At 59.3% G+C, this 57,671-nt stretch carries 49 protein-coding genes and 1 other RNA gene (2 of these 50 running past the window's edge); 36 read left to right on the plus strand and 14 right to left on the minus strand.

Annotated features, from left to right (window positions below; genetic code table 11):
* The 5 genes from otsB to HHJ16_RS14555 all read right to left on the minus strand — a co-directional run.
* Positions 1 to 680, minus strand: partial view of a trehalose-phosphatase gene (otsB, locus tag HHJ16_RS14535; RefSeq protein WP_296901719.1) — the 5' portion only. 97 nt of this gene lie to the left of the window's left edge; the window shows 680 of its 777 coding nt (coding positions 1-680); it begins with the start codon at positions 678 to 680; its stop codon lies beyond the left edge, outside the window.
* 110 nt (positions 681 to 790) lie between these two features.
* Positions 791 to 2,065 carry a multifunctional CCA addition/repair protein gene (locus HHJ16_RS14540; RefSeq protein WP_296901721.1) on the minus strand — a complete coding sequence of 425 codons (1,275 nt, stop codon included), beginning with the start codon at positions 2,063 to 2,065 and terminating at the stop codon, positions 791 to 793.
* Positions 2,066 to 2,109: 44 nt separating this feature from the next.
* Positions 2,110 to 2,793, minus strand: coding sequence for a glutathione S-transferase family protein (locus HHJ16_RS14545; protein ID WP_296901723.1), 684 nt, complete (start codon positions 2,791 to 2,793; stop codon positions 2,110 to 2,112).
* A gap of 24 nt (positions 2,794 to 2,817) precedes the next feature.
* Complete coding sequence (locus HHJ16_RS14550; protein ID WP_296901724.1) at positions 2,818 to 3,774, minus strand: complex I NDUFA9 subunit family protein; 957 nt, start codon at positions 3,772 to 3,774, stop codon at positions 2,818 to 2,820.
* A gap of 626 nt (positions 3,775 to 4,400) precedes the next feature.
* Positions 4,401 to 5,138 carry a bifunctional 2-polyprenyl-6-hydroxyphenol methylase/3-demethylubiquinol 3-O-methyltransferase UbiG gene (locus HHJ16_RS14555; RefSeq protein WP_296901726.1) on the minus strand — a complete coding sequence of 246 codons (738 nt, stop codon included), beginning with the start codon at positions 5,136 to 5,138 and terminating at the stop codon, positions 4,401 to 4,403.
* Between the two features lie 646 nt (positions 5,139 to 5,784).
* Between HHJ16_RS14555 and HHJ16_RS14560 the strand changes: the two genes are divergently transcribed.
* Entirely contained in the window at positions 5,785 to 7,434 is a 1,650-nt protein-coding gene (locus HHJ16_RS14560) for an isovaleryl-CoA dehydrogenase (protein ID WP_296901727.1), read from the plus strand.
* Between the two features lie 72 nt (positions 7,435 to 7,506).
* Here HHJ16_RS14560 and HHJ16_RS14565 read toward each other — a convergent pair whose 3' ends face one another.
* A complete protein-coding gene (locus tag HHJ16_RS14565) occupies positions 7,507 to 9,180 on the minus strand; it encodes a thiamine pyrophosphate-binding protein (protein WP_296901729.1) in 1,674 nt (557 codons plus the stop codon).
* Between the two features lie 55 nt (positions 9,181 to 9,235).
* A complete protein-coding gene (locus HHJ16_RS14570) occupies positions 9,236 to 10,765 on the minus strand; it encodes an aldehyde dehydrogenase family protein (protein ID WP_296901730.1) in 1,530 nt (509 codons plus the stop codon).
* 252 nt (positions 10,766 to 11,017) lie between these two features.
* Here HHJ16_RS14570 and HHJ16_RS14575 point away from each other — a divergent pair, with 252 nt between their 5' ends.
* The 4 genes from HHJ16_RS14575 to HHJ16_RS14590 all read left to right on the plus strand — a co-directional run bounded on the left by HHJ16_RS14575 (position 11,018) and on the right by HHJ16_RS14590 (position 15,422).
* Positions 11,018 to 11,911: a LysR family transcriptional regulator gene (locus HHJ16_RS14575; RefSeq protein WP_296901731.1), complete on the plus strand. Its 894-nt coding sequence runs from the start codon at positions 11,018 to 11,020 to the stop codon at positions 11,909 to 11,911.
* Positions 11,912 to 12,223: 312 nt separating this feature from the next.
* On the plus strand, positions 12,224 to 13,294 hold the full coding sequence (locus HHJ16_RS14580; RefSeq protein WP_296901863.1) for a branched-chain amino acid ABC transporter substrate-binding protein: 1,071 nt from the start codon (positions 12,224 to 12,226) through the stop codon (positions 13,292 to 13,294).
* Complete coding sequence (locus HHJ16_RS14585) at positions 13,294 to 14,211, plus strand: delta(1)-pyrroline-2-carboxylate reductase family protein (RefSeq protein WP_296901733.1); 918 nt, start codon at positions 13,294 to 13,296, stop codon at positions 14,209 to 14,211. The genes HHJ16_RS14580 and HHJ16_RS14585 overlap by 1 nt, the downstream gene beginning before the upstream one ends.
* Before the next feature lie 44 nt (positions 14,212 to 14,255).
* A complete protein-coding gene (locus HHJ16_RS14590; protein WP_296901735.1) occupies positions 14,256 to 15,422 on the plus strand; it encodes an FAD-dependent oxidoreductase in 1,167 nt (388 codons plus the stop codon).
* Between the two features lie 128 nt (positions 15,423 to 15,550).
* Here HHJ16_RS14590 and HHJ16_RS14595 read toward each other — a convergent pair whose 3' ends face one another.
* Entirely contained in the window at positions 15,551 to 16,009 is a 459-nt protein-coding gene (locus tag HHJ16_RS14595; RefSeq protein ID WP_296901736.1) for an acyl-CoA thioesterase, read from the minus strand.
* Between the two features lie 46 nt (positions 16,010 to 16,055).
* Between HHJ16_RS14595 and HHJ16_RS14600 the strand changes: the two genes are divergently transcribed.
* From HHJ16_RS14600 to htpX, 10 genes are all read left to right on the plus strand, one after another.
* On the plus strand, positions 16,056 to 17,924 hold the full coding sequence (locus HHJ16_RS14600) for an ABC transporter ATP-binding protein/permease (RefSeq protein WP_296901738.1): 1,869 nt from the start codon (positions 16,056 to 16,058) through the stop codon (positions 17,922 to 17,924).
* Between the two features lie 152 nt (positions 17,925 to 18,076).
* Positions 18,077 to 19,060 (plus strand): LysR family transcriptional regulator, encoded by a 984-nt coding sequence (locus tag HHJ16_RS14605; RefSeq protein WP_296901739.1) that lies wholly within the window; start codon positions 18,077 to 18,079, stop codon positions 19,058 to 19,060.
* Positions 19,061 to 19,248: 188 nt separating this feature from the next.
* Positions 19,249 to 20,148 (plus strand): transporter substrate-binding domain-containing protein, encoded by a 900-nt coding sequence (locus HHJ16_RS14610; RefSeq protein ID WP_296901740.1) that lies wholly within the window; start codon positions 19,249 to 19,251, stop codon positions 20,146 to 20,148.
* Between the two features lie 106 nt (positions 20,149 to 20,254).
* On the plus strand, positions 20,255 to 20,977 hold the full coding sequence (locus HHJ16_RS14615) for an amino acid ABC transporter permease (RefSeq protein ID WP_296901742.1): 723 nt from the start codon (positions 20,255 to 20,257) through the stop codon (positions 20,975 to 20,977).
* 1 nt (position 20,978) lies between these two features.
* Entirely contained in the window at positions 20,979 to 21,647 is a 669-nt protein-coding gene (locus HHJ16_RS14620; RefSeq protein WP_296901744.1) for an amino acid ABC transporter permease, read from the plus strand.
* Positions 21,648 to 21,706: 59 nt separating this feature from the next.
* Positions 21,707 to 22,444, plus strand: a complete 738-nt coding sequence (locus tag HHJ16_RS14625) for an amino acid ABC transporter ATP-binding protein (protein ID WP_296901745.1) — start codon at positions 21,707 to 21,709, stop codon at positions 22,442 to 22,444.
* A 97-nt stretch (positions 22,445 to 22,541) separates the two neighbouring features.
* Positions 22,542 to 23,600 carry a dihydroorotase gene (gene pyrC / locus HHJ16_RS14630; RefSeq protein ID WP_296901747.1) on the plus strand — a complete coding sequence of 353 codons (1,059 nt, stop codon included), beginning with the start codon at positions 22,542 to 22,544 and terminating at the stop codon, positions 23,598 to 23,600.
* Complete coding sequence (locus HHJ16_RS14635; protein WP_296901749.1) at positions 23,600 to 24,382, plus strand: NYN domain-containing protein; 783 nt, start codon at positions 23,600 to 23,602, stop codon at positions 24,380 to 24,382. The genes pyrC and HHJ16_RS14635 overlap by 1 nt, the downstream gene beginning before the upstream one ends.
* Positions 24,382 to 25,143, plus strand: coding sequence for a DUF3025 domain-containing protein (locus HHJ16_RS14640; protein ID WP_296901751.1), 762 nt, complete (start codon positions 24,382 to 24,384; stop codon positions 25,141 to 25,143). The genes HHJ16_RS14635 and HHJ16_RS14640 overlap by 1 nt, the downstream gene beginning before the upstream one ends.
* Before the next feature lie 130 nt (positions 25,144 to 25,273).
* Positions 25,274 to 26,149, plus strand: coding sequence for a protease HtpX (htpX, locus tag HHJ16_RS14645; RefSeq protein WP_296901753.1), 876 nt, complete (start codon positions 25,274 to 25,276; stop codon positions 26,147 to 26,149).
* A 60-nt stretch (positions 26,150 to 26,209) separates the two neighbouring features.
* On the opposite strand, the gene HHJ16_RS14650 is transcribed toward htpX, so the two are convergent.
* The 3 genes from HHJ16_RS14650 to cysK form a co-directional block, all read right to left on the minus strand.
* Positions 26,210 to 26,938, minus strand: coding sequence for a ProQ/FINO family protein (locus HHJ16_RS14650; protein ID WP_296901755.1), 729 nt, complete (start codon positions 26,936 to 26,938; stop codon positions 26,210 to 26,212).
* A gap of 124 nt (positions 26,939 to 27,062) precedes the next feature.
* Positions 27,063 to 28,724, minus strand: a complete 1,662-nt coding sequence (locus HHJ16_RS14655) for an NAD(P)/FAD-dependent oxidoreductase (RefSeq protein ID WP_296901756.1) — start codon at positions 28,722 to 28,724, stop codon at positions 27,063 to 27,065.
* 112 nt (positions 28,725 to 28,836) lie between these two features.
* The gene (cysK, locus tag HHJ16_RS14660; RefSeq protein WP_296901758.1) at positions 28,837 to 29,754 is read right to left on the minus strand and encodes a cysteine synthase A; all 918 of its coding nucleotides are present in this window, start codon (positions 29,752 to 29,754) and stop codon (positions 28,837 to 28,839) included.
* A 60-nt stretch (positions 29,755 to 29,814) separates the two neighbouring features.
* Here cysK and rnpB point away from each other — a divergent pair.
* Positions 29,815 to 30,142: RNase P RNA component class A (gene rnpB / locus HHJ16_RS14665), an RNA gene on the plus strand.
* A 48-nt stretch (positions 30,143 to 30,190) separates the two neighbouring features.
* Here the strand turns inward: rnpB and HHJ16_RS14670 are convergent.
* The gene (locus HHJ16_RS14670) at positions 30,191 to 31,039 is read right to left on the minus strand and encodes a basic amino acid ABC transporter substrate-binding protein (protein WP_296901760.1); all 849 of its coding nucleotides are present in this window, start codon (positions 31,037 to 31,039) and stop codon (positions 30,191 to 30,193) included.
* Positions 31,040 to 31,169: 130 nt separating this feature from the next.
* Positions 31,170 to 32,804: an MBL fold metallo-hydrolase gene (locus HHJ16_RS14675; RefSeq protein ID WP_296901761.1), complete on the minus strand. Its 1,635-nt coding sequence runs from the start codon at positions 32,802 to 32,804 to the stop codon at positions 31,170 to 31,172.
* A 188-nt stretch (positions 32,805 to 32,992) separates the two neighbouring features.
* On the opposite strand from HHJ16_RS14675, the gene dapF reads away from it, so the two are divergent.
* The 3 genes from dapF to HHJ16_RS14690 all read left to right on the plus strand — a co-directional run bounded on the left by dapF (position 32,993) and on the right by HHJ16_RS14690 (position 35,758).
* The gene (dapF, locus tag HHJ16_RS14680; RefSeq protein ID WP_296901763.1) at positions 32,993 to 33,871 is read left to right on the plus strand and encodes a diaminopimelate epimerase; all 879 of its coding nucleotides are present in this window, start codon (positions 32,993 to 32,995) and stop codon (positions 33,869 to 33,871) included.
* Between the two features lie 97 nt (positions 33,872 to 33,968).
* Complete coding sequence (locus HHJ16_RS14685) at positions 33,969 to 34,679, plus strand: DUF484 family protein (protein ID WP_296901765.1); 711 nt, start codon at positions 33,969 to 33,971, stop codon at positions 34,677 to 34,679.
* 29 nt (positions 34,680 to 34,708) lie between these two features.
* Positions 34,709 to 35,758: a tyrosine recombinase XerC gene (locus HHJ16_RS14690; protein WP_296901767.1), complete on the plus strand. Its 1,050-nt coding sequence runs from the start codon at positions 34,709 to 34,711 to the stop codon at positions 35,756 to 35,758.
* 19 nt (positions 35,759 to 35,777) lie between these two features.
* Here the strand turns inward: HHJ16_RS14690 and HHJ16_RS14695 are convergent, their stop codons facing one another.
* Entirely contained in the window at positions 35,778 to 37,562 is a 1,785-nt protein-coding gene (locus HHJ16_RS14695) for a 7TM diverse intracellular signaling domain-containing protein (RefSeq protein ID WP_296901768.1), read from the minus strand.
* A 197-nt stretch (positions 37,563 to 37,759) separates the two neighbouring features.
* Here HHJ16_RS14695 and HHJ16_RS14700 point away from each other — a divergent pair, with 197 nt between their 5' ends.
* The 17 genes from HHJ16_RS14700 to HHJ16_RS14780 form a co-directional block, all read left to right on the plus strand.
* Positions 37,760 to 38,950 (plus strand): class I SAM-dependent methyltransferase, encoded by a 1,191-nt coding sequence (locus HHJ16_RS14700; protein ID WP_296901770.1) that lies wholly within the window; start codon positions 37,760 to 37,762, stop codon positions 38,948 to 38,950.
* Between the two features lie 143 nt (positions 38,951 to 39,093).
* Positions 39,094 to 40,140: a GTP-binding protein gene (locus HHJ16_RS14705; protein WP_296901772.1), complete on the plus strand. Its 1,047-nt coding sequence runs from the start codon at positions 39,094 to 39,096 to the stop codon at positions 40,138 to 40,140.
* Between the two features lie 339 nt (positions 40,141 to 40,479).
* Entirely contained in the window at positions 40,480 to 41,463 is a 984-nt protein-coding gene (dksA, locus tag HHJ16_RS14710; protein WP_296901774.1) for an RNA polymerase-binding protein DksA, read from the plus strand.
* Positions 41,464 to 41,503: 40 nt separating this feature from the next.
* Positions 41,504 to 43,276: an STAS domain-containing protein gene (locus HHJ16_RS14715; protein WP_296901775.1), complete on the plus strand. Its 1,773-nt coding sequence runs from the start codon at positions 41,504 to 41,506 to the stop codon at positions 43,274 to 43,276.
* 418 nt (positions 43,277 to 43,694) lie between these two features.
* Positions 43,695 to 44,123 (plus strand): division/cell wall cluster transcriptional repressor MraZ, encoded by a 429-nt coding sequence (gene mraZ, locus HHJ16_RS14720; RefSeq protein WP_296901865.1) that lies wholly within the window; start codon positions 43,695 to 43,697, stop codon positions 44,121 to 44,123.
* A 9-nt stretch (positions 44,124 to 44,132) separates the two neighbouring features.
* The gene (rsmH, locus tag HHJ16_RS14725; RefSeq protein WP_296901776.1) at positions 44,133 to 45,050 is read left to right on the plus strand and encodes a 16S rRNA (cytosine(1402)-N(4))-methyltransferase RsmH; all 918 of its coding nucleotides are present in this window, start codon (positions 44,133 to 44,135) and stop codon (positions 45,048 to 45,050) included.
* A 64-nt stretch (positions 45,051 to 45,114) separates the two neighbouring features.
* Positions 45,115 to 45,414, plus strand: coding sequence for a cell division protein FtsL (gene ftsL, locus HHJ16_RS14730; RefSeq protein WP_296901777.1), 300 nt, complete (start codon positions 45,115 to 45,117; stop codon positions 45,412 to 45,414).
* Complete coding sequence (locus tag HHJ16_RS14735; RefSeq protein ID WP_296901778.1) at positions 45,407 to 47,149, plus strand: penicillin-binding protein 2; 1,743 nt, start codon at positions 45,407 to 45,409, stop codon at positions 47,147 to 47,149. Before ftsL ends, HHJ16_RS14735 begins: the two co-directional genes overlap by 8 nt.
* Positions 47,146 to 48,645, plus strand: coding sequence for a UDP-N-acetylmuramoyl-L-alanyl-D-glutamate--2,6-diaminopimelate ligase (locus HHJ16_RS14740; RefSeq protein ID WP_296901779.1), 1,500 nt, complete (start codon positions 47,146 to 47,148; stop codon positions 48,643 to 48,645). Before HHJ16_RS14735 ends, HHJ16_RS14740 begins: the two co-directional genes overlap by 4 nt.
* Positions 48,642 to 50,048 carry a UDP-N-acetylmuramoyl-tripeptide--D-alanyl-D-alanine ligase gene (gene murF / locus HHJ16_RS14745; RefSeq protein WP_296901781.1) on the plus strand — a complete coding sequence of 469 codons (1,407 nt, stop codon included), beginning with the start codon at positions 48,642 to 48,644 and terminating at the stop codon, positions 50,046 to 50,048. Before HHJ16_RS14740 ends, murF begins: the two co-directional genes overlap by 4 nt.
* Positions 50,038 to 51,216 carry a phospho-N-acetylmuramoyl-pentapeptide-transferase gene (gene mraY, locus HHJ16_RS14750; protein ID WP_296901783.1) on the plus strand — a complete coding sequence of 393 codons (1,179 nt, stop codon included), beginning with the start codon at positions 50,038 to 50,040 and terminating at the stop codon, positions 51,214 to 51,216. Before murF ends, mraY begins: the two co-directional genes overlap by 11 nt.
* Positions 51,213 to 52,727: a UDP-N-acetylmuramoyl-L-alanine--D-glutamate ligase gene (murD, locus tag HHJ16_RS14755; RefSeq protein WP_296901785.1), complete on the plus strand. Its 1,515-nt coding sequence runs from the start codon at positions 51,213 to 51,215 to the stop codon at positions 52,725 to 52,727. Before mraY ends, murD begins: the two co-directional genes overlap by 4 nt.
* Before the next feature lie 17 nt (positions 52,728 to 52,744).
* Positions 52,745 to 53,980, plus strand: a complete 1,236-nt coding sequence (gene ftsW / locus HHJ16_RS14760; RefSeq protein WP_296901866.1) for a putative lipid II flippase FtsW — start codon at positions 52,745 to 52,747, stop codon at positions 53,978 to 53,980.
* A gap of 76 nt (positions 53,981 to 54,056) precedes the next feature.
* Positions 54,057 to 55,139 carry an undecaprenyldiphospho-muramoylpentapeptide beta-N-acetylglucosaminyltransferase gene (gene murG / locus HHJ16_RS14765; protein WP_296901786.1) on the plus strand — a complete coding sequence of 361 codons (1,083 nt, stop codon included), beginning with the start codon at positions 54,057 to 54,059 and terminating at the stop codon, positions 55,137 to 55,139.
* The gene (gene murC, locus HHJ16_RS14770) at positions 55,136 to 56,566 is read left to right on the plus strand and encodes a UDP-N-acetylmuramate--L-alanine ligase (RefSeq protein ID WP_296901788.1); all 1,431 of its coding nucleotides are present in this window, start codon (positions 55,136 to 55,138) and stop codon (positions 56,564 to 56,566) included. Before murG ends, murC begins: the two co-directional genes overlap by 4 nt.
* Before the next feature lie 2 nt (positions 56,567 to 56,568).
* A complete protein-coding gene (locus HHJ16_RS14775; RefSeq protein WP_296901868.1) occupies positions 56,569 to 57,555 on the plus strand; it encodes a D-alanine--D-alanine ligase in 987 nt (328 codons plus the stop codon).
* A gap of 8 nt (positions 57,556 to 57,563) precedes the next feature.
* Positions 57,564 to 57,671: the start of a cell division protein FtsQ/DivIB gene (locus HHJ16_RS14780; RefSeq protein ID WP_296901871.1), read on the plus strand. 684 nt of this gene lie beyond the right edge of the window; 108 of the gene's 792 nt are visible here — the first part of the coding sequence; its start codon is at positions 57,564 to 57,566; the stop codon falls past the right edge of the window.

Genomic DNA, 57,671 nt, shown 5'->3' on the forward strand with positions numbered 1-57,671 from the left:
GTCAGTCCCGCGCCAACCTTGATGCCCTGGCCACCGAGGAGCTGGACGGCAGAAAATCCTGCTTCATCGGTCGCATCGTCGCCCGCGAAGAGGGGAGTCCGGCCCGCAAAGGGGGCGTCTGCCATGAAGGCTCCAATCGCCGTGCCCTTGCTGATTTGCGCTGGTTTGACTTCAAATACAAACTTGCCACGCAGCAATTCCATGCCCGGCGTGCTGGCCGCCGCATCCAGCATGACCTGGAGCGCCTGCGATTCGAGCTCCGGGGCATGGCGGTAATGCAGCGCGACGGCTGCGGACTTGATTTCCAGGTGAAGACCCGAATGGCGTTCTGCCAGCGCTCTGGCGCGTTGAGTGACGTTACGCAAATCGGGCGAAGCCATGCGGACAACCTGGCCTTGGCTTAAACGGCATTGCGCCCCGTGCTCGGCAGCGGAGGGCAACTTCAAGGGCGTTAAAAAGTGGTCCAGGTCCATAAGCCTTCGCCCCGACACAATCGCCAGTGCGCCGCTCAGGTATGCCGCCAGTTCTGCCAGGATCGAAATCAGATCGCCCTCGATCCGTACCGCCTCGGGCTGTGGCGCCAAGTCGACCAAGGTGCCGTCGAAGTCCAGAAAAAGCGCGGTATGGGGACCAATGCGCGGCAGGGCGGCTGAGGGTGATTGAAGGATCTGCGTCACCATTTCTTATTACCTTAGCAAGGTGACCGCGAAATAGCTGTAGGCCGGTTTCGCTTTGTACGTAGTTAGGGAGAACGTCACGGGACAATCAGATTGAATCCTGGCGATTCAGCCTACTCGTTCCGCAGTGAAGCGCGAGCTTGGTCTACGGCAGCTACGCGCGCCTGATGAATCAATGTGCCAATCTCTTTGCCGTCGCGTCCTGCCGCCTGCGCATCCGCAGCAACCCGATCCGTGGCCACGGATTGAGCCGCTGAAAGGGCCTGCAGCAGCCGCTGGCGCGGCGGGTAGGGTACCTGTTCGAGTCCGAGGCGACCGCGGGCGTCGCACTCGCATGCCAGCAGGATATCGGCAAAGCGTACGGGCTTGCGGAACGCATCGCAGCGTTCCAGCAGGCGTACGACCGGCGCGGCGCCGAAGTCGGCGCTGCGGTGGATGTTGCCGTGCTCCCGCGCCACCACGTCAGCCAGTTCACGGCAGTCCACCGGTACGCGAAGGCGCTCGCACACGCCTTTCAACAGACGTGCGCTGCGTTCTTCGTGACCGATGTGCCGGGGCAGTAGGTCAGCGGGCGTGGTGCCTTTGCCGAGGTCGTGACACAGGCAGGCAAAGCGTACCGGCAAGGGGGCCTTCAACTGGGCGGCCATGTCCAGCACCATCATCAAATGGCGGCCGGTGTCCACTTCGGGGTGGTACTCGATGCGCTGGGGCACGCCCCAGAGTCTGGCCACTTCGGGCAACAGTTTTTGCAACGCACCGCAGTCGCGCAGCACCTCCAACATACGCGATGGTCGGCCTTCCATCAGACCGCGCGCCAACTCTTGCCACACGCGTTCGGGTACCAGCGCGTCGACTTCGCCATCGGCAACCATGTGCTGCATCAGGACCGAAGTTTCGGGCGCCACCGAAAAATCGGGAAACTTGGCAGCAAAGCGGGCCAGCCGAAGAATGCGCACCGGGTCTTCCCGGAAGGCGTCGGTGACATGGCGCAAGATTTTTTGCCGAAGGTCCCGCTGGCCGCCATAAGGATCGATCAGCGTTTCCAAATCAGGTTCAAAAATCGCCGCAGACGATGCGCAGAGCGCACGAGCAGCGATTGAATTGATGGTGAGATCGCGCCGCGCCAGGTCTTGCTCCAACGTCACGTTGGGATCGGCATCGACCACAAAACCGCGGTAACCACGCGCTGTTTTGCGCTCGGTGCGCGCCAATGCGTATTCTTCGCGGGTTTGCGGGTGCAGAAATACCGGGAAATCCTTGCCAACCGGCAGATAGCCCAGGGCTACCAATTCCTCGGGCTTGGCGCCCACTACCACCCAGTCGTGGTCTTGCACGGGCAAGCCCAGCAAGCCATCGCGCACTGCGCCCCCGACCATATAAATTTGCATCTGGGCAGTTTAGCGGCTCTTATCAGCGCTTAATTAGCGACCTCTCAGCGTTTCAACCGGTAGGGCTCTTCAACTTCGCAGAAGTAGTTTTCTACCAGTGCGTCGTCTATCCAGGCTTTGACGCCAGGCAGTGCGCTCAATCGCTGGATGTAAGCGGTAATTTTGGGGGGCAAGGGCAAGGCATAACTTGTAAGGCGCATGCACACCGGCGCAAAAAAAGCATCGGCTATGCCGAATTCGCCAAACAGCATCGGGCCTTTGTAGTGGGCCAGCAATTCGCTCCACATGGCAACGAGGCGTGCCACGTCGTCGCGCACGGCGGGTTTGTCGCGCCAGATCAACTGGCCTACTTCGGCCAAGTCTGCTTCAATGTTCATAGGACAGGCCGAGCGAAGGGCAGCAAAGCCGCTGTGCATCTCGGCGCAAAGGCTGCGCGCCCTAGCCCGCGCCTGCGCATCTTGCGGCCAGAGGTTTTTCTCGGGAAAGCGCTCGGCTACATATTCGGCAATTGCGAGGGTGTCCCAGACGATGAAGCCAGCATCGTCCAGCACCGGCACTTTGCCCGCCGGACTCACGCTGCAGATGCTCTGCTTGAAGCGCGAGTGAGCGTCAAAGGAGTCAAACCGCAGCAGCACCTCTTCAAAGGGAATGCCGGCCTGCTTGAGGAGCACCCCAGACCGCATGGACCAGGAAGAGTAGTTTTTATTGGCTATGAAGAGCTTCAGCATGAGGTTTCCAGTTTTGCGGGATGCTCAGAAACGTCCGGCCGTTTTGCGTTTTGAGGTCAGGCCGCTGCGCAGTCCCCGCGCTCCGAGGTAAGTGGGCCCAATGGCGCTGAGTGCGGCCGGCGTGATGCCTAGCGCCTGAAGGTCGGGTAGTTTGCCGCTGGCGACGTTATCGGTTTTCATGGCGTCCAGATTGTCCCGGCTCAACAGGGGCTCCCCGGGCGCCAGCTCCATCAGTCGGGCCTGCAGTCGCGCCAGGGCGTCGGGCAGCGCGATGACCGTTCGACCCTTGCCGCCGTTGATGCCGGCGTAGCGGCCGGCCAGTTCAACCAGTTGTTTGAGCGTGAACACTTCAGGCCCGCAAAGCTCGAACGTCTGGCCGATCGTGCCCGGCACTTCCAGGCAGTGCACGATTGCGCTCGCAACGTCTTGCACCCAGACGGGCTGAAAGCGCGCCCGACTACCGGCCAGCGGAATCACCGGAAAAATTTCCTGCAAATTGGCAAAGGTGTTAAGGAATTTATCTTCAGCACCAAAAATCACACTCGGGCGCAGCACGGTCAAGTCCAACCCCGCACTGATCAAAACGGCCTCCCCCCGCGCCTTGCTGCGCTGGTACATCGACGCGGAATCGAGTGAAGCGCCGAGCGCGCTGACATGGACGATGCGCCGCAAACCACTGGCCTCGCAAGCCCGCGCTAATTCCAACGGGAATTGCACGTGCGCTTTTTCAAACGCGGCCTCAGTGCCATGGAGGATGGCGATCAGATTGACCACGGCGTCGTGTTCAGCCAGCAAGGCCGTCAGCGCGGCGCTGTCATGCACATCGATCTCGATCACATCGACCATTGGCAACATTTGCAGATGCTGCGCGTTGCTGCGGCGCCGCGTGGCCACGGTGACGCGGCACTTCGCCTCAATCAGTTTTTCGCAAACATGCCGGCCCACAAAACCGGTACCGCCGAGGATAAGAATGTTTTTCATAAGCTTTAATTTAGCGTGTTTTCGAGGGTTTCCCCTGAAAAACGGGTTTTAATAATTAAAGCACCTTATCCGGTTGCTGAACTACTTCCCCAAGTGGATCCACCTGTGTAGCCCCTCAAACGTTCATTTGAGATCGAATTACAGACCCTCACTTCATGCGCAGAGCCGAGATCAAACGCGGGCACCGCGACGTCGCCCGCCGAAAAGCGAATGTGTGCTATGCGCTTGCAAGTGCTCTACAGCCTCCGCTCCGAGCGCCCGCTCCTGGCGCAAACCCAGCACACCCGCCTGTCCCGCTGCTTCGTCGATCTGGCCCTGGGCAACGCGGTCTTACCGCCCGTGGTATTCAGCAAAAAACCGTGCGCGCATGATGGAGGAGGAGGTCGTCTTCGAGCGGTTCAATCGGGTGGCTCAACAGACCGATCACGATGATGGCGTGAGGGGCAGGGAGAGCAGAAAATCAGACTCAAAACGTCGAAAACGATCTCAAAAGATCATGGAGTTCGTGATGGGAACGGATCAAGCGGGAAAATGAATAGTTCGGGCGCGGAGCCACGCTCATTCGTGGAGTACTGCTGCAGCCTGTTAATAGCGGGTTCAGATTCTGAGGAGACAACTGCACCGAACTATTTCTTGCAACCGATGACAAGGGTCCTGCCTAGCAAAATGTCAAGCCGGTTAAGCATGTCAACATATATTTCATTGTGTCGATCAATTGTTTGATATCTCTTGATCTCGCGCCGCTTTGTAAAGGTGAAAAAGAACTTAATGGGCAGGTAAAGAAATAACAACCAAAATATGGAAGTGCCCTGCTTTTTGTCAACTGTCACTTGAATATCTTTAAATCCAGCATCGAGTAGCGAGTGAACGAGAAAATAAAGTCCAATCGGGTTGATATGCCCACCAGTGCTGTGCAGCTCTGATTCATTGAAATGCAGTGGTCCAAACAAGTTGTAAAACCCGATGACCATGAACCGGATTCTTGATTTAAGGTTCAAAATATTTGGAGTGGTCAGAACGAATGCGCCATCTGACTTCAATATTCGATGAACTTCTCGAATCGTCTCTCGGTAATGCTCCAAATGTTCCAACACCTCGGTGCAGGTCACTAAGTCGTATGAGCCGTCGCCATAAGGCAACTTATCAACGTTCAAATCAACAATGTCTATTCGCACATCTTTCAAGTGCATCAGCTTGTCTGTGTAATCACAGGCGTCCGACGTTAAATTAAACTTGGTGCGTAAAATTTCAATCAAATCGCCGTGACCCGGACCGATATCCAAATGTCTAACAGGCGATGGAAGCCTCATCGTTCCTGCCATGTTTGCTGCGGCCTGTAGAATTTTGTCTATGCTCAGTCCCATGCGAATGCCACCATCTCAGAATTTAAATAGTGTGAAGCTTAGCAGGCGGCTGAACTACCTCCCAAGTGGTCCACGCAGCTAATCCATCAAGCGTTCATTTGAGATCGAATTACAGCGCCCGCTTCATGCGCGGAGCCGACATCCAAGGCGCACGCCGCAGCATCGTCCTGGGAAACGCTGATGCGTGGCAAGCGCTCTACAGCCTGCGCTCCGAGCGCCCGCTCGTGGAGCAAACCTAGCCACCCTCCTGTCCCGCTGCTTCGTTGACCTGGCCCTGGACGACGCGGCCTGGCCGCTCCCGTATTCAGCAACACTCGTGAACGCCTGATCGAGCCTGATGCCGTCGTCGAGCGGATCAAGCAGGTGATTTAGTAGGTCGATTGCGATGAAGACGTTAGGGGGCAGGAAAACCAGACTCAAATTGTCAGAAACCATCTCAAAGAATCATGGATTTCATGATGTGAACGGATCAAGCGAGGAGATGATGTTCTTGACATGCCGAATTCGCCATGATGTACTTCTGAGGGATAGTAGAAGTTAGAAGTCGCTGTTAATCGGTCGGGGGAAGCCTTCGAACGATTAATAGATAGGGCCGTATTTTCAGGAGGCTTTATTAATGATAGAAATAAAATCAGAAGATAGGTTTATGGCGGAAACTCACCGGGTTGAAAACCAACCGCCGCCGCTACAGGATTACAACCTCTACCTGCAAGATCAGGCACTGACGGAGGCGGTGGCGCGGGAAGGTGCTGGCTGGGCAGAAAATGAACTTGACGCGTTCGGCGTCTTGACCGGCTCTCGGGAGATGATTGAGCTCGGTTTTCAGGCCAATGAAAACAAGCCGGTTCTCTACACCCACGACAAGTACGGTCACCGTATCGACGAGGTGCGGTTTCATCCGGCTTATCACCGCTTGATGGAAGTCGCGTTTGAAAATGGACTGCACGCGTCTCATTGGATTAACCCAAAAGCGGGCGCCCAAGTGGCACGCGCCGCCAAGTTCTACATGCAAACTCAGGTGGAAGCCGCGCATTGCTGTCCGGTAACCATGACCTCGGCGGTTATTCCGGCCTTGCTGCAGCAACCCGATATAGCCGAGCAGTGGGCCCCCAAGATTTTGGCGCGTCAATACGACTACCGGAACGTCCCGAGCGAGCAAAAGCAGGGCCTCACGATCGGTATGGCGATGACGGAAAAACAAGGCGGGTCCGACGTGCGAACCAACACGCTGCGTGCCTACCCGCTGGGTGGGGGAGGGCCTGGCCAGGGCTATGAACTGGCGGGGCACAAGTATTTTGTGTCGGCCCCGATGAGTGACGCCTTTCTGGTGCTGGCGCAGGCGCCAGGGGGACTCTCTTGCTTTCTGTTGCCTCGGTGGCGCCCCGATGGCAGTAAGAATCCAATGCAGATTCAGCGGCTGAAAAACAAGATGGGTAATGTCGCCAATGCATCGTGCGAAACGGAATTGCGCGGCGCCTATGCGGTGCTGATTGGAGAGGAAGGACGAGGCGTGGCGATTATTCTCAAGATGGTCACGATGACGCGCTTCGACTGCATGATTGGCTCCGCAGCCGGTATGCGTCAGGCTGCGGCCCAAGCCTTGCATCATTGCGCCCATCGCTCAGCGTTCGGCAAACGGTTGTCAGAGCAGCCGCTGATGCAAAACGTACTTGCCGACTTGGTGATCGAACATGAGGCAGCGCTGGCGCTGACCATGCGCATCGCCAGTGCACTCGACCGCAGCGAGCAAAGCGAATCGGAAAAACTTTTGGTGCGCATGGGCACCGCCGTCGGTAAATACTGGATTTGCAAACGAACCCCCGCGCATGCCTTCGAAGCAATGGAGTGCCTGGGAGGTAGTGGCGTGATGGAGGACTGCATCATGCCGCGCCTATTCCGGGAATCGCCTGTCAATTCGATCTGGGAGGGCAGCGGTAACGTGCAGTGCCTGGACATGCTTCGGGCCATGAATCGAAGTCAGGGCTCGGTAGACACCTGGCTGTCGGAGGTACAAGCCGCCGCCGGAACGGACAAGCGACTGGACCACTATGTGGCGCAGTTGAGTCGCGAGTTGGCTGACCCTGCCGACATCGAATACCGGGCGCGTGCCGTCGTGGAAAAGATGGCGCTGGCGTTGCAAGGATCCCTGTTGGTCCGCTTTGGAAATCCAGCGGTCGCAGCCGCCTTTTGCGCGTCGCGGTTGACCGATAACAGCAGCGGACTGGTCTACGGTAACTTGCCACGGGGCGTGGATTGCGCCGCGATTATCAAGCGGGCAACACCGGCGCTGGACTGAACGCGCGGCCGGCATCCGTTTGCATTGACGGCCGGTGCACCTGCACCTGCAGCAGCACTGGAGCCGCTGGGCTTAAACCGCGCTCAAGGCCGCATCGCGAATTCCTTGCAAGGTGCTGCCGGGCGTGATTGCCTCCGGGTCGAGCAGGCAATGCAGGATGGCGGGCTTGCCGCTGGCACGGGCCCGGGCCAAGGCGGGAGCGAAGTCTTTGGTACAGCTGACGCGCTCACCGTGGCCGCCGAACGCCTCGGCGTAGCGGCAAAAATCGGGGTTCTTCAATTGCGTGGCGCTGATGCGACCCGGGTAGTGGCGCTCCTGGTGCATGCGGATGGTGCCGTACATGGCGTTGTCGAGCAGCACCACAATCACAGCCAAGCCGTATTGCACGGCGGTAGCGAATTCTTGGCCGTGCATCATGAAATCGCCGTCACCGGCAAACACGACCACTTCGCGTTCCGGCCATAAGCGCTTGGCACCCACCCCCGCAGGCAGGCCGTAGCCCATGGAGCCGCTGGTCGGTGCGAGCTGACTGGCATAGGCGCGAAACGGCCAGAAACGATGCACCCAGGTGGCGAAGTTGCCCGCACCGTTGCAAAAAATAGTGTCGGCGGGCAGCACCTGCCGCAGGTGGCTCATCACGGCGCCCATTTGCAGCGGGCCCGGAATGCGAATGGGGGTGGGGTCGCTCCAGCGTAAAAAATCTTCATGCGTAGCCGCCGTGGCGCTGGCCCAGGCGGGTGTGGTCGCTGGGCTCAATGTAGCCGCCGCTGCGGCGAAAGCCTGCGGCGTGGCGTGAATGGACTGGCTGGCGCGGTACAGCTTGCCGAACTCGCCGGCATCGGCGTATACATGCACCAGGGTTTGCTGCGGTGTGGGAATGTCCAGCAAGGCGTAGCTTTGCGACGGCACTTCGGACAAGCGGCCACCCACCAGCAAAATCAAATCGGCCTGGCGAATGCGCTCAAGCAGGCGCGGGTTGGCACCCAGCCCAAGATCGCCGCCGTAGCACGCATGATCGGCATTGAACAGCATCTGACGCCGGAACGAGCAGAACACCGGCAACGCGAAAGCCTCGGCAAAGGCAGCGATCTGCTGCACTGCAGCCTGCGACCAGCGGGTGCCACCCAGAATGACCAACGGGCGCTGCGCCGCCGCCAGCCGGGTTTGCAACTCGGTGAGTTGCGCCATTCCAGGATGCGTTTCGACCACCGCATAAGGCACGGCGTCGGCGACGTTGGCGATTTCGGTCAGCATGTCTTCAGGCAGCGCAATCACCACCGGCCCGGGCCGCCCCGAGGTAGCGACATGAAAAGCCCGCGAGACCAGTTCGGGCAGGCGCAAAGGGTCGTCGATCTGCACCACCCACTTGGTCATGCTGCCAAACACCGCCCCATAGTCAAGCTCCTGAAAAGCCTCGCGTCCCGACGCTCCGCGCGCTACCTGGCCCACAAACAGCAGCAAGGGGGTTGAATCCTGGTGCGCGATGTGAATACCCGCCGCTGCATTGGTGGCCCCCGGGCCACGCGTTACAAAACAAATGCCGGGCTGCCCGGTGAGCTTGCCCTGCGCCTCGGCCATCATGGCTGCGCCCCCTTCCTGGCGGCAGACGGTGACGTCGATAGCCGTGTCATGCAAGGCGTCAAGCACCGCTAAAAAACTTTCGCCAGGGACGCAAAAAAGCTGCCGTACGCCGTGGGTAATGAGTTGATCGACCAGTATCTGGCCGCCGGTACGCGAGGGGTTCATGCTGTCCATCCAAAAAAGTCAATCCATCAGTCTGGCAACCAGGAGCCGCGCCTGATCAGCCGTCAACCTCGAACGTCACTCCTTGTGCCAGCGGCAGCGCGGTCGAGTAGTTGATGGTATTGGTGGCGCGGCGCATGTAGGCTTTCCAGCTGTCAGATCCGGCTTCGCGGCCGCCGCCGGTTTCCTTCTCGCCGCCAAAAGCGCCGCCAATCTCGGCGCCGCTAGGGCCGATGTTGACGTTGGCAATGCCGCAGTCCGAACCCGCGCAGGACATGAAGCGCTCGGCTTCGCGCATATTCAGCGTGAAGATGGACGACGACAAACCACCCCCAACGGCGTTGTGCCAATCGATGGCGTCGTCGAACGACTGGTAGCGCACCACGTACAAAATAGGCGCGAAGGTTTCACGCAGCACGGGTCCGGCGTGCGCGCTCAATTCCACCAAGGCGGGGCGCACGTAGTAGGCACCCTCACCCGCGATGCCCTTCACACGCTCACCGCCGTGGAGGGTGGCCCCAGCAGCGCGAGATTCAGTTAACGCGGTTTGCATGGCTTCAAACGCGGCGCGGTCGATCAATGGGCCGACCAAGGTATCCGGCGTTCGCGGGTCGCCCACTTTGACATGGCCATAGGCTTTTGCGAGCCGAGGCACCAGAGTGTCGTACACGCTGTCCTGAACGAACAGACGGCGCAGTGTTGTGCAGCGCTGCCCGGCGGTGCCCATGGCAGAAAAAGCGATGCCGCGCAGTGTCAGGTCGAGGTCGGCGGAAGAGGTGACGATGGCGGCGTTGTTACCGCCTAGCTCCAGGATGGCACGGGCAAAACGAGCCGCCAAACGGGGGCCAACCTGCCGACCCATGGCAGTAGAGCCGGTGGCAGACAGTACGGCCACCCGGCGGTCATCCACCAGCAGCTCGCCTACCTCGCGCTGGCCGATCAGCAACTCCAGCAGACCCTCGGGCGCGTCGCCAAAACGCGCCAGCGCGCGCTGTGCGATGGCGTGGGTGGCCAGCGCCGTCAGCGGCGTTTTCTCAGAGGGCTTCCAGACCACCGCATCGCCGCAAACCAGCGCCAGCGCGGCGTTCCACGACCACACGGCAACGGGAAAGTTAAAGGCTGAAATTACGCCGCAGACACCCAGCGGATGCCAGGTTTCCATCATGCGATGCTCGGCCCGCTCGGTGGCCATCGTCAGGCCGTAAAGTTGGCGCGACAGGCCGACCGCGAAGTCGCAAATGTCAATCATTTCCTGCACTTCCCCGGCGCCTTCAGAGGGTATCTTGCCGACTTCCAGGGTGACCAGCCGCCCCAGGTCGGCCTTGGCGGCGCGCAGTTCTTCGCCAAGCAAACGCACCAGCTCGCCCCGGCGCGGGGCTGGCACCTGACGCCATAGCAGGTAAGCGGCCTGCGCGCGGGCAATGGCTGCATTCGCCTGCGCCGGAGTGGATTGCACCACCGCGCCGATCACTTCGCCAGTGATGGGCGAGTGAGCCGGCAAGTCGCCCCCGGTGTAGGCTGCATGGGGCACACCCAGGCGTTGCAGCAGTTGCGCCACTTCGGCGGCGAGGGAGGTGGCTTCTGACATCGTGACTCCAATCAATGGGTGGGACTTGTGCGACAACGCAGAGGGCGGCGACTAACGCCGTAAATCCTCAAAAAGCAAAGCGCCAATATCCACCAAACCGGCTCGCTTGTATAGAGAAATAACGGAACAACTTGATGCACAATGAGAATGAAACCCCAGCAGCCGCTTTTTTACAGATCGCCGCCTGGTATGCACAAGCGGCCTAAGGTGGCGTCTCGTTTTTTGCCGCTGTCATTCTGAAAAAGAATCACCATGTTTCGCAAAAATTTTCTGCCGCCGGTGGCCAACCTGCTGGCCTTCGAAGCCGTGGCGCGCCACACCAGTATGTCGCGCGCAGCGGACGAGCTGAATCTGACGCAAAGCGCCGTATCGCGCCAGATCCGCCAACTCGAAGCCCAGCTCGGCATGGCCATGTTCCACCGGGTGCGCCAGCGCGTCGTGCTCAGCGACGCCGGCCGGGTGTACGCGGCGGATGTGCGTGCGCTGTTGCAGCAACTCACTGGCGCGACGCAAAAAATGATGGCATTTTCCGGCGGCGACCTTCTCAACCTGGCGGTACTGCCGACGCTGGGCACGCGCTGGCTGATTCCACGCCTGGGCGATTTTGCCGCCCGCTACCCAGACGTCACGGTCAACTTCGCTGCGCGCAACGAGCCGTTTGATTTCGCGCTTGAGCCGTTCGACGCAGCCATCCACTTTGGCACGCCGCACTGGGCCGGCGCCATCTGCGACTACTTGATGCATGAACAGGTGGTGGCCGTGTGCAGTCCCAGCTACCAGCGCCAGCACGACATCCGGCAAATTTCTGATCTCTCCAATGTGGTGCTACTACAGCAAACCACCCGCCCCACGCAATGGACCGAGTGGTTCGAGCACGTCGGCGCCAGCACCTCGCATGCGATGCGTGGCCCGCACTTCGAACAGTTCGCCATGATCGCCCAGGCCGCGGTGTCGGGTTTGGGCGCAGCGCTGCTGCCGCGTTTTTTGGTGGATAAAGAAATCGCCTCGGGCGACTTGTTGCAGCTTTTTCCGCAAGCGCTGACCAGTACCGATGCCTATTACTTGGTGTACCCGGAGTCGCGCGCCGAAGCGCCACTGGTAGGCGCATTCCGGGACTGGATTTTGGGCCAGTGTCCTACCCGATAGAACGGCCATCCCAGACCCCCTGCAACTTCATTCCAAAAGCACACCAAGTCATTCAAATTTAACGCTTGCCGGAGTTTCCCGCACCTCCTATTCTTTGGCTTCCTACCTAGAGGCATGCAAAGCCCAACCATCCAAGGAGACACCATGAAGAATACGAACTTACGGCAACCCGGCTGTACCGCGCGAGCGATCGGGCAAGTCAATTTTTGGAAACACCAACGACCAGATCGCCGCATCGGTCGTCGTCTGCGACGCCTCTTAAGCACCTCGTTCATTGCTTTGGCGACGCTCGCCAGCTTTCCGGGCGCTGCGATGGCACAGCCAGTGCAGAATGTGGCCATTGGTCTGGCCGGGCCCCTTACCGGAAGCGCGGCGCATTGGGGCAAGGACAACGAGAACGGCGCGCGACTTGCGCTGGAGGAACTGAATCAGCGCGGCTTGGTGATCGGCGGGAAAAAGATTACCTTTGTGCTGGATTCCCAAGATGACCAGGCGGACCCCAAGCAGGCCATGATGGTGGCCAACAAACTGGTGGATTCGGGCGTCAAGGGCATGCTGGGGCACTTTAATTCAGGCGCTGCGATTCCAGCCTCGGCGGTGTACAACCGGGCTGGTTTGCCCAACATTTCGACAGCCACCAACCCGACGTTCACCAAGCAGGGTTATCCCAACGTGTTTCGCATCGTCGCCAGCGATGAAGATGTGGGCGTGGCCCTGGCGCACTACGTCGTGAAGGAGATGAAGGCCCACAAAATCGCCATCATCGATGACCGCACAGCCTATGGGCAAGGCGCTGCCGAGGTGTTTGAGCGCACGGTGCGGGCGCTCGGTGCCAGCGTGGTCGATCAGCAGTACACCAGTGACAAAAGCGTGGACTTCATGGCGATTTTGACAGCCATCAAAGGCAAGCAGCCGGATGCTATTTTTTACGGCGGCATGGACGCGCAGGGCGGCTTGATTGCGCGCCAGATGAAGCAACTCGGCATCCAGGCCAAGCTGCTAGGCACCGACGGCCTGTGTACCAACGAAGTGGTCAAGATCAGTGCCGCGAGCGTGAACGGCATGCTCTACTGCACGCGCGGCGGCAAGGAAGTCGGCAGCATGCCCAAAGGCAGCGCATTCGAGCAGCGCTACAAGACCCGTTTCGGCACTGAGGCCCTAACCTACTCGCCTTATTTTTATGACGCGATGATGACGCTGGCCGCTGCCATGCAGGCGGCCGACTCGGTGGAGCCCAAGCAGTACCTGGGCGCGATCCTCCAGCTCAAACAGGAGGGCGTCACCGGTCCGATTGGTTTTGACGACAAAGGCAACCTGAAAGAGCCGGCCTTCACGCTGTCCACCTACAAGGACGGCAAACGGGTGAAGGTTGCAGGTTCTTGATGAGGACCCTGAACGCCGTTGAAACCCGTGCCGCACTGCCCTATGGCGCCCTGGTCGTCGCCCTGCTCGACATGTTCGAGCAACAACAGCGCGGCGACGCCAGCGCCCCACCGCGCTCTGTCATGGCACTGCCGGGCGGCGTGCTGTTGCTGATGCCGGCCAGCAACCGCCGTTTTGCGTCACTCAAGGTGGTCACGGTACATAACGCCAATCCGGCCCACCGCTTGCCTGCCGTGCAAAGCGACCTGCTGCTCATGAGCGCAAGCACGGGCGAGCGGCTGCTGCGCCTGGACGGCAATGTCGTGACAAACCGGCGCACCGCAGCGCTGTCCATTGCCGGAGCCCAGCGCGCCGGCTGCAAAAGTGCACGCACGCTGCTGCTAATCGGTGCCGGGCAACAAGCGCGGGCGCATGCCGAGGCGCTGATTGCGCTGTGGGGCGTGCAACGCATTTGGATTCACGCCCGCGGTGCTGCAGCCTGCGCCGCGTTGGCGGCTGACCTGCGCGTTCTGGGTGCGGATGCGAGCTATATTGCCGCCCCGGCCAGCGTCGCCCCGCAGGCTGACTTAGTGGTCAGCGCCACCACCAGCTCCACGCCGGTGGTACCCGAGAACCTGCGTCATGACGCCCTCGTGATGGCGGTCGGAGCCTTTCGCCCTGACATGGCCGAGGTGCCTGCGGCCCTGGTGCGCCGTGCGCGTATTTATGTGGACACGATGGAGGGCGCACAAGCCGAGGCGGGCGATCTGATCCAGGCCCAAGTGGACTGGTCTGGCGTGCAGCCTTTTGCCTCTGCGCGCCCAGTCGCCCACCGAGACCAACCGGTTCTGGTAAAGACAGTTGGCCACGCTTTGTGGGACCTGGCCGCTGCCACTTTGGCCCTGACTCAGATCAGTCAAGTCAATGCGCTGGCGTAACTCGCGACTTGCCCGCTAAATTCGCCCTATTTCAGGACATTTCTATGCAACGTATCGTCATTATTGGCGGGGGTGCCGTGGGCAGCGCCATCGCGTATTTTTTAACTCAAACGCCGGACACGTTTGAGGTCACCGTGGTCGAACGCGACCCGTCCTATCAGCAAGCCTCCTCAGCCCTGTCGGCCAGCTCGATCCGCCAGCAATACTCCAGCGCCATCAACATCCAGATGTCGCAGTTTGGCATCGACTTTCTACGCGCGGTGGGGCCCACTTTGCGCGTGGAAGACCCGGCACCCGATATTGGCCTGATTGAGCCCGGTTACCTTTACCTCGCCACGACTGCAGGCAGCAGCGTCCTGCACGACAACCATGCCCTTCAAAAGGCCTATGGGGTCGATGTTGTTCTGCTGGAGCCCGCAGCACTGCAAGCGCGTTTTCCCTGGCTCTGCACAGACGGTCTGGCGCTGGGCTCGCTCGGTCTGTCGGGCGAGGGCTGGTTCGACGGCTACTGCCTGATGCAGGCGCTGCGTAAAAAGGCGATTGCACAAGGTGCGCGCTACTTGAAGGCCGAAGCCACTGGATTGCGCCGCACCGGGCGTAGCATCAGCGCCGTGCAGCTGGGCGAAGCGGCGTCTCTGCCCTGCGACAGGGTGGTCAACGCTGCCGGCCCCTGGGCGGCACGCGTCGCGGCCTGGGCAGAGATCGACCTGCCGGTGCGTGCCCGGCGGCGCAGCGTATTCAGCTTTTCTTGCCCTGAGTCGCTGGCCCACTGCCCATTGGTGATCGACACCTCGGGCATCTGGTTTCGGCCCGAAGGCCAGCAATTCATTTGTGGCTTTGCGCCCGCAGCGCACGAAGATCTGGACGATCTGCCGCTGGAAGTGCAGCACGAAGCGTTTGACTCGTTCATCTGGCCGACCCTTGCAGCTCGTGTGCCCGCGTTTGAAGCCCTGCGCATGAAGGGCGCCTGGGCCGGTTACTACGAAATGAATCTCTTTGACCACAACGCCATACTCGGTCTTCACCCCGATTGCGCCAACCTGTATTTCGCCAACGGCTTTTCTGGCCACGGCCTGCAGCAGTGCCCGGCAGCCGGTCGAGGCATCGCCGAGCTGATGCGCTTCGGTGACTTTCGCAGTATGGATTTGTCGCCACTGTCGTTCCAGCGGATTTTACAAAATCGCCCTTTGCTGGAGAAAAATGTGATTTGAAAGTGGGCCTAAGCGGTCATTTCCTGACAGCCTCCGAAACGTCGAGGATCTTTGACCACACGATGTCCGCGTTGCCAATGATCGGCCGCGCAAACAGCGGCATCGAAGAAGCTCAACTACGTTAGCAGTTAGTTTTTGATAATTTTTTGCGGTTTGCCGAAATCGTCAATCGCTACATACGTCACGCTGGCTTCAGTGACCTTGATGTAGCGGCCCTGCGCGCGAAAGCGCTCGGCGTACACCTCGACCTGCACGGTGATGGAGGTGTTGCCGATGCGCGTCACGCTCGAAAAAAACGACAGAATGTCGCCCACCCTGACCGGCTGCTTGAAAATAAATTGGTTGACCGCCACGGTCGCCATCCGTCCGTCTACATAACGTGACGGAAGTACCGAGCCGGCCAGATCCACCTGGGCCATGACCCAGCCGCCAAAGATATCCCCGTTGGCGTTGCAGTCGGCAGGCATCGGAATCACCTTGAGGACCAGTTCCTTGTCGGCGGGCAACTGCACGTCGAGGGTCTGCGAGTCAGCGCTGGCGCTGGCACGAACGGTATTGCCCGTTTGGGCGCTTGATTCAGAAGACATAGGCACAATCTCAGAAGAAATTTAATAATTCCGATGATTGTCACTCATGCGCTCCCGAGCCTCCACTGCTGATTCTTCCCTTCCTGTGCCTTCCCTGACGGCGGCGGGTTCCCCTGCCGCTCCGGCCCCGGTGCGGTCGGACCTGGCCACGCTTAAACGGCTTTTCCCCTATTTGTGGGAATACAAATGGCGCGCAGTAGCGGCGCTGGCCTTCATGGTGGGCGCCAAGATGGCCAACGTGGGCGTGCCGCTGCTGCTGAAAAATCTGGTGGACAGCATGAGCTTCAAACCGGGCGATGTTCGGGTCGTACTGGTCGTTCCCAGCGCCTTGCTGCTGGCCTACGGCCTGCTTCGCTTGTCAACGACGCTGTTCACCGAGCTGCGTGAGCTGGTCTTTGCCAAAGCCACCGAAGGCGCGGCGCGGCGCATCTCGCTGGAAGTGTTTCGCCATCTGCACGCCCTCAGTCTGCGGTTTCACCTGGAACGGCAAACCGGCGGCATGACCCGCGACATCGAACGCGGTACCCGCGGCGTGCACTCGCTCATCTCCTATTCGCTCTACAGCATCATCCCGACCTTGATCGAGGTGACCATGGTGTTAAGCCTGCTGGCCGTCAAGTTCGATGTCTGGTTTGCCGGAATCACGGGCATTGCGCTGGTGTTTTACATCTTGTTCACCGTCACGGTGACCGAGTGGCGCACCCAGTTTCGCAAGGCCATGAACGAACTTGATTCGTCGGCCCACAGCCGCGCCATTGACTCCTTACTCAACTACGAAACCGTCAAGTATTTCAACAACGAAGAGTTTGAGGCCACGCGCTACGACGAGAACCTCATTCGCTATCGCCAAGCGGCCATCAAGAGCCAGAAGACACTGAGTTTGCTTAACGCCGGACAGCAACTGATCATCGCGTTCGGACTGGTTGCCATGCTGTGGCGTGCAACGCAGGGCGTCGTGGATGGACGAATGACGCTGGGTGACTTGGTAATGGTCAACGCCTTCATGATTCAGCTTTACATTCCCTTGGGTTTTTTGGGCGTGATCTACCGTGAGATCAAGCAAAGCCTGACCGATCTGGAGAAGATGTTCACGCTGATGGAGCGAGAGCGCGAAATTGCCGACGAACCTGGGGCGCAGCCCATCCGCATCAACGGCTCGCCAGTGGTGCGCTTTGAAAATGTCAGCTTTGCCTACGAAACGGCGCGTCCCATCCTGCACAACGTCAGCTTCGAAATTCCCCCCGGGAAAACGGTGGCGGTGGTGGGCTCGTCGGGTGCGGGAAAGTCCACGCTGGCGCGCCTCTTGTACCGCTTTTACGATGTGCAGCAAGGTCGAATCACGATTGCTGGGCAAGATATTAAACACGTCACCCAGTCCAGCGTGCGGCAAGCGATTGGTATCGTGCCGCAAGATACCGTGCTGTTCAATGACACGGTCGAATACAACATTGCTTACGGTAAACCCGGCGCCAGCCACGGCGAGGTGGAAGAGGCCGCTCGCGCCGCACACATTCACGCCTTCATTGCCGCGACGCCTTTGGGCTACAACACGATGGTGGGCGAGCGCGGCCTGAAACTTTCGGGAGGCGAAAAGCAGCGCGTGGCGATTGCCCGTACCTTGCTGAAAAATCCCCCGGTGGTGATTTTCGATGAAGCCACCTCCGCTCTGGATTCCGCCAATGAACGTGCCATTCAGGCGGAACTGCGAACCACCGCCCAAAATAAGACCACCCTGGTCATCGCGCATCGGCTTTCTACCGTGGTGGACGCCCATGAGATTTTGGTGATGGATGGTGGCCGAATTATTGAACGCGGCAGCCACTCCAGCCTCCTGGCTGCCCAAGGCCGATACGCGGAGATGTGGGCCATGCAACAGCAGGCCAGCGAGACAATTCTGGATGAAGTCGGGGTGTAGCGCCTGAAACACGCGCTCTCTTTGGGGTGACCATTGTCCCCGCCCGATCCCTTTGGGTCGCCCCTTGAGGCCGCTTGTCGCTCGCTTCCACGCAAAATAGTCTCGGGATACTCCCATGTTTCCGGCCGGGATCCCGGATCGATAATCCTGCAATGGAAACCAAGTGGCTGGAAGATTTCGTCAGCTTGGCTGAAACGCGCAGTTTCAGCCGCTCTGCTCAACTGCGTCATGTGACGCAGCCCGCGTTTTCGCGGCGCATTCAGGCATTGGAAGCGTGGGCGGGGGCCGACCTGGTGGACCGCAGCTCCTATCCGACCCGCCTGACCCCCGCCGGTCAAACGCTGTACGACCAGTCGCTGGAAATGCTGCAAGGCCTTCAATCCACCCGGGCGATGCTACGTGGCCATACGTCGGCAGGGCAGGATTTCATTGAGTTTGCGCTGCCCCACACGCTGGCGTTTACGTTTTTCCCAGCCTGGGTGAGCAGCCTGCGAGAAAAGTTCGGGCCGCTTAAAAGCCGACTGATCGCGCTGAATGTGCATGATGCGGTGCTGCGGCTGGTGGAAGGCAGCTGCGATCTTCTGATGACGTACCACCATGATTCCCAACCTTTTCAGCTGGATCCCGACCGCTATGAAATGGTGTCGCTGGGCCAGGAAGTGCTCGCGCCGTTTTCGCGAGCCAATGCCGCAGGCGAGGCTGAATTCAGTCTGCCGGGTCGTGCCGGACAACCCCTGCCTTATTTGGGGTACGCCCCTGGCGCGTATCTGGGGCGGATGGTGGAGCTGATTCTCAAGCAATCGAGCACCCCGATTCATCTGGATCGGGTCTACGAAACTGACATGGCGGAGGGCCTGAAGGCGATGGCGCTGGAGGGTCACGGCATTGCCTTTTTGCCGCTCAGCGCGGTCAAGAAGGAGGTCCGGTCTAAAAAGCTGGTGAGTGCCGGAAGCCATCTGGAGATGACCATGGACGTGCGTGTCTACCGCGAGCGGCCTACTTCCAAAAAGATTGCCAAAAGTCATGCCCAAGCGTTATGGGTTTATTTACAATCGCAAGCCAGTGCCAAGCACCAGGTCGTTGTCCGGGACGGACTTCAGTTGGCAGGCAAGCTGCGTCCCGCCCGTGATCGGTAGTTACCCTTGTCCACTATGAAAAAAACGTATATGAAGGCGATGAAAAGGCATTGGCGTTTTTGTATCCGTCAATTTACATTTTTGCAGGTTCGACCGTTGCGGCGGGACCCGTAGCGGGTCGCTTGGCCAGTGTCCATAGCCGTGCTCTCTCAAATTGTTCCTCTCACCCTTTTTTAACTGGAGATTTCATGAAACTCAAACTCGTCGCGCTTTCGGTTGCTCTGCTTGCTACTGGCAGCGCATTTGCGCAAGGTACCGACACCCTGGCCAAGGTCAAGGCGTCGGGTGTCGTGACCATGGGTGTACGCGACTCGTCTGGCGCACTTTCCTACACCTTGGGAGACGGCAAATACACCGGCTACCACGTCGAGATCTGCGAGCGCATTTTGGCGAACCTGGAAAAAGCGGCAGGGCGCAAGCTCGAAGTGAAGTACCAGCCGGTCACTTCACAGAATCGTATTCCCCTCGTACAAAACGGCACGGTAGACATTGAGTGTGGTTCCACCACCAACAATTTGGCGCGTCAGAAAGACGTGGCTTTTGTCGACACTTTGTTTGTGGAGGAAGTCCGAATTGCGGTGAAGGCCAATTCTGGCATCACGTCCATCGCGCAGTTGGGTGGCAAGACGGTCTCTACCACTACCGGAACCACTTCTGTGCAGACGCTGCGCAAAAACAAGCGGGCTAGCGGCGTTGAATTCAAGGAGATTTTTGGCAAAGATCACTCCGACAGCTTCTTGCTGCTTGAATCGGGGCGCGCTGATGCCTTTGTGATGGATGGTTCTATTCTGGCGGGCAACATCGCCACTGCCAAAAAGCCTTCGGACTTCAAGATCGTTGGTGAAGTGCTGAGCGTTGAACCGATCGCCATCATGATCCGCAAGGACGATCCGTTGTTCAAGCGTCTGGCTGACGACACGGTCAAAAGCATGATCAAGTCGGGCGAGATGAACAAGTTGTGGACCAAGTGGTTCCTGCAACCGATTCCGCCAAAAAATACCAAGGTAGGTTTGGCGCTCAGCGCCAGCACCAAGGCGGCTTGGGACAATCCGAACGACAAGCCGATGGAATCCTACGTTCAGAAGTAATTCCCGGTAGATCACTTGAATTACCCCGCCGGTCATTCTGCTCTGGCGGGGTTTCTCGTTTAATACCGCTGAAGAATTGACAGCATAATTATTATCTGGAGCCGCGATGACTTGGGATTGGCAGGTATTTTTGAACGACGATGGTAGCGGTCGCACCTATCTGCAATGGATGATTGATGCGTGGGGCTGGACGCTGTCGGTAGCCGGCGCTTCATGGCTGGTAGCCATGGTGTTCGGGGCCGTGATGGGGACTTTCCGAACCTTACCCAATAGCCCGTGGCTCGTTCGACTGGCCAATCTATGGGTTGAATTGTTTCGCAACGTCCCGTTGCTGGTACAAATTTTTCTCTGGTATTTTGTGGTGCCCAAGATTTTTCCGGCAATGAAGGATGTCCCTGGGTTTGTCCTGGTGGTGCTGGCCCTGGGATTCTTTACTTCAGCGCGGATCGCCGAGCAGGTGCGTGCCGGGGTGCAGGCATTGCCGCGCGGCCAGCGTTATGCCGGCATGGCGTTGGGCTTGACCACTGCCCAGACCTACCGTTACGTGATTCTGCCGATGGCTTTTCGCATCATCATTCCGCCGCTTACCAGTGAGTCAATGAATTTGCTGAAAAACTCCTCGGTGGCATTTGCGGTCTCGATCGCCGAACTCACCATGTTCGCCATGCAGGCGCAGGAGGAGACTTCCCGTGGCATCGAGATTTACATCGCAGTGACGGCGCTGTATGCCATTTCCGCTTTTGCAGTGAACCGGGTCATGGCTTTCGTCGAAAAGAGAATGCAAATCCCGGGCTACGTGGTGGCGGGAACTGCAGGCGGAGGGCACTGACATGCTGGGACTCGATCTGAGTTTTTTCAACTGGGAGATCATCTCCAAGTTCGTCATGAGCGGTTTTATTTTCAGCGTTCAGCTGACCGTGATTGCGACCTTTGGTGGCATTATTTTGGGAACGCTGCTTGCGCTGATGCGCTTGTCGGGCCGGCAGGCGCTGATGATTCCCGCGACCATCTATGTCAATGGCATGCGCTCCATTCCGTTGGTGATGGTGATCCTGTGGTTTTTTCTGCTGGTGCCTTCCATTATCGGAAAGCCCATCGGCGCCGAGCTTTCGGCCACCATTACTTTTGTCGCTTTTGAAGCCGCTTATTTCAGCGAGATCATGCGGGCCGGAATTCAGTCGATATCGCACGGGCAGGTGAATGCCGGGCGGGCCTTAGGCATGACCTATGCGCAGAACATGCGGCTGATTATTTTGCCGCAGGCGGTCCGCAATATGGTGCCGGTGTTGCTCACGCAGACCATCATCCTGTTTCAGGATACCTCGCTGGTGTATGCGATTGGTGCCTACGATCTGCTCAAGGGCTTTACCACCGCAGGCAAGATTTATGGCCGACCCGAAGAGGCTTATCTGCTGGCCGCAGTGGTTTATTTTGTGATTTGCTTTGGCTTGTCGGTCATGGTCAAACAGCTGCAAGGCAGGATTGCCATCATTCGTTGAGCGCGTCGTCAAAGCACTCTAAATCAAACATAAGCGCGAGAGCACACTGGAGAATATAGATGATTGAGTTGAAAGAAGTCTGCAAATGGTACGGTGATGTGCAAGTGCTCAACAACTGCACCACCAGTATTAAAACGGGTGAAGTGGTGGTGGTCTGCGGACCCTCCGGCTCGGGAAAATCCACCTTGATCAAGGTCATCAATGCCTTGGAGCCTTTCCAGAAAGGCCAAATTTTTGTAGACGGCCAAGCGGTGCATGATTCAAAAACCGACCTGCCGAAACTGCGGAGCCGCGTCGGCATGGTGTTCCAGAACTTCGAATTGTTTCCTCATTTGAGCGTGACCGAAAACCTGACGCTGGCGCAGGTCAAGGTGTTGGGACGCAAGACCGACGAGGCGAAGACGCACGGGCTTAAATACCTGGACCGCGTGGGCCTGATGGCCCATAAAGACAAATTTCCCGGCCAGTTGTCGGGCGGCCAGCAGCAGCGGGTGGCGATTGCCCGTGCTTTGAGCATGGACCCGATTGCCATGCTGTTCGATGAGCCGACCTCCGCGCTCGACCCTGAGATGGTGGGTGAAGTACTGGATTGCATGATGGGCCTGGCTACGGACGGCATGACCATGATGGTGGTGACCCACGAAATGGGATTTGCCCGCAAAGTCGGCAGCCGGGTGATCTTTATGGACGTGGGTGGCCGAATTCTGGAAGACTGCTCCAAAGACGAGTTTTTCATCCATCCTGAAAACCGCCAAGCCCGAACCAAGGATTTTCTCAACAAGATCCTGCAGCACTGAAGCATCGGCCAGCGACTTCAAAAAGCCTCGAACTCCGAGGCTTTTCCGCTGGTGCCTGCTGTGGCAAGGCGATGCGACCAGTGCGACAATTCAAGCCATGACTTCAGTCCTTACTCTTACCATGACCCGCCCGGACGACTGGCATCTGCATGTGCGGGACGGTGAGGCTCTGCAAACCGTGGTGCCGCACACGGCAGCGCAGTTTGCTCGCGCCATCATCATGCCTAACCTGCGCCCTCCTGTGACCACGGCGGCGCAAGCGGTGGCCTACCGCGAACGCATCCAAGCCGCGGTGCCGGCAGGGGTCAAGTTTGAGCCGCTGATGACGCTGTACCTGACCGACAACTTGCCGCCAGAAGAGATCGGGCGGGCCAAAGAAGTCGGCGTGGTAGCCGTCAAGCTCTATCCGGCCGGTGCCACCACCAACAGCGACGCCGGCGTGACCGACTTGCGCAAGACCTACAAAACGCTCGAAGCCATGCAACGGGAAGGCCTGTTGCTGCTGGTGCATGGTGAAGTGACCTCGCCCGAGATTGACCTGTTTGATCGGGAGTCGGTGTTCATCGACACCCAGCTGATTCCGCTGCGTCGCGATTTTCCCGAGTTAAAAATTGTTTTTGAGCACATCACTACCCGGGAAGCAGCGCATTACGTGCGTGATGCAGACCGGTTTCTCGGGGCCACCCTCACCGCGCACCATTTGCTTTACAACCGCAACGCAATTTTTAAGGGCGGCATCCGCCCGCACTACTATTGCCTGCCAGTGCTTAAGCGCGAAACCCACCGGGTCGCGTTGATGGAGGCCGCCACCAGTGGCAATGCCCGTTTTTTTCTAGGCACCGACAGCGCTCCGCATCCGGCGTACCTGAAGGAGCATGCCACCGGTTGCGCGGGCTGCTATACCGCCCACGCGGCGATGGAACTCTACGCAGAGGCATTTGATTCAGTGGGCGCGCTGAATCGGCTGGAGGCCTTTGCGAGTTTCAACGGCGCCGACTTTTATGGCCTGCCACGCAACACCGGGACCATCACCCTGCGCAAGGAAATCTGGCGGTCGCCCGAGAGTTTTCCGTTGGGCGAGGCCGCACTCAAGCCCCTGCGTTCGGGGGAAGACCTGGTTTGGCGATTCGTCGCTTCACCTTCTGAAAGCCATTGATGGATCGCAAACCCCGTGTCGCGCTGTTGATTGATGCTGACAATTCGCCAGCCTCGAAAATCGACCTCATCCTGAACGAACTATCGACCTTCGGCGAAACCAACATCCGGCGTGCCTACGGCAACTGGAAAAAGAATGAGCTCAAGGGCTGGGAGGAGGTATTGCACGAGCATGCCATCCGCCCGATGCAGCAGTTTGATTACACCAAAGGCAAAAACGCCAGCGACATGGCCATGGTGATCGATGCACTGGAGCTGCTATACACCGACCGGCCCGATGCTTTCGGCATTGTGTCGTCCGACGCCGATTTCACGCCTTTGGTCATGCATCTGCGTGCCAAGGGTGCCGCCGTGTATGGCTTTGGCGCGCAGAAAACGCCAGAACCTTTTGTCAATGCCTGCTCACGCTTTTTGTACCTTGACAAGCTGCGGCCGATCGCGGCCACTGACGCGTCTGGGGGTGGCCGGGACGATCCGGATGAGGCAGGCGGCGCGGTAACCGCGGCGCCGTTGCGAGCCACGCCAGCGCAGCTTAAGCAGGACGCCAAACTCGTCATGCTGCTGCGCAACGCCGTGCAAGCGGCGGCGGACGATGAAGGCTGGGCGCGTGTCGGGGCCGTGGGTACCCAGATTGCCAACCAGGCTTCATTCGACCATCGCAACTATGGCTACGCCACGCTCACCAAGCTGTTGGTAGCGACCCAGTTGTTCGACATCGCGGACGAAGGTAAATCCACAGTGATGGTGCGCGACAAAAGGCAATCCAGGCCGACCCGAAACTGATGCTGACTGGCGCGTCGGCCCCTGTGGCCAACCCCTTGCAGGCGATCGACTGGGAGCGCCCTTGGCTGGCTCACTGGCGCGAGCCGGGACAGCGGGTGGCGCAAGCCGTCGCGGCGGGTGCCACGCTGTCCGATGCGTTGAATCGCGAGCAAGCGGCCCCGCTGCTTTTCGTGCCGCAAAGTGCGCTGCCACCGGGCGAGGCCTACGAGCACTATATTTTTAACAGCCATCAATGTCCGACACGCGACGGCCTGCACGACTTTCTCAATGCCCTCTGCTGGATGCGTTTCCCGCGCACCAAGAAAAAGCTGAATCAGCTTCACGCCGCCGAAATGGCGCTTGCGGGTGTTCCCAACGTGCGGGGTCCGGTGCGTGACGCCTTGACGGTATTTGATGAAAATGCTGCTTTTTTGGTGGCGCCACAGCCCTTGTGGGAGGCCCTCATCGCCAAAGATTGGCAGTCGCTGTTTATAGAATTGCGTCCACTTTGGCGGCAAGCTCAACTGGTGCTCTTTGGTCATGCGCTGCTTGAAAAACTGGTTTATCCAAGAAAGCCAATTACCGCCCACGTGTACAGGGCGCAACCAGCTATTCATTCAATCGCTGATATGGATGCTTGGGTGGCAGCTGACTTGAGTGCAGACAAGCTTGCCGATAAGCCTTTTCTACCTTTGCCGGTGCTGGGCGTGCCCGGCTGGTGGCGGGAAAACGAAAACGTTTCCTTTTATGATGACCCTCTGGTCTTTCGCCCCAACCGATAAACACGCGCAAAGCTTGATTTGGCCCAGCAAATCCCAACCTGCGATGAAGAAACATTTTTACAGTCGCCTTTTGGTTCGCAACGGTTTCCGGTTTTAGTTTCTATTGGCCACCGACCTCCCTGAGGAATTCATGAAACGTATCTTTTTGTTCGTATTGACCAACCTCGCCGTTGTGGTGGTGCTTGGCATTGTGGCCAGTCTTCTGGGCGTTAACCGCTTTCTGACTGCCAATGGTCTGAATCTCTCGGCGTTGCTCGGTTTCGCACTGATCATGGGATTTGGCGGCGCCATCATTTCGCTGCTGATCAGCAAGCCGGTGGCCAAATGGAGTGCGGGTGTCCGCGTGATCAACGAGGCCCAGAACGCCGATGAGGCCTGGATTGTCGAGACGGTCCGCAAGTTGGCGAGCAAGGCGCAAATTGGGATGCCTGAGGTGGGGATTTTCGAAGGTGCCCCGAACGCCTTTGCCACCGGGGCGTTCAAAAACTCTTCGCTGGTGGCGGTGTCCACCGGATTGTTGCAGGGCATGACCAAGGAAGAGATCGAGGCCGTCATCGGCCATGAAATAGCGCACGTTGCCAATGGCGATATGGTGACCATGGCGCTGATCCAGGGGGTGATGAACACTTTTGTGGTTTTCCTCAGCCGCGTGATCGGCTACGCCGTGGACAGTTTCCTGCGCCGAAACGATGACCGCTCTTCGGGCCCCGGCATTGGCTACATGATCTCCACGCTGGTGCTCGACATCGTGCTGGGTTTTGCTGCCGCTATCGTCGTCGCCTGGTTCTCGCGCCATCGCGAGTTTCGCGCCGATGCGGGCGCGGCGCGGCTCATGGGAACAAAGCAGCCCATGATGAATGCGCTGGCTCGGCTGGGCGGCATGCAACCGGGTGAATTGCCCAAAGCGGTCGAAGCGATGGGCATTACTGGTGGTATGGGTCAATGGTTTGCGACGCATCCACCGATTGAAGAGCGTATTGCGGCGTTGCAGAACGCGCAAGGTTAAGCCGCAGTTGGCGCGGTCTTGAGGGTCCCGTCCAGCGTCGCCCTTTTTGCTCGTGCCCGCTTAGGTTAAGTGGACCTCAGGCGGCAACTCCTGGGAGTTGGCTGAAACTGAATGTTGTCCATCTTGTGGAAGCCCGGTTTGCGCTAGCGAGTGGGTTACTTCGCTGAGATCCATCCCATACATGTCAGCAAACTCGGCCACGCTTTTGCCGCTGGCCTCAAACAGGCTACGCAACGCATCGCGTTTGGCCGCCTGCGCGGCCAGTTCGGAAAAAGCTTCGTCGAGCAAGCCCGTCGAGACCTCGTCTTGCTGGCGCACGCACAGCAGGTAATCCTCACGGCTCAGCCCGGACATTTCAATCGCTTCGATGAGCTGCGCGCGCGCATAGGGGCGTAAGTCCTGGTTCGAACGGGCTTGGCGCCGCCGGAACACTTCCATGATTGCGTGGTGCACATGCTCGGGGGCGACGGGCTCCACCGCCTTGCCCTGCAGGTCGTGACGCTGAAGGCCCGAGGCGACACTTTCCAGGTAGCGCGTTGATCGGGCGTGCAGTCCCAGCGCCACTTTCAGGTCCTCGCGTTTGAAGACGTCCGGGTGCTGCGCCAGCAAGTCTTGAAAGACGCCGAGCTTCAAAGGCAGGAAGTGGGCACCGAACATTTTTGGGTACAGCTCAAAAAGCTGCTGCAGGACCGGGTGCACCGTGCGTGCGCGCGTTGGATTTTTGCGGCTCGCAGGAGTCCGGGTGGGCGCGCTTTCTTCGGCGGGGTGTTGGAGTGCGGTGTCAGTCATCAATCAGTTCTGTCAGGTTGGGGTTCTTGGCGCGCGCTGGCGCATTTAATACATAGTGAACCGGCCATTGCGAGGTTTGCAACGTGTGGGGCCAAGTATCCCCTATCCGTCGCGGCGCAAGGCATCACGCGAAGGACGTCCGCAGTCGTTCCGTGTTGGCCAGCACGCTGCGCGCGAGCGCTTCGGCGACTTTGATGCCATCCACCCCGGCCGACAAAATGCCGCCGGCATAGCTGGCCCCTTCGCCGGCGGGGTAAAGGCCGCGAACATTCACGCTTTGCATGTCTTCGCCGCGGCTCATCTTGATCGGTGACGAGGTCCGTGTTTCCACGCCCGTCAGCACGGCATCGTGGCTGTCAAAACCTTTCAGCTTGCGGCCAAAGGCTGGAAAGGCTTCGCGCAGCGCTTCAATGGCGTAGCCGGGAAGGGCGGTTGATAAATCGCCCAGGGCCACGCCCGGTTGGTACGACGGCAGGATGCTTCCCAGCGCGGTGGAGGGGCGACCCGCCACAAAGTCGCCGACCAGTTGGCCGGGCGCTGCATAGTTGCCACCACCCAGGACAAAGGCATGCGATTCGAGCTGGCGCTGCAGCGCCATGCCGGCCAGCGGATGGTCCGGGTAGTCGCGCGGATCAATGCCCACCACAATGCCGGCATTGGCGTTGCGTTCGTTGCGCGAATATTGGCTCATGCCATTCGTCACCACGCACCCGACTTCCGAGGTGGCGGCTACCACCATGCCGCCTGGGCACATGCAAAAGCTGTAAACCGACCGGCCATTACTGGCGTGGTGCACCAGTTTGTATTCAGCCGCGCCGAGCGAAGGATGCCCGGCATGGCGGCCCCAGCGGGCGCGGTCAATGAGGCTTTGCGGATGCTCGACGCGAAAACCAATGGAGAAGGGTTTGGCCTCGAGATACACACCGCGCTCGTGCAACATGGCAACGGTGTCCCGCGAACTGTGGCCCAGCGCGAGGACGACCTGGTCGGCGCGCAGTTGGTGGGTGTGGCCAGTGGCCTGGTCCAGCACCGTGAGTCCCTGAATATGCTTGCCAGAGGGACCGTCCTCGATCAATACGTCCGTCACCCGCTGTTGAAAGCGGATTTCGCCGCCGAGTGCAATGATTTGCGCCCGCAGGTTCTCCACCACCTTGACCAGCTTGAAGGTGCCTATGTGGGGGTGCGCCTCGTAAAGAATGTCGGCTGGGGCGCCGGCTTTCACAAACTCGTTCATCACCTTGCGCCCCAAGTGGCGCGGGTCCTTGATCTGGCTATACAGCTTGCCGTCCGAAAACGTGCCGGCACCGCCCTCGCCGAACTGCACGTTCGACTCCGGATTGAGAATGTTTTTGCGCCACAGCGCCCAGGTGTCTTTGGTGCGCTCCCGCACCGTTTTTCCACGTTCCAGCACGAGCGGCTTAAAGCCCATTTGGGCCAACACCAGCGCCGCAAAAATGCCGCATGGTCCAAAGCCCACGACGATCGGTCGCAGCGGCAGGTTGGCGGGTGCCTGCCCAACAGGGTGATAGACCATGTCAGGCGTCGCAAGAATGTGCGGGTTGTCGGCGTGCTGCACGAGCAGCGCTGCCTCAAGCGCGGCGCTCGTCAGCACCACATCCACGATATAGACCTTCATCAGTGCGGCTTTTCGAGCATCGAAACTGCGCTTGAATACGGTGAAGTCAAGCAGGTCGGTCGAGCCGATGTGCAGCGTGTGCAGGAGGGTGGCTCGCAACGCGTCGTCAGCGTGGTCGAGCGGGAGTTTGATTTCAGTCAGTCGCAGCATGGTCGTCCGGTCCGGGGCTTGTAGTTATCAAGCAGAAGCCGCTAATGGTAAAGGGGAATTGACAGCGAGCCGCAGCGTTTTCCCTGGCTCGCCAGTGGGGGGCAGGGGTGACTCAGGCGGGGAAAAAACCTTCCACCGACAGATAACGCTCTCCGGTGTCGTAGTTGAAGCCCAGAACGGTGGCGCCTGCAGGCAACTCCGGCAGCTTTTGCGCAATGGCCGCCAGCGTCGCGCCGGACGAGATGCCCACCAGCATGCCCTCTTCACGCGCGCAGCGGCGAGCCATCTCGCGGGCCGGTTCGGCATCGACCAGGATCACGCCGTCGAGCAGGCGGGTGTCGAGGTTTTTCGGAATGAAGCCGGCGCCGAGGCCCTGGAGGGCATGCGGACCGGGCTGCCCACCTGAGATGACCGGTGATGCCGCCGGCTCAACGGCAAACACCTTCAGCTGGGGCCAGGCGGCCTTGAGTACCTTGGCACAGCCTGTCAGGTGGCCGCCGGTGCCGACTCCGGTGATCAATGCGTCAAGCCCCTCGGGGAAATCGGCCAGAATTTCCTGCGCCGTGGTGCGCGCGTGCACGTCGATATTGGCTGGGTTTTCGAATTGCTGGGGCATCCACGCGTGGGGCGTGGCGGCAACCAGTTCTTGCGCACGGGCAATGGCGCCCTTCATGCCTTTTTCACGCGGTGTCAGGTCGAAGCTGGCGCCATAGGCCAGCATCAGACGGCGGCGTTCCACCGACATGCTGTCGGGCATCACCAGCACCAGCTTGTAACCCTTGACGGCGGCCACCATGGCCAGGCCAATGCCGGTGTTGCCCGAAGTGGGCTCGATGATGGTGCCGCCGGGCTGCAAGGTGCCGGACTTCTCCGCCTCTTCTACCATGGCCAACGCAATGCGGTCCTTAATCGAGCCGCCGGGGTTGGACCGCTCGGACTTGATCCACACCTGCGCATGATCGCCGAACAGGCGGTTGATGCGAACATGGGGGGTATTGCCAATGGTCTGCAGGATGTTGTCGGCTCTCATGGGTTCTCCGTGTCGTTAAGGGCGTGGGTGCATTGTGGCGCACTGCCATAATACGGGTGTGAAGCTTGCCAGACCGCCGCTGGTGCAATTTTGGAAACAAGGCACTGGAGGAACGTCCGGACTGCACAGGACAGCGTAGGAGGTAACACCTCTCCACCGTGAGGTGAGGATTAGAGCAACAGAGACGAGCCGATTCAGTTCGGGTGAAACGGGCAATCTCTACGCGCAGCAATACCAAGTAGGCCAGCGTTGATGTGGTTCCGCAGAGCTGGCGGGTAGGTAGCATTGAGCCGGGTGGGCGACCCCCGGCCCAGATTAATGGCGGTCACACCGGGCAACCGCAAGGAAGCCCGGTGCACAAAATCCGGCTTATCGGCGGGCTTCACACTTTTATCCCGAACCCTTCCTTCCGGCTGCGCCCGATGCAGTTTCAGATTTATTTGGCGGCGGCACCAGGAGCAGGCGGGGCACCGAAATATTTTGTGTAAATCTGGGCGTAAGTGCCATCGGCCTTGACGGCCACCAAACCCTTGTTGATTTTTTCCAGCAACTCGGCATTGCCTTTTTTGACTGCCAAACCGTATTGTTCGGTGGCAAAGCTGGCGTCGCTGATGGTTTTGAACTTCAAATCGCTGTTGTTGTTGACGTAGTGCACCACGACCCCGTTATCGGCCACCACCGCGTCCACACCGCCGCCTTCGAGTTCTTTTAATGCCAGAGGTGTTGATTCAAAACGTTTGATGTTGCCACTGTCCTTGCCCTGCAGCTTGGTGATAACTTCGTCACCCGTGGTGCCGTTTTGTACGCCTACCTTGAGTTTTTTCAGGTCCGCGAATTTCGCGATTTTCGAATCTTTCATCACCGCTATCAGCTGCTGCGCATCAAAGTAGGGCGTTGAGAAGTCCATCGTCTGCCTGCGTTCGGGCGTGATCGTGATGGCCGATATCAAGAGGTCCCGATCGCCCTGATTCAAGGAATTGAAAATACCCTCCCAAGGCGTATTCAAAAACTTCACTTCAATGCCGGCCTTTTGCGCGACGGCCTTCGCCACGTCAATGTCGAACCCGACGATTTCAGCCTTTTCATTTTGGGATTCAAAAGGCGCGTACGCGGCGTCGGTGCCGACCACATACACCTTGGCTGCAGGCGCTGGTGCGGAGGCGGCAGTGGCGGGGGCACTGGCGGCTGGAGCAGGTGGTTCCTGTTTGCCACAGGCGACCAGAACAAGGCCTGCCAGCAGGGTGCCGGCAGTTTGGATGAAGTGTCGTGTCGTGATGGACGGCATGAGAAACCTTGAGGAGTTGGAGAAAATGCGTTGAAGGATTCTGGCCCATGCGGACCAGGACGGCCGACGATGTAATTACGTGAGCGAAAAGTATAAGCCTCGCCAAGCCGCGGGTTTACCCCGTTTCCGCTCAGTCAACCTCTTCTGACGCCTGAATGCGGTCTACATGAGCCTGTAGGGAACGCAGCGCGATGGGCCACAGCCGCGGGTCAGTGTCGTCATAGACGAGCGCCAGCCAGTCGTTCATCGTCCCGTCGGGTTGGGCTTTCATGGCGGCTACCACTTTGGCTTCACGCTTGAGGCGGTGCGCCTTCAGTTGTGAGATAGCTTGCTTGGCAGCGCCCAACACATGGCCGTGGGCGGGCAGGATGAACTCGACCTGGTGGTCGTCGCAGGCGCGACTGAGCTCGTCGAGCGAGGCGAGGTAGGCCGTCATCTCCCCGTCAGGCGGATTAACCACCGTGGTGCTTCCGTTCAAAATGTGATCGCCTGAAAACAGCAGACCGTCTTCAAGCAGTACGACGCACAAGTGATTGGCCGCGTGGCCGGGGGTAAAAATAACCTTCAAGGTGTGCTGCATCCCCTGACCGGTCAGCACAAGCAGCTCCTGATTGAAGAGCGCCCGATCCGGTGTGAACTGCGCATCAGCGCGCGCGGTGGCGGCAGACGCCAGCCCCAAAATCGGTGGCGAGACAGCGCACAATGCCTGCAAGGGCTTGGCAGCCGGTGAGTGGTCGGGGTGGGAATGGGTGCATACGATGGATTGAATGCGGCCACCCGTCGCCGCAAACAGGCGCTGAATATGCCCCGCGTCGTCGGGACCCGGATCAATCACGATGTACCCGCTGGTCGCATCACCCACGATATAGCTGTTGGTACCCGGCCCGGTCATCATGCCCGGGTTGGGCGCGGTCAAACGACTGACGTGTTTGAGAAGTGGTACCGGCCGGGTGGTTTGCCAGTCCAGCGAATGCAGGATTTGTCCATCGGGGCAGGTCAGCGCCAGTTCTCCGAACGGCGCTTCATGTTCCATATAGCGCGCTTGCTGGCCGTTCAGCAGGCCGGCGCGGGGACAGGAGCTCCACAGCGGCTGCTCCGACGCACAGGCCTGCAACACGGCCTCCACATGGGGGTAATGCTGTAACCGTTCCAGTGTGCGCTGGGTCGGGAAAATGATGAAAAAGCCACCCACCTGGTGCCGTGCCAGCGCGTTAGCCGGACGCACCCACACCGGATCGAACTGTTCGGCTTCGTCCGCCACCGGGCTTTGGCCTTCCGGCATGCGGGCCACCAAAAAAGGGACGTCGAAGCGGCGTGGCATATCGCGATCAGTCACCCAATGAGCCAGAACGAACACCTCGGCCGCCGCGAGCGTGAGGCCGCGCGCTTTGCACTGGGCGGCAAAAGGGGCCTTGCGGTCCAACGCGGCGATATCCGCCGTGGTGGCGTAACCGCCGTGGCCATGGTGCGCGAGCAGTACGCCGAGTTCTTCAAAGCTTTCACGAATGGCGGCGATCGCCTGGGTGAGGTGCAGGTCGCTCTGACCGGCCCGGCGTGTAGAGTGGTCGTGCGCCGCGGCGTCTGCCGTATCGATACCGCCACCGGGGAACACATACGCCCCCGGAACAAAACTTGCCGTCATGGAGCGCCGCGTCATCAGCACTTCAATGCCGCCTGGGGTGTCGCGCAGCAGCAGCACCGTGGCGGCGGGTCGAAGCGGCGCAGGTTCGCGCTGGGGATGAAGATGTTGGGAAAGTCTGACCATAGGGAATTATGGCTTTAAGGATTCCGAGAAGTCCTCTCGTCAACCCTGCCTCCGCGGAGAAAGTTAAATGCTATTAACTTTATAGCGACTTGTTCTTGTCTCTCTGGGTTGATAGCGCTGATCAATTTATAGAAATTCGCTGCCAATCGCCCTGACCGGCAGTTTGTCGCAACACCGATAATCTCTTGATGCGAATTCGATTTACCAAAATGCAAGGTGCGGGCAACGACTTTGTGATGCTTGATGAAACCCGGGGCTCGCTGGGTCTGACGACGGCGCAGTACCGTTTTTTGGCCGACCGGCATTTTGGCGTGGGGGCTGACCAAATTCTTTCTGTGCTGCCGTCACCGGCGGCGGGCATCGACTTCGAGTACGTGATCCACAACGCCGACGGCGGAGAAGTCGAGCAGTGCGGCAATGGGGCGCGCTGCTTTGTGCGGTTTGTGCGTGAGCAGGGGCTAACGGCAAAAGAGGCGGTGAAGGTCAAAACCCTGAGCGGCGTCATCGAGCCGCGCATGCAGGCCGATGGGCGTGTGACGGTCAATATGGGTGCGCCGGTTTTTGAACTGGCGCGCATACCCTTTGAGGCGCAGGGGCTGAGCCCCCAAGTTGAAGGTTCATGGCAAAAATGGCCTTTGGTGCTCGATGGCCAGCCGCAAGCGACGCCTCTTTTCATGGCGGTTTTGTCGATGGGAAACCCACACGCCGTGCAACTCGTGGAAGATGTGGATCGCGCGCCGGTACTGCAGACGGGTCCGTTGATTGAACATCATGAGCGCTTTCCCCGGCGTGTGAACGCGGGATTCATGCAAGTCGTTTCGCGCCGCCAGATCCGCCTGCGGGTCTACGAACGGGGCACTGGGGAAACGCTGGCCTGCGGCACGGGTGCCTGTGCGGCAGCTGTCGCCGGAATACGCTGGGGTTTGCTTGACACGCGGGTCGAGGTATCGACGCGCGGTGGTTTGCTCACGATCGAATGGTCGGGTCAGCTTGAGGCCCCGGTGCTGATGACCGGCCCGGCCACGACGGTGTTTACGTCGGAGATCGAGGTGCCCGACGTATTTTGAGCCGTGGCGCGCCAAAAAACGCGGTCGCGGCGAAGCCGCCGTTCTTGGCCTTTAGGGGGGCCTTTGCGCGACCCCCAAAACTGGCGACAATGCCGACATGACTCCAACAGAAAATCCCATCACCGAAGATGACATCGCCAGCTTTTTGGTCAATACGCCCGACTTTTTCGAGCGCCACGCCGACATACTGGCCTCGGTTCAGCTTTCCAGTGGCCACGGCAATCGCGCTGTCAGCCTGCAGGAGCGTCAGGCCGGTTTGCTGCGCGAAAAGATCAAGGGATTGGAAACCAGAGTGGTCGACATGATCCGGCACGGGCAAGACAATGTGGCAATCGCCGACAAGATGCAGCACTGGACCCGGAACCTGCTTCAGACGGCGCGGGCGCGCGACTTGCCCGGCACTATTCTTGAAGGGATCACTTCCGAGTTCCAGGTTCCACAAGCCGCCCTCAAGGTTTGGGGGGTGAATGGGATTTTCTCGGACGAAGCTTTTGCGGCGGGCGTCAGCGGTGATGTGCAGACCTTTGCGGCCTCGTTGAGCACGCCTTACTGCGGCCCCAATTCCGGCTTTGAAGCCGCCAACTGGCTGCCCGACCCCGCGGCAGCGCTGTCGGTGGCCCTGATTCCCCTGAGAACTTCGCCAGAGGCGCCGGTGCGGGGCTTGCTGGTACTGGCTTCGCCGGATTCCGAGCGCTTCCATAGCGGCATGGGCACTGATTTCCTGGAACGCCTGGGTGAACTGGCGGGCGCAGCGTTGTCGCGCCTGCGGGCCCAAAGCCAGACGCCGATCACTGCCCCTAGCCAATAACGGTCATCCTGAAGCAGGTATCGCCTGTTGTGTCTGAATTCCCTGAGACCGCTCCGGCTTCGCACCCTCTGGTGGTGCGCTACCTGGAGCATGTCCGCGTTGAAAAACGCCTGGCCCAACGCACGCTAGAGCTCTACACGCTGGATTTGCAGAAGCTGCAGGCTAACGCACGCGATGCCGGCGTGGCGCTGACCGAGGTACAGAACGTTCACCTGCGGCGCTGGGTCGCGAAGATGCATGGGGCCGGACGCAGTGGCCGCGGGATCGCCCTCATCTTGTCGGGATGGCGCGGCTTTTACACCTGGCTGGGCCGCGAAGGCCTGGTGACCGGCAATCCCGTGCAGGGTGTGCGGGCGCCCAAAGCGGCGAAGTCCCTGCCCAAGGCCCTGAGCGTGGACGAGGCGGTTCAATTGGCCAGCTATCAGGCCGAAGGCGCTGAAAGTGATCCATTCCTGGAGGCTAGAGACCACTGCATCACGGAGCTGCTGTACGGTTGCGGGCTGCGCATTGCCGAGCTGGTGGGGCTGGATGTGCGGGCCAGCGGACAGGCGCGCGGCTGGGTAGACCTGGACGCTGCAGAGGCCCACGTGCTCGGCAAGGGTTCAAAGCGGCGCAGTGTGCCGGTCGGCCGTCAGGCCCTGCAATCATTGCGGATATGGCTTGCGGCGCGCAGCAGCTGGGTGCGGGACGGTGTGCGAGGCCCAGGGCAAGACGACGGGGTGGCGCTCTTTACCAGTCAGCGCGGCACGCGACTTACGCCGCAGCACATTCGTGTGCGACTGAAACAGCGTTCGCTGAAAGCGGGGCTGGCGACACCGGTCCACCCGCATATGTTGCGTCATTCGTTTGCCAGTCATGTACTGCAGTCCAGTGGCGATTTGCGTGCGGTGCAAGAGCTGCTGGGCCACGCCAACATCACGACCACACAGGTATACACACGGCTTGATTTTCAGCACCTGGCCAAGGTCTATGACGCAGCCCATCCGCGGGCTCTGTCGGCCCGCGCCGGGTTGATGCGTGGCGGGTTGCCTCGAACAGTCGACGCCGAGGACTTGGACCACAAGAAAACTAAAAACTGAGCGGGCGCCGCGGCGGAATTCAGTCGCGGGGTTGAATGTGTGACTGGCACCAAGGAGGTTGCGACGGCGATGCTTCATCCAGCATGAACACCGTGCGCCTGCTGTTCGCTGGCGCGGCGGCAAGCCGTTCTTCGAGCCGTGCCAGCAGCTCCTGGCCGGTCGAGCCCTGAAAGGGAATAAGGGCATACGCCACGTGCACTTTCGCCATGCAGTCCACCGGCAGGCCTTTGTAAGGCATGAGACAGCGGGCAACAATACGTGGTCCGAGTGTGGCAGCATCTTCGGCGCTAAAGGGGCCCTCCACCAGCATGCCAAAGCGCTGCTCCGACAGGCGGGCGGCGCTGTCGATTTCGCGCGCGGTCGATAGCAACCGTCCGGCCACGCGCAGCGGCAGTTCGTTGGCCGCCTTGCGACCGAAGTCACGTTGAATCTGCTCCGAGTTGATCAGGTCGATGAGCACCACGGCACTCTGGTGATCCAGTCGTCCGGAGCGCGCAATCATGCGGAACAAACGCGTGGCAAACACATGGCCATTGATCAGGCCGGTAGCGGGGTCTACGCGGTCCAAGCCGTGAAGGCGGCGCGTGTTCTCGTGCCGCTGCTGACTGCGCAGCATCAGCACCGCCAGCACGATCGGCAGCTGCAGGGCGAGGCCCAATTGCATGCCGTACAGAGCGAAAAAGCCTGCTGGTATCCGCTCGGCATAGCGCGCCAACGTCCAACTGCTGCTGACGATAACGGGCAGGTAAGACAGTATCAACCACGGCGCAAAGCGGTCACCGCGCTCCCAGGCCGCCACCAAGACCAGCAGACCGCTAAGTTCCAGCAGCACGATGAGTGCAAGAATCATGTCCACACGAGATGCAGCGGGCAGCAGCGCGGTCAGCGAGATCGCCACCACCATGCTCAAGGATGCCTGGCCGACAATGAGCCAGTGCAGCCGGGGCGACCGCTCGTGCAGCGACACGGCGGACGAAGTGAACAGCAGCGTTGCAGATGCCGCAAGCGTACCCAGCAGGGCGGTGGAAACGCCGTTCCACCAAGGCCAGTTGGGCCATAGATGAAGCCCGCCAATGCCAGTGACGGCGGCTTGCGTCAAACCCATCAGCACCGCGCAAAGGGCGTAAAGCCCGTAAGCCGGGTCTCGCAACCAGACGATGCCGATTACGCAAAACAGAACGGCAAGACCCGTCAGCCCAAAGAAAATGCCCAGCATCAGCGAGACGCGCTGTTCCGAATAGATCAGGTGGCCCTCGCTAATGAACTGCAACGGGGCGCTGAACGCGTGGCCGTTTTCAAGGCGCACCAGATAGTGTGTAGGTTGTGCCGCTGACAACGCCATGGGAAACAAGGGATGAAGGTGTGGCACTGGCCATTTGTTCACGGCCACTTGGTCGCCAGCCAACTGCTCCTTCCATCCGCCGGCACTGTCACGCGTGTACAGCGACGCCCGATCAATGGAAGGGGGATAGAGCACTTCGAGGTACCAACGTTCGGCGTCCTGTGCGGGCGGGACATCAAACCGAACCCACATCGAGACCCCGCTCGTTACCGGGTAAACAGCGTCGGTCCGCATGGGTTTCCATGGAATTGCAGCCGTGCTGGCGACTTGTTCCGGGGTGAACTGACCGGTCCTGTCGATCCAGTAATCTCCGCGGTCCTGCAAGGCGACCGGCTGGGTGCGCCGGTTCAGCGCTGGCACAGTCCCTGCGGCCGCATCCACGCTGCACAAGGCAAGCAAGCCGCCGCACAGCAGGTTTATGGTCACGCTTAAGAGCAGGGCGCGCCCGACCAGGTGGAGCATGCCGCCCGCAAAGCCCTTAAATGGCGTGCAATTCCATAATCGTGACAAAGAGTACCTAAAAATCAAGAATTGTGGATTGTCGCAAAATTTTCTAGAAATTTGCTTACTTCCCTTTTTTTAGCAGGCGTCGGGTGGCGCGGGCTCTCCGGCCAAGCGCTGCTGGGCATCGGTCGTGGTCAACCCACGACAATAGCGCCATGAAAACAATTCGACTGAAGGATGGCAAAGAACGCTCCCTGCTGCGCCGTCATCCCTGGATTTTTGATGGGGCCATTGCCGCTGGCGGTGGGGATGCTGGCGAAACCGTGCGGGTGGAAAGCCACGCTGGCCAGTTTTTGGGCTGGGCTGCATTCAGTCCCAACTCCAAAATACGGGCCAGGGTCTGGAGCTTTGACGAGCAGCAGCGTATTGATGCTTCTTTTTTTGAAGCGCGTATCGCACAGGCCATCAAGGCCAGAGACCTGTTCGACATCAATAGCGACGGCTTGCGCCTGATCCACGGTGAATCTGATGGATTACCGGGTCTCGTGGTGGACCGCTACGCAGACACGTTGGTGGCACAGTTTTCGAGCTGTGGCGCAGAACGCTGGAAAAACGTACTGGTCGAAGCGCTGCTTGCGCAAACCGGATTGACGCGCCTGTACGAACGCTCCGACACCAGTGTGCGCTCGCTTGAAGGCTTGCCGGAAGCGACTGGCTGGCTCGCAGGCTCGGGAGACACCGGCATCACCATCACGGAGCACGACTGGAAACTGAGCCTGGATGTCGCGGAAGGCCACAAGACCGGCTTTTATCTGGATCAGCGTGATAGCCGCCAAAAGTTTGCCGCCTATACGCGCCGTCTGCAGTTTGAGCGGGTGCTCAATTGCTACTGCTACACCGGCGGCTTTACCGTGGCTGCGCTGTCAGGCGGTGCGCGACACGTCACCTCGATCGACTCGTCTGGTCCAGCCATCGCACGCGCCAAGGTCAATGTAGCGATAAACGGCTATGACGCCAGTCGCACCAGCCTGCTCGATGCCGATGTCAACGCCTCGCTGCGCCGGTATCAGAAGGAAGGCCAAACCTTCGACGCCATCGTGTTGGATCCGCCCAAATTCGCGCCCACTATCAAGCACGCCGAGCGTGCAGCCCGCGCCTATAAAGACATTAATCGGCTGGCGTTGGCCATTCTGGAGCCGGGGGGGGTGCTGTTCACCTACTCGTGTTCCGGCGGCATCAGCGCCGATCTGTTTCACAAGATCGTGGCGTCGGCAGGTACCGACGCCGGGGTGGACGCCTTTATTTCCGAACGTCTGGGCGGCGCGCCCGATCACCCGATGACCGTGGCATTTCCAGAAGGTGAATACCTCAAGGGACTGGTGCTCGTCAAAAGACCGGCGGGCTAGCCATTTACGAGATGACGCGGATCGGTCACCCCCAGTGGTCGACCCTCTAAAGGGGGCTTGAACGGGCCGCTAAACTCCCCACTTAGATTTTCCTGGTTTTTCCGGCGCATTTTTGATAGACCTCCGTTTTTTAGGCAAACACCATGAGCTTGATTCCCGTCACCATCCTCACCGGCTTTCTCGGCTCAGGGAAAACCACGTTGTTAAAGCGCATCCTGACCGAAGCTCACGGCCAGAAGATCGCCATCATTGAAAACGAGTTTGGCGAGGAAAATATTGACAACGAAATTCTTGTCAACGACACCCAGGAAAACATCATTCAGATGAACAACGGCTGCATTTGTTGCACGATCCGCGAGGATCTGCGCGAAACGCTGCAGTTGCTGGCTGCCAAGAAACGCAAGGGGTTGCTCGACTTCGAACGCGTGGTGATTGAAACCACCGGCCTGGCTGACCCCGGACCGGTGGCGCAGACCTTTTTTATGGATGAAGAAATTGCGGAGCAGTATTTACTGGACTCCATCCTGACCCTGGTGGACGCCAAGCATGCGGCGACTCAACTCAATGACCGGCAAGAGGCGCGCCGCCAAATCGGTTTTGCCGATCAGATATTTATCAGCAAGACCGACCTGGTCGCCGAGGACGAGGTGAAGGCGCTGATGCACCGCTTAAAGCAGATGAACCCCCGTGCTCCCCAGAAGGCGGTGCATTTCGGTGAAGTCGCCATTGCGGATGTGTTCGATCTGCGCGGCTTCAACCTCAACGCGAAGCTCGACATTGACCCGGATTTTTTGACCGACGATGGCCATGATCACGCGCATGCAGAGGGCGAACATTGCGACCACCCCTCCCATGCCGAAGAGGCTGGCCACGGTCATCACCATCACCATGACGACGATGTCAAAAGCTTTGTGTTTCGGTCCGACAAGCCGCTCAGTCCGGCCAAGCTTGAAGACTTTCTGGGTGCGATTGTGAATATTTATGGACCACGCATGTTGCGCTACAAGGGTGTGTTGAATATGCAGGGGACTGACCGGAAGGTGATTTTTCAGGGTGTTCATCAGCTTATGGGCAGCGATCTCGGTCCGCCCTGGGCCGAAGGGGAGAAGAAAAATAGCAAGATGGTCTTCATCGGCATTGATCTGCCCCAGGATATTTTTATGCAGGGTCTGGAGCAGTGCCTGGTTTGAGGTAGGCTGTCCGCCACTAACCTATTAAAGGTGGAAGGGTGCTATGGATGTCTCGATTTTCCAACGGTTTTTGGTCAGGTTGGCGCAGTTCGCTTTTGAACCGCTACAATCGCGCGCCGACCAAAATACCCGGAAAGCCGAAGCGGGAGACCGGCCGAGCGAGGAAAACATGAAAAAAGTAAAGCGCCGTAAGACGGTGATTTTTGAATTTTTCCAAGCTGGCAGGCGGCAGACAAACCAGAAAATCTGGCATCAGGTAGGGCTTCGCTGCTCAACGGCAGCTTGGCCAGGAATCGGTCCGAGGGCAATCCCGAGACTGCTTCCCAGAGGAGACTTATTGTGAAAGCCCAAGCGATTAAGACCAAAACGCCACCCAAGGCTACGGCTAAACCAGCCGTGAAATCCGAAGCTGCGGCCAAGACCGCAGTCTTGGCCGTGAAAAAAGCAATCAGTCCGGTTGCCAAAAAATCGATTGCAACAAAACCTGTCAAGACGGCCGTTAAGGCTGTGCGCCAGAAAAAGCCGGATCTGGCCACCACCAAGAAAGTCATCGTCAAACCCGTGCCAAAACTATTGCCGAAACCTGCCGCAAAAGCGCCTCCCAAATCGTCTGCCAAAGTGGAGAAAGCCCTCCTGAAGACGGGCAGTGCGAAAGCGGCATCCCCCGCATCGACCTCTGCACCCGTCAAGGCTCCGGTAATCATGGCGCCGCCGCCGCTGAAACCCGGGCGAAGAAGCTCAACCCGAATCGCCGTTCCCTCACCCCCGCCCGCACCGATGGTGCCAACCCATGCGCCTGACGCAGCCAAAGCCAGTTACTCCATAATGATCGAACGTTTGATCGCGCCGCCCGTCCATGCAGCTGCCAAAAAAGACCCCAAGCTCGCCAACAACTGGAAGAGCAAGTCCGCTGACCAGCTGACCGACGAGGAGGTCAAGGCGATGCCCGATTCCGAGTACATGAACGAAAAGCAGATGGCCTTCTTTCGCCACAAGTTGTCGGTGTTGAAGCAGGACATCCACAATAGTGCGGGTGCAACCACCGAACATCTGCGGGAAGACGCCGCCATAGTGCCCGATCCGGCAGACCGTGCCACCATTGAGGAAGAGCACGCACTTGAATTACGCACCCGTGACCGGGAACGCAAGCTGCTGAAAAAGATCGAGCAGTCAATTTCCCGCATTGATTCGGGTGACTATGGCTATTGTGACGAAACCGGCGAGCCGATTGGGGTAGGCCGCTTGATTGCACGGCCTACCGCCAATTTGTCCTTGGAAGCACAGCAGCGCCGCGAACTCAAACAGAAAATGTTTGGCGATTGACAGATGGATTCTTGGCTTAACGCTGTTTGATCGCTCCGACATGTCCAAAGAAGATACCGTGTCAGGCTTGTTATCCAAAATGGTCAAGTTTGTCCGTAATCCAGGGACGAACTGGTCGGATCTGGATTCTGTACAGACAGACAAGGACGATTCGGTAAGCAAACAGCTGCTCAAAGAGATGATTGAGCGCAAGCGTCGCAATGACTTTGTGCGTAAGCGCGAGTTCGACATGCTGCGCAAGATGCGCAAGCGCGAGGCGATGTCGGGAGTGAACCAAGATCCCGCTGGCAGGCCTTCGTTCTTTCAAAGCAGCTTGCCCTCCAAGCCCGATGACCGGGCGACAACCCTCAAGAAGATCGACGAGATCGAAGCCCTGATGTCCATGCAGTGGTGGAAAACCAAGGACAACAATGTATCGGACGACTTGACCTCGACACCCGTGAAGCCTGCGGGCCGGGGTTCTGTGGCTCAGGCGCCGCTACTGGACAACGCTTTGTCTTCAGACTTCGGTCCTACAGAATCGGCAGAGATCCAATCTTCAAGCCGGCAGGCAGCGGCGCCCAGGCGTCCGCCGGAGCAAATGACGACCCAGGCTGACGCCTTGTTCATGTCGTCTGCCACCGGCGGCTTGTCAGGCACTGATGAGGGTTACGACAGCACCGCTCCGGGTTTATTGCCTTCTCAGCTTCCGACGATGCAGGTAGGCGAAAGTGTGGCGCACGATGCGGAGCTTGAAGAGGCCGCCATTCGTTTTGCCAACGGCGACGATGCCGGCGCTGAGGTCGCTTTACTTGAGATTTTGAGGCCCGGAGGCGCCCGCGAAGGGCACGCTGCAACCTGGTTGATGCTTTTTGACTTATACCGCGCTACTGGCAGGCAAGACAAATTCGAACTGGCAGCGATTCAGTTCGTCGAGCGCTTCGATCGCTCCGCACCGCAATGGTTTTCCATGCCAGATGGGGTGAATATGCTCAGCGAACCGGTGGACAAGATCGCCGCTGGGTTCAATGCCGACTGGGTCTGTCCATCGGTACTCGGCATTCAGACAGTCGCCGCTCTCAAGGCGGCAATGGCCAGAGCGGCTATGCCTTGGCGTCTGGATTGGAATAACCTCAAAACTATTGAAGAGGCTGCTGTTGAACCTTTGTACAAGGTATTCAGTGCCTGGTCGAGAGAGCCTGTCCAGCTGGGGTTCATGGGGGATGCGCAACTGCAAAAGGTGCTTCAGGACACAAGCCCTTCAGGCAACCGCGACACGCCTCAAAGCTGGTGGCAACTACGCATGGAAGCGTTACGTGCAATGAATCGGCCTGACGATTTTGAACTGGTTGCGCTCGATTTCTGTGTGACCTATGAGGTGTCTCCCCCTGCCTGGGTCAACGCGCGTTGCAGGTACCAACCGCTTGACGCCCAAGGCGACATCCTGGTGGAGCAGACCATCACATCCGATCTTCACCGTGACTCTACCTATGGAGTCGACACCAGCGTGGGACCAGACACGGACTTTGATACTCGGCGTTTCCAGATGAGTAAACTGCCAGTAGTGGAGTTGGCCGGGCAAATCCAGGGCGATGTGATGGCGGTGCTGGATAAGCTGGAGACCAAGCTTATGGGCGCAGATGTGATGTTGATTTCCTGCACCAAGCTGATGCGCGTTGATTTTTCTGCCGCAGGCACTTTGTTGAATTGGGTGTCGGCCCGCGAGGCTGAAAAGCGCCTAGTCCAGTTCTCGGACGTCAATCGCCTAGTCGCTTCTTTCTTTCATGTAATGGGAATTACGGAGCACGCCCGCATCGTTATTCGGGTCGATTGAAGTCCGCTAGTCAAGTCCGCCATTTTGTTGCCGGGAGTGGCATCCTTCGGGCCGCGAGAGCCGATGCGGCGCAGGTTCCGCACTTATTGAGGTATCCCCTCAAGCGCTGTGCTGTTACCCGGTGTGCGGCATCGTGCGCTGCTGCGGATCTGCAGACCCGCCTGAAATCTTCAATCCACCCGAAAAATAGCGGCAGCTCCCAGCAAAAGGCGTGAGCTTAATGCGCTACTTCCATTACCTCTTCTAAGTACTTAATTTAGAACGATTTTTAAGTAAAACGCAGCCTTCGAGCATGCTTCTAAGTCTTTGATTCCATTGAAATAATTTGTTTCGACCCTCTTGTTTACCCAAAACTTCCTGATAAAGTGGAAGAGAGTGCAATTTAGTGGTAAAAATTGGTTTTGGAAGGGTTTTAACGGTGTTTCAAGGCGCATCATCTTTAGCTCTCGATACCAAGGGTCGGCTTTCTGTGCCAACCCGGTACCGTGACGTGCTGAATGTGACCTCCGCCAGCCAGCTCACGATCACCAAACACCCACACGGCTGTTTGATGATTTTTCCGCGCAGTGAATGGGAAAATTTTCGGGGCCGTATCGCTTCCCTGCCCATGCAGGCGCAATGGTGGAAGCGAATTTTTCTCGGCAATGCCATGGATGTGACTATGGACGCGACCGGTCGCGTGTTGGTCTCGCCTGAACTGCGCGTCGCAGCCGGTATTACCAAAGATACGGTACTGCTGGGGATGGGGGGACATTTTGAGCTTTGGGACGCCGCTACCTATGCGGCGCAAGAGGCCGAACAGATGAAGGGCGAAATGCCTGATGTCTTTAAAGATTTTTCATTTTGAAAGAAGACGGTGCAAGAAACACGGACTCATCGCACCGTCTTGTTGAATGAAGCCATTGCAGCGCTTCATGTCAACCCGGACGGCCACTATATCGATGCGACTTTTGGACGTGGCGGACATTCGCGCCTGCTGCTGTCGCAGTTATCGGCGCTCGGGCGGCTGACGGCTTTCGACAAGGACCTGGAGGCCGTTGCGGAAGCGCAAACCATTGTGGACGCTCGCTTCTCGATCCGCCATGAGGGCTTCATGCATTTGGGGGAAATGCCTGCGTCGAGTGCATCCGGCGTGCTGATGGATCTGGGCGTCAGCTCGCCCCAGATTGATAACCCGGCGCGTGGGTTTTCTTTTCGTTCAGACGGTCCTCTCGACATGCGCATGGATACCACGCGCGGTCAGAGTGTGGCCGACTGGTTGACAGATGCCTCTATAGAAACCATGGCGGAGGTGATTCGTGAATATGGCGAAGAACGGTTTGCTCAGCAGATTGCAAAGGCGATTGATCATCGCCGACAGGAACGGGGCCCTCTTCGAACCACCGCTGAACTGGCCGAAGTCGTGGCTGGCGCGGTCAAAACCCGCGAGCCGGGCAAGGACCCTGCAACGCGCACATTTCAGGCTCTTCGGATTTTCATCAACGCCGAACTTGAAGAGTTGCAACAGGCGCTAGAGGCGTCACTGAAAGTCCTTCAGCCGGGAGGGCGGCTGGTGGTGATCAGTTTTCACTCGCTTGAGGATCGTATCGTCAAGCAATTCATAGCGGGTCATTCGCGCGAGGTGTTTGATCGCCGCGCCCCGTTTGCAGCGCCCAAAGCCATGACCCTTACTGCGCTCGGCCGCATCAAGCCGAGCGAGAAGGAAGTTGCTGGCAATCCGCGTTCGCGCAGCGCCGTGATGCGGACGGCTGAGCGTACCGAGGTGGCGGCATGACTGCCTTGACGCTGCCGTTCCGAAGCGCTGCAGCACTTCTTGTGGTAACCGTGGTGTGCGGCAAATGGGTCGCCTGAGCGTGCTTCTTTTGATGGCCGTAGTGGCCAGCGCGCTGTATTTGGTGCGCACCCAGTACGAGTCACGTCGCCTCTATGTCGAGCTTGAAAAGACCGCAGCCCAAAGCCGGAAAATAGAAACGGACAATGAGCGTCTGCAGGTAGAAAAGCGCACCCAAGCGACCCCTCTGCGAGTCGAAAAGCTGGCCAGGGACCGCCTGCAGATGCGCACGGTTACCCCCGCCATCACCCAATATGTGACCTACAAGGATGCGGCGATGGCAGACGCGGGGGCGCAGCATGAGTAGGAGCGTTCGCTACACGTCCAGCCCTTTGCTGGCCAGCAAGACACCGGTCTGGCGCAGCAAATTTATCGTGGCGGGCTTCGTGCTGGCGTTTACAGCGCTGGCGGGCCGGGCAGCCTATATTCAGATTTTCGCAAATGACTTTTTTCAACGGCAAGGCGAAGTGCGCTTCGCCCGCACGTTGGAGCTGCCGGCCAACCGCGGCCGCATCCTGGACCGGAATGGTCTGATACTGGCGTCCAGTGTGCCGGTGCCCAGCATCTGGGCTATTCCCGAAGACGTTGAAGCGAGCGAGGTCCAACTCGCAGAACTGGCCAAGTTGCTGGAAATGCCGCTGGCTGATCTGAACAAAAAGCTGGGTAATGACGACAAGACCTTTGTCTGGCTAAAGCGCCAGGTGGACGAGCCGGTAGGCCAGAAAATAAATGCCCTGGGCATTAAAGGTGTTTACCAGCGCAAGGAGTACAAGCGCCAGTATCCCGAGGGGGAAACAGTTGCTCACGTCGTCGGATTTACCAATCTGGAAGACCACGGACAAGAAGGCGTCGAGCTGACTTTCAATAAAGACCTGGCCGGTCGCGCCGGCTCACGCAGAGTGATTAAAGACCGTCTTGGGCGTGTGGTGGAGGACCTGCGTGAACAAGTCCCGCCGGTGGATGGCAAAGATTTGCAACTGAGTATTGACAGCAAGATTCAGTTTGTCGCGTATCAGAAGTTGCGGGATGCGGTGATCCTCAACAAGGCGCATGCCGGCAGCATCGTGGTGCTCGATGTGAACACGGGGGAAGTGCTGGCGATGGCCAATTATCCCAGCTACACCCCGGACAAGCGCCAAAACATGAGCGGCGCCCAGTTGCGCAACCGCGCTCTGACCGACACGTTCGAGCCCGGCTCGGTGATGAAACCCTTTACCATTGGCCTCGCCCTGGAGACCGGGCGGGTGACGCCTGATACCGTGATCCAGACCGCGCCAGGGTCCGTCACCATCACCGGCTCAACGATCCACGACTCGCACCCTCATGGCGCGCTCACGGTAGAGCAGGTGATCCAGGTTTCCAGCAACGTCGGAACCACCAAAATCGCCATGCAGATGCAGCCCCGCGAAATGTGGGAAACCTTTTCCGAGGCTGGATTCGGGCAGAAACCGCAAATTGCGTTTCCGGGTGTCGTGTCGGGACGCCTGCGGCCATACAAGACCTGGCGGCCGATAGAACAGGCGACCATGTCTTATGGCTATGGCTTGTCTGCGTCGCTGTTCCAGATGGCTCGCGCTTATACCGTTTTTGGTCATGACGGACAGGTTATTTCTGCCACTTTGCTCAAGTCCAGCGAGCCGGCTATCGGTGTGCAGGTGTTCTCGGTTCGCACCGCGCTGGCGGTCCGGAAGATGCTGCAAATGGCGGCGGGCCCCGGCGGCACCGGGGGCAAAGCCCAGACGCTGGGTTATTCAGTCGGCGGTAAGTCTGGCACGGCTTACAAGCAGATCGGTAAAAGCTATGGCGGCGACAAAGACCGGAAATACCGCGGCTGGTTCGTCGGTATGGCGCCGATCGACAAGCCGCGCGTGATCGTCGCAGTCATGATCGACGAGCCCGGCGCCGGAAAATATTTTGGCGGTGATGTGGCAGCACCTGTCTTTAGCGAAGTGGTGCAACAGACGCTGCGCATGATGGGCGTTCAGCCCGATATGAGTGTCAAACCGCAAATCGTGACGCAAGCTGCGGAGGAGTCGTTGTGATCTCGCTTCTTCAGACGCCCGAACAGGCGGCGCGCTGGTTGCGAGATCGTGTGACCAACGGTTTATCGACGGACAGCCGCACGGTGGGACCTGGCGATGGCTTTATCGCCTGGCCCGGCGCGGCAACCGATGGCCGGCAATACCTCGGTGACGTGCTCGCCGCAGGCGCCCGGGCCTGTTTGATTGAGCGGGAAGGTGCACGGGCATATGGCTTCGAGGGCGAAAAAGTCGCGACTTACGCCGGACTCAAGGCGGCTTCCGGGCCCATCGCCGCTGCATATTTCGAGGCGCCGAGTCAGCATTTGCAGGTCGTCGCGGTGACCGGTACCAACGGGAAAACCTCGACCGCCTGGTGGCTGGCGCAGGCGTTGGGCAAGTTGGGACGCAAGTCCGGGGTGGTGGGCACCTTGGGTATCGGCGAGCCCGGCGCGATGGTCTCCAACGGAATGACCACGCCCGACCCGGTGCTGCTGCAGCAGCAGCTACGGCGTTTTGTTGACGAGGGATTTGTTGCGTGTGTGCTGGAAGCTTCCTCGATAGGGCTGGTGGAGCGGCGCCTGGACGCCACCTCGATACACGTCGCCATCTTTACCAATTTCACGCAGGACCATCTCGACTACCACGCCTCCATGGAGTCTTATTGGGAAGCCAAGGAAATGCTATTTCGCTGGCCTGGATTGCAAACGGCGGTAATCAACCTTGATGATCGCAAAGGCATCGATCTGAACACATCGCTGGCGGGGACCGGTCTGGATGTCTGGACGTTTTCCTGTACCGGGTCTGCGCGCTTGGCAGCGGACAAGATCAATCAGGGTGCGCGCGGTGTGAGCTTTGAGGTGGTTGAAGGCACCGAGCGGCACAGAATTTCAACCAATCTTGTCGGCCAGTACAACGTTTCCAACCTGCTGGGTGTGATGGCGGCCCTGCGGGCTATGAAAATACCGTTGAGAGACGCCGTGGCTGCTTGTCGCGATCTGTTGGCGGTGCCCGGCCGTATGGAAACCATTGCGGAAGAAGGACGACCGCTGGTTGTCATTGACTACGCGCATACGCCCGACGCGCTCGAGAAGGTGCTCGCGGCGCTCCAGCCCGTTGCGATCAGCCGCGGCGGTCAACTCTGGTGTGTCTTTGGTTGCGGAGGCGACCGCGATGCCCTCAAGCGCCCGCTGATGGCTGCGGCAGCGGAAAAGAATGCTGACCAGCTTGTGGTTACCAGTGATAATCCGCGCAGTGAAAATCCCCTCACCATCATCGAGCAGATATTACGGGGACTCAGTGAACCGGATGCCGTAGTTGTGCAGCCGGACCGCGCTGCGGCGATCGTCCACGCAGTGAGCCTCGCGCGGCCTCAGGACGTGGTACTACTGGCAGGAAAAGGCCACGAAAGTTTTCAGGAAACGGGCGGCATAAAACTTCCGTTTTCTGACAGGGCGCACGCGCAGGCCGCTTTGAACGCAACAGGGGCTGGACGCACCGCAGGGGGAAGCGTCGCATGATGACTCTGCAACAAGCTCAGAACTGGTTGCCATCGGCCCGGCTGCTGGGCAATGGCGGCCTGGCGCTCCTCCGGGTCACTACCGATACACGCCGCCTGCAGGCGGGCGATTTGTTCGTTGCGCTCGAGGGCGAGCGCTTCGATGCCCACGACTTTTTATCCCAAGCCAAAGCGCAGGGCGCTGTGGCAGCGATTGCGCAGCACGGTCTGGCCGAAGCGGGTCTGGTCGGTCTGGAAGTTGCAGACTCCCGGCTGGCGCTGGGTCAGCTTGCCGCGGGCTGGCGTTCACAATTCGTGCTGCCCCTCATTGCGGTGACCGGAAGCAACGGAAAAACGACCGTCACGCAAATGATCGCATCGATTCTGCGCGCCTGGAAATCGACCGGCGCCTTTGCCACCGAAGGCAACTTCAATAACGACATTGGCGTGCCCCTGACACTGCTGCGCTTGCGGAATTCGCATGCGGTCGGGGTGATCGAGCTGGGTATGAACCACTCCGGGGAAATAGCTTACCTGGCTGGATTGGCCAAGCCCACCGTGGCGCTGGTCAACAACGCTCAGCGCGAGCACCTTGAATTCATGGGCACTGTTGCAGCGGTCGCCCGGGAAAACGGCTCAGTGATTCAGTCCCTGGACGAAAGTGGCACGGCTGTTTTCCCTGCGGATGATGATTACACGACGGTCTGGCGCGAGTTGGCGGGTCCGCGCAAGGTCTTGACCTTTGCGCTCTCTGGGCCGGCAGACGTGACCGCTGTCGCGGGTTGGAGCGGCGCCCGTTGGCAGGTCGAAGCGCAGACACCTGCAGGCCCGCTTCAGTTTTCCTTGGCCCTCGCCGGTCGGCATAACGTCAAGAACGCACTGGCCGCCACCGCCTGTGCGCTCGCCGCGGGCGTGCCCTTATCTTTTATCGCGACAGGGTTGGCGGCGTTTTCCCCGGTGAAGGGGCGTTCCCGTGCAATCTCCATACCGATCCAAAACCTCCAAGGCCTGCAGGAGCGCGTGCTGACATTGATTGATGACACTTACAACGCCAACCCCGACTCCATGCGTGCCGCCATTGAAGTCTTGGCGGAGCTTCCCGGGCCGCGCCTGTTGGTGATGGGCGACATGGGAGAGGTCGGTGATCAGGGTCCGCAATTCCACGACGAAGCTGGCGACCAGGCCCGTGCGCTGGGGATTGAAACAGTTTTCACGTTGGGCAGCCAGTCTCAAAGAGCGGCCATCGCTTTTGGGCGGGGGCGCCATTTCAAGGATATGGCCGAACTGATCGAGGCGGTTCTGGCGGTCCTGCCGCATTCGGGCAGCGTGCTCGTCAAGGGCTCGCGGTTCATGAAGATGGAGCAAGTGGTTCACGCCATTGCCCAGCACACACAACAACACAAGGACGAGCCCCATGCTGCTTAGTCTGGCCCAATGGCTCCAGTCGATCTCGCCTGACTTCGGATTTTTGCGGGTATTTCAGTACCTGACCTTCCGCGCGGTGATGGCCGCGCTCACCGCCTTGCTCATCGGCTTGCTGGCCGGTCCCTTTGTTATTCGCCGGCTCATCGCCCTGAAGATTGGCCAGCCCATTCGCGAATACGCGATGGAGACGCACTTGAGCAAAAGCGGTACGCCCACCATGGGCGGTGTGCTGATCTTGATGTGCATTGGCATATCGACTCTTTTGTGGTTCGATTTGTCGAATCGCTTTGTCTGGATCGTACTGATCGTCACCTTGGGTTTTGGTGCCATCGGATGGGCAGACGACTGGCGCAAAGTGGTGCTCAAGGACCCAGAAGGGATGCGGTCGCGCGAAAAATACCTGTGGCAATCGCTGATTGGGCTGGTGGCGGCGCTGTACCTGGTATTCAGCATCTCCGAGATCTCCAACATGCGCGTGCTGGAACTGTTTTTCAGCTGGGTGCAGTCGGGCTTCGATGTGAACTTGCCGCCCAAGGCTGGATTACTGGTGCCGTTTGTGAAAGAAGTGAGCTATCCGCTCGGCGTCTTCGGTTTTGTGATCTTGACTTACCTGGTCATTGTGGGCTCCAGCAATGCCGTCAATCTCACGGACGGGCTGGATGGGCTGGCCATCATGCCAGTGGTGATGGTGGGTTCTTCGCTAGGCGTTTTCGCTTACGTGACCGGTAGCGCGGTTTACTCCAAATACCTTCTTTTCCCGCATATTCCCGGTGCCGGTGAACTGCTTGTTTTTTGTTCCGCCATGGCCGGTGCCGGGCTCGCGTTCCTGTGGTTCAACGCCCACCCCGCCCAGGTCTTCATGGGCGACGTCGGTGCGCTGGCTTTGGGGGCTGCACTGGGCACGATCGCCGTCATCGTGCGTCAGGAAATAGTTTTTGCCATCATGGGTGGGATTTTCGTCGTGGAGGCGCTCTCCGTGATGCTGCAGGTGACCTATTTCAAGTACACGAAGAAGCGGTTTGGGGAGGGGCGGCGCATCCTCAAGATGGCCCCGTTGCATCACCATTTCGAAAAGAGCGGCTGGAAAGAAACCCAAGTCGTGGTTCGTTTCTGGATCATCACCATGTTGTTGTGTCTGGTGGGCCTTACAACGCTCAAACTCAGATGAAACAGCTGGCGCAAAAAAATATTCTTGTACTGGGGCTGGGCGCTTCGGGTCTGGCGCTGGCGCGTTGGTGCGCGCGCTGCGGTGCACGGGTCACGGTGGCAGACACACGGGCCGAGCCGCCGCAGCTTTCTAAGCTGCAAGCGAGTGTGCCCACCGCCAGGTTTATCCATGCCGAGATGAACGACGCGTTGCTGACCACGGACGCATTCGATCTGGTGCTGAAAAGCCCAGGCTTGAGCCCCGCTTCGGTGGCCGGTGTCATCGCCGCGGCAATCGCCGGCGGCATCGCGTGTGGTAGCGAGTTAAGTCTGTTCGCGCAGGCGCTGGCCGATTTGAAAGAAGAGCGCGCTTATGCGCCGAAGGTGATTGCAATTACCGGCACCAATGGCAAAACGACGGTCACCTCGCTCACGGCGCTGCTTGTGCAGCGGGCGGGAAAATCAGTCGCGGTAGCCGGCAATATCGGCCCCACGCTTCTCGATACGCTGGGAGAAAAGCTCGACGAAAAACAGGGCGACGAGGCGTTGCCTGCATTACCTGACGTCTGGGTGCTGGAGCTGTCGAGTTTTCAGTTAGACGGCATCGATAACTTTGAGCCCACGGTGGCCGCGCTGCTAAATGTGACGCAAGATCACCTGGACTGGCATGAAACGCTGCCGAAATACGTCGCGGCCAAGAGCCGCGTTTTCGGCCACACCGGCCTCATGCTGCTCAATCGCAACGACCCGTTGGTAATGGCCGCATTGCCGCCGCCCGTCAAGGGCAGGCAGTTGCGCGAGTACGTGACTTTCGGCAGTGATGAACCGCAGCGTCCGGGCGACTACGGAATTGAAACGGTCAATGGCATGGCGTGGCTGGTGCGCGCAGCGGCAGCGGATGAGACCGTCAAGCGTCGAAAAGTTGAAGAGGCCGCGCTGTATATCCAGCGTCTCATGCCGCAGGAGGCTCTTCGCATTCGCGGGCGCCATAACGCCACGAACGCGCTGGCTGCGCTCGCGCTCGCCGTGGCGGTGGATTGCACGCTCGCTCCCATGCTGCATGGCCTGCGCGACTACAAAGGGGAGCCGCATCGGGTGGAGTCGATCGCCGTCGTGAACGACATCGAGTACTTCGACGACAGCAAGGGCACCAATGTGGGCGCCACGGTGGCGGCCCTTGCAGGCCTCGGACCAGAGCGAAAGCTGGTGGTCATTTTGGGTGGTGAAGGCAAGGGCCAAAACTTCTCGCCTCTGGTTGAGGTGGTTTCGCGCTATGCCAGAGCCGTCGTGCTCATAGGGCGCGATGCGCCGCTTATCCGGTCTGCATTGCAATCCAGTGATGTTCCGCTGCTTGACGCGGTCTCCATGCGCGATGCCGTTGCCGTGGCCACGCAGCAGGCCCGCGGTGGCGACGCCGTCCTGATGTCGCCCGCCTGTGCCAGCTTTGACATGTTCGACAACTACGAGCATCGGGCGCAGGTCTTTTGTGACGCGGTTCAAGCGCTTGCGCACAATGAGGGCGTGCTACTGTGACCGCCACGTCGCGTCTCATGAGCTGGTTCTCCGGCGTTGGTAAAGGCGCTTCCGAGGTGTTGCCGGTTCGGCTCGGCGGTCAAAGCCTGTCACGGACACTGGCGACGCCGCCCGCGCGTGTGGCCGGCTCCGACCAGGCGCTGATTTGGATCACCGTCGCTTTGCTGATCTGGGGACTGGTCATGGTCTATTCGGCGTCGATTGCCATGCCTGACAACCCAAAATTTTCACGCTATGCGCACACCCATTTCCTGATGCGCCACATGCTGTCGCTGGCGGTGGCTTTTGTTGCCGCCGTGCTGGTGTTTCAAGTGCCCATGGCGACCTGGGAAAAAGTGGCGCCGTGGCTGTTTGTTGCGTCATTGCTGCTGCTGGTGTTGGTGCTGGTGCCCTTCATCGGCAAGGGTGTCAATGGGGCGCGCCGCTGGATCTCGCTGGGGATCATGAATTTCCAGCCCTCGGAACTGGCGAAATTTGCAGTGCTTTTGTACGCCGCAGATTACATGGTTCGCAAAATGGACGTGAAAGAACACTTCTTCCGCGCCGTACTGCCGATGGCGACCGCGATCGCGGTGGTGGGCGTATTGTTGCTTGCGGAGCCCGATATGGGCGCCTTCATGGTGATCTCGGTCATCGCCATGGGTATTCTCTTTTTGGGTGGCGTCAACGCCCGCATGTTCTTGCTGATTGCATCCGTCGTGGTGGTCGCATTTGGCCTGATGGTGATGCTCAGTGAATGGCGCCGCGAACGTATTTTTGCTTATCTGGATCCCTGGAGCGACAAATACTCCATGGGCAAGGGCTACCAGCTTTCGCACTCCCTGATTGCATTTGGGCGCGGCGAGGTGTTCGGAGTGGGCCTTGGCGGAAGTATTGAAAAACTTAACTGGCTGCCCGAGGCGCATACCGACTTCCTGATGGCCGTGATTGGGGAGGAGTTCGGCTTGCTCGGCGTGGTGGTCGTGATTGGCCTGTTCGTATGGATGACTCGCCGCATCATGCACATAGGTCGGCAAGCCATTGCCCTCGACCGTTTGTTTGCAGGGCTGGTGGCACAGGGCGTGGGAATCTGGATAGGCTTCCAGACTTTCATCAACGTCGGGGTGAATCTCGGCGCATTGCCTACAAAGGGCTTGACCTTGCCCCTGATGAGTTATGGCGGCTCCGCAATTTTGATGAATCTGATTTCACTGGCTGTCGTTCTAAGAATCGACTATGAAAACCGGGTTCTCATGCGCGGGGGGCGTGTATGAAAACGCGCTGTAGTCAACACGGTTTTTGCGGCAGCCGCGCCGGTGCCCGAGCGTTTTGGATGCGGGGAGGCCAGTCATGAGCGGTCAGCACTGCGCCTTGATCATGGCGGGCGGTACCGGGGGTCACATTTTTCCAGGACTCGCCGTGGCAGAAGCCTTGCGCGAGCGCGGCTGGCACGTGCACTGGCTGGGCGGACGAGGCAGCGCGGGTCGACCCAGCATGGAAAGTCAATTGGTGCCTCCGCGCGGCTTCGCGTTCGAGTCGATTGATTTTTCCGGTGTGCGCGGCAAAGGCCTGGTCACGGTGGTTTTTTTGCCGATGCGTTTGCTGAGGGCCTTCTGGCAAAGTATTCAGGTGCTCAGACGCGTCAAACCGGACGTCGTGATCGGCCTGGGCGGCTACATCAGCTTTCCCGCCGGCATGATGAGCGTTCTGCTGGGCCGGCCACTGATATTGCACGAGCAAAACTCCGTCGCAGGCCTGGTGAACAAGGTGCTGGCGCGTGTGGCGGACCGGGTCTTTTCTGCATTCCCGGGCGTGTTTGAAAAAGCGGAGTGGGTGGGCAACCCCTTGCGCCCGGCCTTCACCAGCCACCCGGGTCCTGCTGTCCGCTTTGCAGGACGCAGCGGGCCCTTGAAGCTGTTGGTAGTGGGCGGTAGTCTGGGCGCTAAAGCCTTGAATGAACTGGTGCCCAAAGCCCTCGCGCTGATCCCTACGCTCGAGCGCCCGCAGGTCACCCATCAAAGCGGCGCTCTTCAGATTGAGGCGTTGCGCGCTCACTACCAAGCGGTATCTGTCGAGGCAGAACTCACGCCATTTATTGAAGACACGGCGCAGGCATTTGCGGACGCCGATTTAATCATCTGCCGCGCTGGCGCCAGTACCGTCACCGAGATTGCCGCTATCGGCGCTGCCGCCTTGTTCGTGCCGCTTCCTGCTGCGGTGGACGACCACCAGACCAGCAATGCGAAGTTCCTGGTCGATCAAGGCGGCGGCTGGTTAGTGCAGCAACGCGATCTGACGCCCTCAATACTTGCAGAAATACTAAAAAAAACAGAGCGTACCGTGCTGGTCCAACGGGCGCTAAACGCTAAAGCCATGGAAAAAATTGATGCTACCGCCCGTGTTGTGACCGCTTGCGAGGAGCTGGCGACATGAAACACGCGATTAAAAATATTCACTTCATTGGACTCGGTGGCGCGGGAATGTCGGGTATCGCCGAAGTCCTGCACAACCTCGGCTACGTGATTTCGGGATCCGACCTGTCGAACAGTCCGACGTTACAGCGTCTGGCCGGGCTCGGCATCAAGACTTTTGTGGGACATGCCGCTTCCAATCTGGTCACGGTCGATGCCGTGGTGACGTCCACCGCTGTGCGAGCTGACAATCCCGAGGTGCTTGCCGCACGCGAAAAGCGCATCCCCGTGGTGCCGCGCGCCTTGATGCTGGCCGAGCTGATGCGCTTGAAGCAAGGTATTGCCATTGCCGGCACCCACGGAAAAACCACCACCACCAGCCTGGTGGCCAGTGTGCTGGCCGAAGGCGGCCTCGACCCCACGTTTGTCATCGGCGGCCGGCTCAACAGCGCCGGCGCCAACGCCAAGCTGGGCTCGGGCGACTACATCGTCGTGGAAGCGGATGAATCGGACGCGTCCTTCCTGAATCTCCTGCCCGTGATGGCGGTGGTCACCAATATCGATGCCGACCATATGGAAACCTATGGGCATGACTTCGGCAATCTCAAAAAGGCCTTTATCGATTTTCTGCACCGCATGCCTTTCTATGGCACGGCGATCTTGTGTACCGATGATCCGGCCGTGCGGGAAATTGTGCCGCAGGTCTCCTGCCCCATCACGAGTTACGGCTTTGGCGAGGAAGCGCAGGTCCGCGCGGTCACCGTGCGGGCGGTCGGTGCGCAAATGCACTTCACCGCGCAGCGCCGCAACGGCGTCACGCTGCCTGACCTGGAGGTGGTACTCAACCTGGCGGGTGAACACAACGTGCTGAATGCTCTGGCGGCGATCGCAATCGCGGTTGAACTCAATGTGCCCGATGCCGCTGTGCAGAAAGCCCTGGCTGAATTCAAGGGTGTCGGCAGGCGTTTCCAGAGTTACGGCGATCTGCCGGCCAAAGACGGCGGCTACTTCACGGTGATCGAGGATTACGGCCACCATCCAGTTGAAGTCGCTGCAACGTTGGCTGCCGCGCGCGGTGCTTTCCCCGGCAAGCGGCTGGTGCTGGCCTTCCAACCTCACCGCTATACCCGTACACGCGATTGCTTTGAGGATTTCATCAAAGTCCTGGGTTCAGTAGATGCCGTGTTACTGGCAGAAGTCTATGCCGCTGGCGAGACGCCTATCGTGGCCGCAGACGGCCGCTCGCTGGCGCGCGCCCTGCGCCTGGCTGGCAAGGTGGAGCCGGTATTCGTCGATGACATTGAGGCCATGCCACAAGCGATCGTGGACAACGCACAGGACGGCGATATCGTCATGTGCATGGGCGCTGGCTCCATCGGACTGGTGCCGGGAAAAGTCACGGCCATGCTCAAAGCCGCCAAGCGCACGGCGCTGGCAGGGGGGCAATGATGATGCGTCAAATTAACCCCCATTTTGGCAAGGTCGCAGTGCTCATGGGTGGCCGGTCGGCCGAACGCGAAATTTCGTTGCTGTCGGGCCAGGGTGTCTTGCAGGCGCTTCGCGCGCGAGGCGTCGATGTCCAGGCGTTCGACCCCGCCGAGCGCGACATCAGCGAGCTGAAAAAAGACGGCTTCGCGCGGTGCTTTATCACGTTGCACGGACGCTTCGGCGAAGACGGCACGGTGCAGGGCGCGCTGGAGCTTATGGGTATTCCGTACACCGGTTCCGGCGTGATGGCGTCGAGCATGGCGATCGACAAGGTCATGACCAAGCGGGTACTGATTTCGGAAGGGCTGCCGACCCCCCTTTATGTCCTGCTCCGCCGCGGCGCACAGGGCGGCTATGGCGGCATTGATATCAACGCCATCCCGGACCAGCTGGGTTTGCCGCTGATCGTCAAGCCCTCGCGGGAAGGCTCGTCGATTGGCCTGACCAAAGTGACCGAGCGGGCCGGCATGACCGAGGCAGTGGCACTGGCCGCCAAGCTGGATGCCGACATCCTGTGCGAGCAGTTCATTGGCGGTGATGAAGTCACCTGTCCGGTACTGGGAACGGGCAGCAGCGCGCGTGCCCTGCCTGTCATCCGCATCGTGGCGCCTGACGGTAACTACGACTACCAGAACAAGTACTTCACCGACACCACGCAGTACCTGACACCGTGCGGACTTCCAGAGGGGGAAGAGGCGGTCATCCAGCAGCTGGTTTTGCAAGCCTTTCGCACTCTCAACTGCCGGGGTTGGGCACGCGCCGACGTGATGATTGACCAGCGTACGCGCAAGCCTTACCTGCTTGAAATCAATACCTCGCCTGGCATGACGGGGCACTCGCTGGTCCCGATGTCTGCGCGGGCGGCGGGCATCTCCTATGAAGACCTCTGCATCGAAATATTGAAGACCGCCGCGCTCGACTACCAACCCCCAAGCGGAGCCTCCACTTGAGCCGCGCCCTGCCACTGCCAATCCCCATGCCGCTGGACGTCAAGCTCATGAACACCCTTGCGCAGGCGCTTGGCTTGGTGTTTGCGGTCTTGCTGCTGGCGCTGGTAGTGGCTTGG

The sequence above is a fragment of the Polaromonas sp. genome (assembly GCF_012927485.1).
In the GTDB taxonomy this organism is placed as follows: domain Bacteria; phylum Pseudomonadota; class Gammaproteobacteria; order Burkholderiales; family Burkholderiaceae_C; genus Polaromonas.

Coding starts and splice junctions, on each gene's coding strand:
- HHJ16_RS14595 (WP_296901736.1), bottom strand. CDS start 16,009: ATGTCTTCTGAATCAAGCGCCCAAACGGGCAATACCGTTCGTGCCAGC.
- HHJ16_RS14625 (WP_296901745.1), top strand. CDS start 21,707: ATGATTGAGTTGAAAGAAGTCTGCAAATGGTACGGTGATGTGCAAGTG.
- HHJ16_RS14545 (WP_296901723.1), bottom strand. CDS start 2,793: ATGCTGAAGCTCTTCATAGCCAATAAAAACTACTCTTCCTGGTCCATG.
- pyrC (WP_296901747.1), top strand. CDS start 22,542: ATGACTTCAGTCCTTACTCTTACCATGACCCGCCCGGACGACTGGCAT.
- HHJ16_RS14735 (WP_296901778.1), top strand. CDS start 45,407: ATGAGTAGGAGCGTTCGCTACACGTCCAGCCCTTTGCTGGCCAGCAAG.
- HHJ16_RS14775 (WP_296901868.1), top strand. CDS start 56,569: ATGCGTCAAATTAACCCCCATTTTGGCAAGGTCGCAGTGCTCATGGGT.
- HHJ16_RS14600 (WP_296901738.1), top strand. CDS start 16,056: ATGCGCTCCCGAGCCTCCACTGCTGATTCTTCCCTTCCTGTGCCTTCC.
- murG (WP_296901786.1), top strand. CDS start 54,057: ATGAGCGGTCAGCACTGCGCCTTGATCATGGCGGGCGGTACCGGGGGT.
- HHJ16_RS14655 (WP_296901756.1), bottom strand. CDS start 28,724: ATGCTGCGACTGACTGAAATCAAACTCCCGCTCGACCACGCTGACGAC.
- ftsL (WP_296901777.1), top strand. CDS start 45,115: ATGGGTCGCCTGAGCGTGCTTCTTTTGATGGCCGTAGTGGCCAGCGCG.
- cysK (WP_296901758.1), bottom strand. CDS start 29,754: ATGAGAGCCGACAACATCCTGCAGACCATTGGCAATACCCCCCATGTT.
- mraY (WP_296901783.1), top strand. CDS start 50,038: ATGCTGCTTAGTCTGGCCCAATGGCTCCAGTCGATCTCGCCTGACTTC.
- dapF (WP_296901763.1), top strand. CDS start 32,993: ATGCGAATTCGATTTACCAAAATGCAAGGTGCGGGCAACGACTTTGTG.
- HHJ16_RS14715 (WP_296901775.1), top strand. CDS start 41,504: ATGTCCAAAGAAGATACCGTGTCAGGCTTGTTATCCAAAATGGTCAAG.
- murF (WP_296901781.1), top strand. CDS start 48,642: ATGATGACTCTGCAACAAGCTCAGAACTGGTTGCCATCGGCCCGGCTG.
- HHJ16_RS14700 (WP_296901770.1), top strand. CDS start 37,760: ATGAAAACAATTCGACTGAAGGATGGCAAAGAACGCTCCCTGCTGCGC.
- HHJ16_RS14540 (WP_296901721.1), bottom strand. CDS start 2,065: ATGCAAATTTATATGGTCGGGGGCGCAGTGCGCGATGGCTTGCTGGGC.
- HHJ16_RS14605 (WP_296901739.1), top strand. CDS start 18,077: ATGGAAACCAAGTGGCTGGAAGATTTCGTCAGCTTGGCTGAAACGCGC.
- murC (WP_296901788.1), top strand. CDS start 55,136: ATGAAACACGCGATTAAAAATATTCACTTCATTGGACTCGGTGGCGCG.
- HHJ16_RS14695 (WP_296901768.1), bottom strand. CDS start 37,562: ATGCTCCACCTGGTCGGGCGCGCCCTGCTCTTAAGCGTGACCATAAAC.
- HHJ16_RS14550 (WP_296901724.1), bottom strand. CDS start 3,774: ATGAAAAACATTCTTATCCTCGGCGGTACCGGTTTTGTGGGCCGGCAT.
- HHJ16_RS14570 (WP_296901730.1), bottom strand. CDS start 10,765: ATGTCAGAAGCCACCTCCCTCGCCGCCGAAGTGGCGCAACTGCTGCAA.
- HHJ16_RS14670 (WP_296901760.1), bottom strand. CDS start 31,039: ATGCCGTCCATCACGACACGACACTTCATCCAAACTGCCGGCACCCTG.
- HHJ16_RS14610 (WP_296901740.1), top strand. CDS start 19,249: ATGAAACTCAAACTCGTCGCGCTTTCGGTTGCTCTGCTTGCTACTGGC.
- ftsW (WP_296901866.1), top strand. CDS start 52,745: ATGAGCTGGTTCTCCGGCGTTGGTAAAGGCGCTTCCGAGGTGTTGCCG.
- HHJ16_RS14580 (WP_296901863.1), top strand. CDS start 12,224: ATGGCACAGCCAGTGCAGAATGTGGCCATTGGTCTGGCCGGGCCCCTT.
- HHJ16_RS14685 (WP_296901765.1), top strand. CDS start 33,969: ATGACTCCAACAGAAAATCCCATCACCGAAGATGACATCGCCAGCTTT.
- HHJ16_RS14565 (WP_296901729.1), bottom strand. CDS start 9,180: ATGAACCCCTCGCGTACCGGCGGCCAGATACTGGTCGATCAACTCATT.
- HHJ16_RS14560 (WP_296901727.1), top strand. CDS start 5,785: ATGGCGGAAACTCACCGGGTTGAAAACCAACCGCCGCCGCTACAGGAT.
- htpX (WP_296901753.1), top strand. CDS start 25,274: ATGAAACGTATCTTTTTGTTCGTATTGACCAACCTCGCCGTTGTGGTG.
- HHJ16_RS14590 (WP_296901735.1), top strand. CDS start 14,256: ATGCAACGTATCGTCATTATTGGCGGGGGTGCCGTGGGCAGCGCCATC.
- HHJ16_RS14675 (WP_296901761.1), bottom strand. CDS start 32,804: ATGGTCAGACTTTCCCAACATCTTCATCCCCAGCGCGAACCTGCGCCG.
- HHJ16_RS14575 (WP_296901731.1), top strand. CDS start 11,018: ATGTTTCGCAAAAATTTTCTGCCGCCGGTGGCCAACCTGCTGGCCTTC.
- HHJ16_RS14705 (WP_296901772.1), top strand. CDS start 39,094: ATGAGCTTGATTCCCGTCACCATCCTCACCGGCTTTCTCGGCTCAGGG.
- HHJ16_RS14585 (WP_296901733.1), top strand. CDS start 13,294: ATGAGGACCCTGAACGCCGTTGAAACCCGTGCCGCACTGCCCTATGGC.
- HHJ16_RS14615 (WP_296901742.1), top strand. CDS start 20,255: ATGACTTGGGATTGGCAGGTATTTTTGAACGACGATGGTAGCGGTCGC.
- HHJ16_RS14555 (WP_296901726.1), bottom strand. CDS start 5,138: ATGGGACTGAGCATAGACAAAATTCTACAGGCCGCAGCAAACATGGCA.
- HHJ16_RS14640 (WP_296901751.1), top strand. CDS start 24,382: ATGCTGACTGGCGCGTCGGCCCCTGTGGCCAACCCCTTGCAGGCGATC.
- HHJ16_RS14650 (WP_296901755.1), bottom strand. CDS start 26,938: ATGACTGACACCGCACTCCAACACCCCGCCGAAGAAAGCGCGCCCACC.
- HHJ16_RS14620 (WP_296901744.1), top strand. CDS start 20,979: ATGCTGGGACTCGATCTGAGTTTTTTCAACTGGGAGATCATCTCCAAG.
- HHJ16_RS14635 (WP_296901749.1), top strand. CDS start 23,600: ATGGATCGCAAACCCCGTGTCGCGCTGTTGATTGATGCTGACAATTCG.
- murD (WP_296901785.1), top strand. CDS start 51,213: ATGAAACAGCTGGCGCAAAAAAATATTCTTGTACTGGGGCTGGGCGCT.